53 protein-coding genes and 2 pseudogenes (1 of these 55 running past the window's edge) are annotated in these 57,671 nt (G+C 41.0%); 7 read left to right on the forward strand and 48 right to left on the reverse strand.

Translation table 11 applies throughout. The annotated features are described in order from the left end of the window. Positions 1-103 precede the first annotated feature (103 nt). The 20 genes from IEV91_RS06820 to IEV91_RS06915 form a co-directional block, all read right to left on the reverse strand. Positions 104-1,405, reverse strand: coding sequence for a pyrimidine-nucleoside phosphorylase (locus IEV91_RS06820; protein WP_188496683.1), 1,302 nt, complete (start codon positions 1,403-1,405; stop codon positions 104-106). Between the two features lie 37 nt (positions 1,406-1,442). Then, positions 1,443-2,264 (reverse strand): purine-nucleoside phosphorylase, encoded by an 822-nt coding sequence (locus IEV91_RS06825; RefSeq protein WP_188496684.1) that lies wholly within the window; start codon positions 2,262-2,264, stop codon positions 1,443-1,445. 7 nt (positions 2,265-2,271) lie between these two features. Further along, complete coding sequence (deoB, locus tag IEV91_RS06830; protein ID WP_188496685.1) at positions 2,272-3,462, reverse strand: phosphopentomutase; 1,191 nt, start codon at positions 3,460-3,462, stop codon at positions 2,272-2,274. Positions 3,463-3,530: 68 nt separating this feature from the next. After that, positions 3,531-4,421 (reverse strand): site-specific tyrosine recombinase XerD, encoded by an 891-nt coding sequence (gene xerD / locus IEV91_RS06835; RefSeq protein WP_188496686.1) that lies wholly within the window; start codon positions 4,419-4,421, stop codon positions 3,531-3,533. Position 4,422: 1 nt separating this feature from the next. Further along, a complete protein-coding gene (locus IEV91_RS21865; RefSeq protein WP_188496687.1) occupies positions 4,423-4,668 on the reverse strand; it encodes a YqzK family protein in 246 nt (81 codons plus the stop codon). A 282-nt stretch (positions 4,669-4,950) separates the two neighbouring features. Then, positions 4,951-5,403 (reverse strand): ferric iron uptake transcriptional regulator, encoded by a 453-nt coding sequence (gene fur, locus IEV91_RS06845; protein WP_188496688.1) that lies wholly within the window; start codon positions 5,401-5,403, stop codon positions 4,951-4,953. 109 nt (positions 5,404-5,512) lie between these two features. Then, positions 5,513-6,148 carry a stage II sporulation protein M gene (gene spoIIM / locus IEV91_RS06850; RefSeq protein WP_188496689.1) on the reverse strand — a complete coding sequence of 212 codons (636 nt, stop codon included), beginning with the start codon at positions 6,146-6,148 and terminating at the stop codon, positions 5,513-5,515. 99 nt (positions 6,149-6,247) lie between these two features. Then, complete coding sequence (locus IEV91_RS06855) at positions 6,248-7,435, reverse strand: endonuclease Q family protein (protein WP_188496690.1); 1,188 nt, start codon at positions 7,433-7,435, stop codon at positions 6,248-6,250. A 36-nt stretch (positions 7,436-7,471) separates the two neighbouring features. Next, positions 7,472-8,005 carry an NUDIX domain-containing protein gene (locus tag IEV91_RS06860; protein WP_188496691.1) on the reverse strand — a complete coding sequence of 178 codons (534 nt, stop codon included), beginning with the start codon at positions 8,003-8,005 and terminating at the stop codon, positions 7,472-7,474. 261 nt (positions 8,006-8,266) lie between these two features. Continuing rightward, positions 8,267-9,412, reverse strand: coding sequence for a glycoside hydrolase family 76 protein (locus tag IEV91_RS06865; RefSeq protein WP_188496692.1), 1,146 nt, complete (start codon positions 9,410-9,412; stop codon positions 8,267-8,269). Between the two features lie 87 nt (positions 9,413-9,499). Further along, the gene (locus IEV91_RS06870; protein WP_188496693.1) at positions 9,500-10,342 is read right to left on the reverse strand and encodes a sugar phosphate isomerase/epimerase family protein; all 843 of its coding nucleotides are present in this window, start codon (positions 10,340-10,342) and stop codon (positions 9,500-9,502) included. 45 nt (positions 10,343-10,387) lie between these two features. Then, a complete protein-coding gene (locus tag IEV91_RS06875; RefSeq protein ID WP_188496694.1) occupies positions 10,388-11,440 on the reverse strand; it encodes an oxidoreductase in 1,053 nt (350 codons plus the stop codon). A gap of 121 nt (positions 11,441-11,561) precedes the next feature. Then, positions 11,562-12,431 (reverse strand): sugar phosphate isomerase/epimerase family protein, encoded by an 870-nt coding sequence (locus IEV91_RS06880; RefSeq protein ID WP_188496695.1) that lies wholly within the window; start codon positions 12,429-12,431, stop codon positions 11,562-11,564. 24 nt (positions 12,432-12,455) lie between these two features. Then, positions 12,456-13,439 carry a Gfo/Idh/MocA family protein gene (locus tag IEV91_RS06885; RefSeq protein ID WP_188496696.1) on the reverse strand — a complete coding sequence of 328 codons (984 nt, stop codon included), beginning with the start codon at positions 13,437-13,439 and terminating at the stop codon, positions 12,456-12,458. A gap of 175 nt (positions 13,440-13,614) precedes the next feature. Beyond that, a complete protein-coding gene (locus IEV91_RS06890) occupies positions 13,615-15,204 on the reverse strand; it encodes a type 2 periplasmic-binding domain-containing protein (RefSeq protein WP_188496697.1) in 1,590 nt (529 codons plus the stop codon). A 115-nt stretch (positions 15,205-15,319) separates the two neighbouring features. After that, positions 15,320-16,228, reverse strand: a complete 909-nt coding sequence (locus IEV91_RS06895) for a carbohydrate ABC transporter permease (protein WP_229745450.1) — start codon at positions 16,226-16,228, stop codon at positions 15,320-15,322. Positions 16,229-16,246: 18 nt separating this feature from the next. Continuing rightward, the gene (locus tag IEV91_RS06900) at positions 16,247-17,233 is read right to left on the reverse strand and encodes an ABC transporter permease (RefSeq protein WP_188496699.1); all 987 of its coding nucleotides are present in this window, start codon (positions 17,231-17,233) and stop codon (positions 16,247-16,249) included. A gap of 37 nt (positions 17,234-17,270) precedes the next feature. Beyond that, positions 17,271-18,593, reverse strand: a complete 1,323-nt coding sequence (locus tag IEV91_RS06905) for a glycoside hydrolase family 125 protein (RefSeq protein ID WP_188496700.1) — start codon at positions 18,591-18,593, stop codon at positions 17,271-17,273. 250 nt (positions 18,594-18,843) lie between these two features. Beyond that, positions 18,844-19,986 carry a GntR family transcriptional regulator gene (locus IEV91_RS06910; protein ID WP_229745451.1) on the reverse strand — a complete coding sequence of 381 codons (1,143 nt, stop codon included), beginning with the start codon at positions 19,984-19,986 and terminating at the stop codon, positions 18,844-18,846. Between the two features lie 131 nt (positions 19,987-20,117). Then, positions 20,118-20,657, reverse strand: coding sequence for a cysteine hydrolase family protein (locus IEV91_RS06915; RefSeq protein ID WP_188496702.1), 540 nt, complete (start codon positions 20,655-20,657; stop codon positions 20,118-20,120). A 133-nt stretch (positions 20,658-20,790) separates the two neighbouring features. Between IEV91_RS06915 and IEV91_RS06920 the strand changes: the two genes are divergently transcribed. Further along, positions 20,791-21,705, forward strand: coding sequence for an aldo/keto reductase (locus IEV91_RS06920; RefSeq protein ID WP_188496703.1), 915 nt, complete (start codon positions 20,791-20,793; stop codon positions 21,703-21,705). A 433-nt stretch (positions 21,706-22,138) separates the two neighbouring features. On the opposite strand, the gene IEV91_RS06925 is transcribed toward IEV91_RS06920, so the two are convergent. From IEV91_RS06925 to IEV91_RS06955, 7 genes and pseudogenes are all read right to left on the reverse strand, one after another. Then, positions 22,139-22,519 carry an ACT domain-containing protein gene (locus IEV91_RS06925; protein ID WP_188496704.1) on the reverse strand — a complete coding sequence of 127 codons (381 nt, stop codon included), beginning with the start codon at positions 22,517-22,519 and terminating at the stop codon, positions 22,139-22,141. Between the two features lie 84 nt (positions 22,520-22,603). Continuing rightward, positions 22,604-23,953, reverse strand: a complete 1,350-nt coding sequence (gene aroA, locus IEV91_RS06930; RefSeq protein WP_188496705.1) for a 3-phosphoshikimate 1-carboxyvinyltransferase — start codon at positions 23,951-23,953, stop codon at positions 22,604-22,606. 151 nt (positions 23,954-24,104) lie between these two features. Then, a pseudogene (locus tag IEV91_RS06935) lies at positions 24,105-24,203 on the reverse strand (dihydrofolate reductase); the annotation flags it as partial. A gap of 37 nt (positions 24,204-24,240) precedes the next feature. After that, positions 24,241-25,365, reverse strand: a complete 1,125-nt coding sequence (dnaN, locus tag IEV91_RS06940; RefSeq protein WP_188496707.1) for a DNA polymerase III subunit beta — start codon at positions 25,363-25,365, stop codon at positions 24,241-24,243. A gap of 647 nt (positions 25,366-26,012) precedes the next feature. Continuing rightward, the gene (locus tag IEV91_RS06945; protein ID WP_188496708.1) at positions 26,013-26,780 is read right to left on the reverse strand and encodes a nucleotidyltransferase domain-containing protein; all 768 of its coding nucleotides are present in this window, start codon (positions 26,778-26,780) and stop codon (positions 26,013-26,015) included. Between the two features lie 83 nt (positions 26,781-26,863). Beyond that, a complete protein-coding gene (locus IEV91_RS06950; protein WP_188496803.1) occupies positions 26,864-28,039 on the reverse strand; it encodes a thiolase family protein in 1,176 nt (391 codons plus the stop codon). Between the two features lie 57 nt (positions 28,040-28,096). Further along, positions 28,097-29,362: an MFS transporter gene (locus tag IEV91_RS06955; protein ID WP_188496709.1), complete on the reverse strand. Its 1,266-nt coding sequence runs from the start codon at positions 29,360-29,362 to the stop codon at positions 28,097-28,099. 213 nt (positions 29,363-29,575) lie between these two features. Between IEV91_RS06955 and IEV91_RS06960 the strand changes: the two genes are divergently transcribed. Further along, complete coding sequence (locus IEV91_RS06960; RefSeq protein ID WP_188496710.1) at positions 29,576-29,893, forward strand: thioredoxin family protein; 318 nt, start codon at positions 29,576-29,578, stop codon at positions 29,891-29,893. 79 nt (positions 29,894-29,972) lie between these two features. Here the strand turns inward: IEV91_RS06960 and IEV91_RS21870 are convergent, their stop codons facing one another. Both IEV91_RS21870 and IEV91_RS06965 read right to left on the reverse strand, forming a co-directional pair. Then, positions 29,973-30,098, reverse strand: coding sequence for a hypothetical protein (locus tag IEV91_RS21870; protein WP_268236358.1), 126 nt, complete (start codon positions 30,096-30,098; stop codon positions 29,973-29,975). Between the two features lie 134 nt (positions 30,099-30,232). Next, complete coding sequence (locus IEV91_RS06965; RefSeq protein WP_188496711.1) at positions 30,233-30,790, reverse strand: small multi-drug export protein; 558 nt, start codon at positions 30,788-30,790, stop codon at positions 30,233-30,235. 1,015 nt (positions 30,791-31,805) lie between these two features. Between IEV91_RS06965 and IEV91_RS06970 the strand changes: the two are divergent. Continuing rightward, a pseudogene (locus tag IEV91_RS06970) lies at positions 31,806-33,544 on the forward strand (ABC transporter ATP-binding protein). Positions 33,545-33,682: 138 nt separating this feature from the next. Here the strand turns inward: IEV91_RS06970 and IEV91_RS06975 are convergent. Together IEV91_RS06975 and IEV91_RS06980 are read right to left on the reverse strand one after the other, a co-directional pair. Further along, the gene (locus IEV91_RS06975) at positions 33,683-34,816 is read right to left on the reverse strand and encodes a hypothetical protein (RefSeq protein WP_188496712.1); all 1,134 of its coding nucleotides are present in this window, start codon (positions 34,814-34,816) and stop codon (positions 33,683-33,685) included. Further along, positions 34,809-35,363, reverse strand: a complete 555-nt coding sequence (locus IEV91_RS06980) for a sigma-70 family RNA polymerase sigma factor (RefSeq protein WP_188496713.1) — start codon at positions 35,361-35,363, stop codon at positions 34,809-34,811. Before IEV91_RS06980 ends, IEV91_RS06975 begins: the two co-directional genes overlap by 8 nt. Before the next feature lie 230 nt (positions 35,364-35,593). Here IEV91_RS06980 and IEV91_RS06985 point away from each other — a divergent pair, with 230 nt between their 5' ends. Next, on the forward strand, positions 35,594-36,217 hold the full coding sequence (locus IEV91_RS06985; RefSeq protein ID WP_188496714.1) for a class I SAM-dependent methyltransferase: 624 nt from the start codon (positions 35,594-35,596) through the stop codon (positions 36,215-36,217). Positions 36,218-36,339: 122 nt separating this feature from the next. On the opposite strand, the gene IEV91_RS06990 is transcribed toward IEV91_RS06985, so the two are convergent. The 3 genes from IEV91_RS06990 to IEV91_RS07000 form a co-directional block, all read right to left on the reverse strand. After that, on the reverse strand, positions 36,340-36,867 hold the full coding sequence (locus tag IEV91_RS06990; RefSeq protein WP_188496715.1) for a histidine phosphatase family protein: 528 nt from the start codon (positions 36,865-36,867) through the stop codon (positions 36,340-36,342). 101 nt (positions 36,868-36,968) lie between these two features. Beyond that, complete coding sequence (locus IEV91_RS06995) at positions 36,969-37,772, reverse strand: SDR family NAD(P)-dependent oxidoreductase (protein WP_188496716.1); 804 nt, start codon at positions 37,770-37,772, stop codon at positions 36,969-36,971. 11 nt (positions 37,773-37,783) lie between these two features. After that, complete coding sequence (locus IEV91_RS07000; RefSeq protein WP_188496717.1) at positions 37,784-38,755, reverse strand: MBL fold metallo-hydrolase; 972 nt, start codon at positions 38,753-38,755, stop codon at positions 37,784-37,786. Positions 38,756-39,041: 286 nt separating this feature from the next. Here IEV91_RS07000 and IEV91_RS07005 point away from each other — a divergent pair, with 286 nt between their 5' ends. Then, a complete protein-coding gene (locus IEV91_RS07005) occupies positions 39,042-39,776 on the forward strand; it encodes a glycerophosphodiester phosphodiesterase (protein ID WP_188496718.1) in 735 nt (244 codons plus the stop codon). Between the two features lie 212 nt (positions 39,777-39,988). Next, a complete protein-coding gene (namA, locus tag IEV91_RS07010; RefSeq protein ID WP_188496719.1) occupies positions 39,989-41,011 on the forward strand; it encodes an NADPH dehydrogenase NamA in 1,023 nt (340 codons plus the stop codon). A gap of 127 nt (positions 41,012-41,138) precedes the next feature. Here the strand turns inward: namA and rnz are convergent, their stop codons facing one another. Further along, on the reverse strand, positions 41,139-42,053 hold the full coding sequence (gene rnz, locus IEV91_RS07015; protein WP_188496720.1) for a ribonuclease Z: 915 nt from the start codon (positions 42,051-42,053) through the stop codon (positions 41,139-41,141). Positions 42,054-42,260: 207 nt separating this feature from the next. Between rnz and pssA the strand changes: the two genes are divergently transcribed. Further along, a complete protein-coding gene (gene pssA / locus IEV91_RS07020; RefSeq protein WP_188496721.1) occupies positions 42,261-42,800 on the forward strand; it encodes a CDP-diacylglycerol--serine O-phosphatidyltransferase in 540 nt (179 codons plus the stop codon). Positions 42,801-42,847: 47 nt separating this feature from the next. Here the strand turns inward: pssA and IEV91_RS07025 are convergent, their stop codons facing one another. The 13 genes from IEV91_RS07025 to IEV91_RS07085 all read right to left on the reverse strand — a co-directional run. Next, positions 42,848-44,068 carry a hypothetical protein gene (locus IEV91_RS07025; RefSeq protein WP_188496722.1) on the reverse strand — a complete coding sequence of 407 codons (1,221 nt, stop codon included), beginning with the start codon at positions 44,066-44,068 and terminating at the stop codon, positions 42,848-42,850. Beyond that, on the reverse strand, positions 44,058-45,233 hold the full coding sequence (locus IEV91_RS07030; protein WP_188496723.1) for a DUF58 domain-containing protein: 1,176 nt from the start codon (positions 45,231-45,233) through the stop codon (positions 44,058-44,060). Before IEV91_RS07030 ends, IEV91_RS07025 begins: the two co-directional genes overlap by 11 nt. Beyond that, positions 45,230-46,174, reverse strand: a complete 945-nt coding sequence (locus IEV91_RS07035; protein WP_188496724.1) for an AAA family ATPase — start codon at positions 46,172-46,174, stop codon at positions 45,230-45,232. Before IEV91_RS07035 ends, IEV91_RS07030 begins: the two co-directional genes overlap by 4 nt. Positions 46,175-46,268: 94 nt before the next feature. Then, positions 46,269-47,459 (reverse strand): DNA polymerase IV, encoded by a 1,191-nt coding sequence (locus IEV91_RS07040; protein WP_229745452.1) that lies wholly within the window; start codon positions 47,457-47,459, stop codon positions 46,269-46,271. 369 nt (positions 47,460-47,828) lie between these two features. Then, entirely contained in the window at positions 47,829-49,526 is a 1,698-nt protein-coding gene (locus tag IEV91_RS07045; RefSeq protein WP_188496726.1) for a peptide ABC transporter substrate-binding protein, read from the reverse strand. A 648-nt stretch (positions 49,527-50,174) separates the two neighbouring features. Beyond that, on the reverse strand, positions 50,175-51,296 hold the full coding sequence (locus tag IEV91_RS07050) for a M20/M25/M40 family metallo-hydrolase (RefSeq protein ID WP_188496727.1): 1,122 nt from the start codon (positions 51,294-51,296) through the stop codon (positions 50,175-50,177). A gap of 442 nt (positions 51,297-51,738) precedes the next feature. Further along, entirely contained in the window at positions 51,739-52,257 is a 519-nt protein-coding gene (locus IEV91_RS07055) for a L,D-transpeptidase (protein WP_188496728.1), read from the reverse strand. A gap of 107 nt (positions 52,258-52,364) precedes the next feature. Then, positions 52,365-52,799: a BrxA/BrxB family bacilliredoxin gene (locus IEV91_RS07060; RefSeq protein WP_188496729.1), complete on the reverse strand. Its 435-nt coding sequence runs from the start codon at positions 52,797-52,799 to the stop codon at positions 52,365-52,367. 241 nt (positions 52,800-53,040) lie between these two features. After that, positions 53,041-54,132 carry a DUF1648 domain-containing protein gene (locus tag IEV91_RS07065; protein ID WP_188496730.1) on the reverse strand — a complete coding sequence of 364 codons (1,092 nt, stop codon included), beginning with the start codon at positions 54,130-54,132 and terminating at the stop codon, positions 53,041-53,043. A 4-nt stretch (positions 54,133-54,136) separates the two neighbouring features. Further along, on the reverse strand, positions 54,137-54,526 hold the full coding sequence (locus IEV91_RS07070) for a GntR family transcriptional regulator (protein WP_188496804.1): 390 nt from the start codon (positions 54,524-54,526) through the stop codon (positions 54,137-54,139). A 148-nt stretch (positions 54,527-54,674) separates the two neighbouring features. After that, entirely contained in the window at positions 54,675-55,955 is a 1,281-nt protein-coding gene (locus IEV91_RS07075) for a dihydrolipoamide acetyltransferase family protein (protein WP_188496731.1), read from the reverse strand. Positions 55,956-55,973: 18 nt separating this feature from the next. Next, positions 55,974-56,957 carry an alpha-ketoacid dehydrogenase subunit beta gene (locus IEV91_RS07080; RefSeq protein ID WP_188496732.1) on the reverse strand — a complete coding sequence of 328 codons (984 nt, stop codon included), beginning with the start codon at positions 56,955-56,957 and terminating at the stop codon, positions 55,974-55,976. A gap of 12 nt (positions 56,958-56,969) precedes the next feature. After that, positions 56,970-57,671 carry the 3' portion of a thiamine pyrophosphate-dependent dehydrogenase E1 component subunit alpha gene (locus IEV91_RS07085; protein ID WP_188496805.1) on the reverse strand. 291 nt of this gene lie beyond the right edge of the window, so the window shows 702 of its 993 coding nt (coding positions 292-993); the start codon falls outside the window, past its right edge; it ends in the stop codon at positions 56,970-56,972.

Raw genomic sequence — 57,671 nt, forward strand, 5'->3', positions numbered from 1 at the left:
CTGCATAGCAGGTGGTTTATTGTTTCGCACGCTATCGCGAGCTCAACTGACTAAAGTCGTAAATTATAAAAAAGCAAGACAACCCTTCGGCTGTCCTGCTTTTTTACTTGATGATATCGTAAATAATCGGTTGTTCTTCGGGTTTCTGAGAAGAGATTTGATAAGCCGCTTCTAATTTTTCTAGTGCCTCAGCCACTGAAGGATGCTGACAATGAAGAACAGCTAGCGTATCGCCAATGTTAATAGGATCGCCTACTTTTTTCAACAAGGTGATGCCCACGGCATAATCAATCGCATCTTCTTTTTGTTGCCGTCCAGCCCCAAGTAACATCGCCGCAAGTCCGACTTGCTCAGCATCAATAGAATGGACGTAACCCTCTTGATCCGTCTGAAATTTAATATGTTGGGATGCTTCAGGAAGTTGACTCGGATCATCGATGACGGCAGGATCTCCACCCTGAGCCTGGACAAAAGTCTTAAATTGCTCTAGCGCTTGACCTGACGAAATTAATTCTTGCAGACCCTCATGAGCTGATTCAACATCCTTGTAAATACCACCTGCGACCACCATCTGACTCGCAATGGTCAAGCAGACTTCAGTGAGACGTTCCTCTCCTTGCCCTTTGAGAACATCAATCGCCTCACGAACTTCATTGGCATTTCCAACTTCACGGCCCAAGGGTTGATTCATATCGGATAGCACTGCAATCGTTTGTCGGTTCAATGATTTTCCGATGGACACCATTTCAGCCGCTAAACGCCGAGCATCCTCCAAGGTTTTCATAAACGCACCAGAACCGACTTTAACATCAAGGACGATACTATCTGCTCCAGAAGCAATTTTTTTACTCATAATTGAACTTGCGATTAAAGGAATGGAAGCCACTGTGCCTGTCACATCGCGTAAGGCATACAGTTTTTTATCTGCAGGCGTGAGATTACCACTTTGTCCAACAATCGCAATTTTATGTGTGTTCACGTGCTCAATAAATTCATCGCGAGATAGTTCAATGTGAAAACCAGGGATGGCCTCTAGCTTATCAATAGTGCCTCCAGTATGACCAAGCCCGCGACCTGACATTTTGGCTACAGGAACTCCTGCCGCGGCAACTAGCGGTCCAACAATAAGGCTCGTTTTATCCCCTACGCCGCCGGTCGAATGTTTATCTACTTTAATCCCTTTAATAGGAGATAAGTCAACCGTATCCCCAGAATCCACCATAGCCATCGTTAGATCACTGATTTCTTGATCTGTCATGCCCTTAAAATAAATGGCCATAAGTAAGGCTGACACTTGATAATCCGGAATTTGGTCACGGGTATAGCCATCGATAAAAAAATGTATTTCTTCAGTCGAAAGCGCTTGTCCTTCCCGCTTCTTTTCTATAAGATCGAGCATTCTCATAACTTGTCACCTCCTCGTTTTCATTGCATTACCCTTATTATCTAATTGCTTTCACTATCGCCTTTACAAGTTGAATAAACGTTTCTTTCACACGTTCACTCGTTTCTATCACTTCGTCATGCGAAAGTGGTTGATCAAGGATCCCACTGGCTGCATTGGTAATACACGAAATCCCAAGGACTTTCATCCCACCATGACGAGCAATGATAGCTTCAGGAACGGTCGACATGCCAACGGCGTCGCCACCTAGAGTCCGAATCATGCGAACTTCTGCTGGGGTTTCATAAGATGGCCCTGTCACTGCGCAGTAAACCCCTTCATTGAGTTTAATGTCTAGCGAGGCCGCTGTTTCTCTTGCTATTTTGCGCAGCTTCGCATCATAGACTTCAGACATATCAGGGAATCGGGCGCCTAAAGTGGCATCATTCGGTCCAATCAATGGATTCTGACCCATCCAATTGATATGATCCTGAATCAACATCAACTCGCCCGGTTTATAACTTTCATTCACACCACCGGCAGCGTTTGTTACAATGAGTGTTTTAATTCCGATGGCCTTAAGCACTCGGACAGGAAATGTCACTTGTTCTAATGAATAACCCTCGTAATAGTGATAGCGCCCTTGCATCGCTAAAACAGGGATACCGTGTAATCGACCAGAAACAAATTGCCCAGCATGGCCTTCAACGGTAGGCTGCGGGAAATAAGGAAGATCGGTATACGTTATTTTCGTTGCCTCTTCAAGTTCGTCCGCTAATGGACCTAATCCAGAACCAAGAATAAGCGCCAATTTAGGTTGATCTTGCAGTTTATTTTTGAGTGCTTCTGCTGCTTCAGTTATTTTTGCCTTTAAAGACATACTCCCCTCACCCCTTCTTTATAATTTCAAGAAAACTATTCCCGTTTTCCGGTTGTTCCACATTAAAGTTTTCACTCACGGTGGCACCTAAATCGGAAAATGTTTGTCGTGTCGGAATGTGTTTCCCTTCTGTAATCCCCTTATGATAAGCCAAAAGCGGAACGAATTCTCGTGTATGATCCGTACCTTTGTAAGTCGGATCATTACCATGATCGGCTGTAATTAATAAAAGATCGTCGTCTTGTAATTGATTTACAATCTCTGGGAGGCGGCGGTCAAAGGCTTCAAGCGCCTCTCCATACCCGATAGGATCGCGTCTATGCCCATACTTAGAGTCAAAATCTACAAGATTTAAGAAAGCTAAACCCGTAAAATCACGCTTCTCTACCTTCAGAAGTTGATCGACACCGTCCATATTATCTTTTGTTCGAATGGCATCAGTAACCCCTTCCCCATCATAAATGTCATTGATTTTCCCTAAAGCAATAACATCCAAGCCATTCTCTTGAAGGGTGTTCATTACTGTTTTACCAAAAGGCTTTAACGCATAATCATGACGGTTGGACGTGCGCTCAAAGTGTCCTGGTTCACCCACAAAAGGACGGGCGATGACACGTCCCACCATATACTTCGGATCTTTTGTCAATTCACGAGCTGTTTCACAAATCCGATAAAGTTCTTCAAGAGGGACTTCCTCTTCATGAGCGGCAATTTGTAATACAGAATCGGCTGAGGTATACACGATCAAAGCACCCGTCTTAAGGTGTTCTTCCCCTAATTCATCCAATATTTCAGTTCCTGAGGCGGGTTTATTCCCAATGATTTTACGCCCGCTTCTTTTTTCAAGTTCCTGTATTAACTCATCTGGAAAGCCTTCTGGAAAAGTAATAAACGGCTTGTCTATGTATAACCCCATGATTTCCCAATGTCCTGTCATCGTGTCTTTTCCATTTGAAGCTTCTTGCATTAAACCATAATGCGCTTTCGGTTGCTTTGCAGGCTCGATCCCTTTAATAGTTGATCGGATGTTTCCTAAACCAAAGTCACTAAGATGAGGCAATTTCAGCCCATTCATCTTCTCAGCAATATGACCGAGTGTGTCTGAACCTTTATCTCCAAATGTTTCTGCGTCAGGGGCTTCACCAATCCCAACGGAGTCGAGGACAATAAGAAAAACCCGTTTAAAAGCGTGATTCATCTTGTTTTACTTCCTTTCTGTCTTCATCAATGTGAATCTTCGATGTTATCTTCAATAACTAGCTAAACTTAAGCACGAGGATGATAGGTTGAATAGACATCCTTTAAACGATGCTTGGTCACATGAGTATAAATTTGGGTTGTTGATATATCTGCATGACCCAGCATCTCTTGTACCGCCCGTAAATCAGCCCCATTTTCCAACAAATGGGTCGCAAACGAGTGGCGCAGAGTATGTGGGGTAATCGTTTTTTGAATCCCAGCCTCAAGTGCCAGTTTCTTTAATATTTTCCAAAAACCTTGCCGGGTCAAACGTTCCCCCCGATGATTAACAAACAAAGCATCATTATTTTTCTTTTTAAGCAAGAAGGGCTTAGCTTCTGATAAATAGTTTTCCACTGCTCGAACAGCATGTCCGCCTAAAGGGACAATACGCTCCTTGTTCCCTTTTCCTATACAGCGCAGGAATCCTAAAGTAAGATGGAGATCTTCTGCATTTAATTGAACAAGTTCAGACACTCTCAGTCCTGTCGCATATAGGACTTCGAGCATAGCTTTATCGCGCATCCCTATTGGTGTTGCCAAATCTGGGGCAGTGAGTAAACGCTCGACATCATTCATAGAGAGAACCTTGGGTAGCTTTCTTTCTGTCTTTGGCACGCCCACCTGATCACTCGGGTCATGTGACGTCACGCCTTCCCTAATCAAAAAGCGATGGAAAGAGCGAATACTTGCCGTTTGTCGTGCTAAGGTTGTGGCTTGTCGTCCCTTATCTTTTAACGCATATAAATATTGAGTAATCATTTGTCGGGTGACAAGCGTCCAGTCTTCAATATGTTCATGATTATGTATGTAATCGAGATACTGATATAAATCTCTTTTATAGGATTGAATCGTGTTATCGGCCAAACCACGTTCAACCAATAGATAATGCAAAAAATCTTGGACCGAATCTTTCATACTATTCCCCATCTCGTATGAATTGAAAAAACCTTGAAGATAGCGAATCCGATGTTGGCGCGTCGTTCACTGGAGTACCTGAAGGATTAAAGACCTTCACAGCTCCCCCGCTTGGGACATCATATTGGTGATACCCTTCATAGTTTTCATCAAGCCACTTTAGACCAAAATAAAAAAGAACTGTACATCCTACAAACAAAAGGAATACCTTCATTGTATCAAAAATAACCTTCCATGCAGATCTCAAATCTCTGCACCCCCAGTTCCTATTCTCTATTAAAGAGGTATGCCAAAAAGAACCGGGTTTATACCTGATATTTATAAGAAGTTGTACAAAATAGTCCAATGAAAGCTCTTGCATCTTAGAAAACCTTGGTTTAAGGGTGTCACCTAGTCCAATGACGATGGTCAAGGTTCTTATCCTATCCATTCTAACCCTTTGAACCCACGCCAGCTCTTTCTCTGGTAATGTAAAAACTTAAAAACCTCTCCCATTGTTGGAAAAGGTCCTCGCTGTTTCATCTACGATTTATTCCTTGTCATTCTTTTCTTGGCACCGGTAACAGATGCCATGGAAGGTGAGCCTGTGGTCTTTAATTAAAAAATTCCAGCCTTTTTCAACCACTTTCTCTACATCTCCAAGCAAGTCTTCTTGAATCTCATCCACCGCACCACACTCAATACATACGAGATGGTGGTGAAAGTGAGCGGCTCCTTCTTGACGTAAATCATATCGGGATACGCCATCACCAAAATTTATTTTGTCAACAACTTTTAATTCAGTCAATAATTCCAAAGTTCGGTAAACCGTCGCAAGACCAATCTCCGGTGCTTTATCTTTAACGAGGAGGTACACATCTTCAGCACTGAGATGATCTTTCTCATTTTCCAATAAAACTCGAACGGTAGCCTCTCTTTGTGGTGTCAACTTATATTTTTGTGAATGGAGTTGTGATTTGATCCGTTCAATTCGCGTTTCCACATGCAGGCCTCCCTCGCCATTCTCTAAAATTATTATAATCTTAGGCAAAAGAGGTGTCAAATTAAAATCATTATAAAGTAATATTTGTAATTGTTATAGATTAATATCTTTAGTTGAGAATGGCACGCATAAGGACAGGTGATACATAAGCTTCATATAAAGAAACAAGAGCAATGACCACGGCCATCCCGAACATCATCAACACGTACTGACCAAACTGTGGGAGTAAGGGCTGCTTACGCGTCCGCATCAAAAGTTGACGAATCATTTTCAAAGAGAAAGCGATAGATGTCGTGCTTACAATAATAAATAACGGGATAACCAGTAGATTTTGTGGAAAAATACTGGCGATCGCCAGCCAAAAACCATGCATCCCCATTTGATTCACCAAAAAGCCAACCGTAAAACCAATAACAATCCCTTTTAAAAATAGCAGGACAAAAATAATAGGCAATCCGATGATTGAAAGACCTAAAATCCATATAAAACCAATATATTGTATGTAATGGGTAAACCCCTCATTAAACATCACTGAAGGCACAGCAACATTATTCCCAGAAACCTCACCAAAAAAGCGTTCGAGATAATTAAACAAATTACTTTTTGCTTCATCAGGCAAACTATTAACAATAATCGCCCCAAAAATAATCCCCATTAAAAAGAGCACAATAGTAAAAGTATAGATTGAAATGTTTTCTTGAATATGATGATTGAGTTTTGCCTTTAAAGTCGCTTCCCTTGGCATTGATGATTCCTCCTCACAAACTCTATACTTCGAGTCTATGATTCAGAGAGAAATCTATGACACATTTTAATAGAGGACAAAGATTTCTTACATCTTCCCCTACTTTTCCATCTCAGAATTCATAGTCACACGACCATATCGGCCAGCCCCTCCTGTTTCAACCGCTAAAGTTCCTTCTCTTGCGGCGATAATCAGTTGCGAAAGCGACGGCCCCACCAATACTGTGAGATCAGCAGCCGTTGCCTGATGCAGGACATTCATTTCAGTTCCAAAATGCACTAATAATTTCTCTAATGTTTTAGGACCAAGTTTCGGAATGAATTCTAGTGGCACTTGATGAATATAGGGTGGACGATGAGGCCCACTTGTTTTAGCAGATTTCAACTCCTCTAAACGATCACGCACACCTTTAACCACCCGCTTATGACCGCAGTCTGGACAGCGATCTCCTTGATGATACGCTTCAATAACAGAAAGGCACGCTGCACAACGGGTACGATGATATTTTCCAAGCCGTGGGTTCAATCCATAATTCGCAACAATGTCTCGACCCTCCTTATGCTTTAAGGCCAAACTGAGCTCAGTAAAAGTCGCTTGCTCTAATCGAAAGGTTTGATATTCACGGGCAATTTTCTTTAACGAATGGGCATCTGAATTCGTTACAAACGGGTAACGGTGGAGCTCTTCGAGTTGATCGGCCATCTCCGTATCTGAACTGAGACCTAATTCAATCGCATCAATTAAATCTGGATCGAGGATTTCAGAAATCGATTGCTTCACCCCAACACCATAGACACTTTTAAAAGGAGTGAAAACATGAGCAGGAATAAAAAGACCTCCTAGATCTTTTACTTTTTCTTGAATCTCTTTCCCATAACCAAAAAAACGTTGTGTACTTAATGTATTATTCGTCACATGCTTGCCTAACCATTCGCTAAACGCTCGCATCGTCTTTAAGGTCGGTAGATAAGCTAAGACATGTATCGGCCCTTGGCAAAAGGCATCTTTCACTTCAATTTCGCAGCCTAATATGAGCGTCACTTTCTCAAAACGCAGCCCGCCCTCTTGAAGCTCGCAAACCCGTCCGCTCTCCTTCATCGCCTCGATTTCATCTAAAACTTCAGGCACATGACAATCAATCACACCTACGATATCAAGCCCTTTACGCAGACTAGCTTCTTCCAGAATGCGATCAATGGTCAGCGTTCGGCTACCGGTAATTTTAACTGGCCTTCCTGTCCGTGTTCTCCCAATATGAATATGTAAATCCGCATAAAAATCCTGCATGCTTTTCCGTCCTTTTAAATATCATTATTACTTAGACTATTGTTGCATTTGTAGATATTGTACCGCATAGACTGTTTTAGCATCGTCAATTTTCTTCTCCTTAAGGAGCTGTAGCGCTTCTTGTAAATCGACCTCATAGTTTTCTAAAAATTCATCTTCATCAAGATGGCGCTCGCCACGAATCAAAGTATCCGTAAAATAAATATGAATCAATTCGTCGGAAAAGCCGGGGGATGTATAGAAAGAAACAACATGTTCAATGGAACGACAACGATAACCGGTCTCTTCTTCTAATTCTCTTAAGGCACAGGTTTCGAGAGCTTCGCCTGGGTCAAGCTTACCCGCAGGAATTTCAAATAAAAGCTTTTCTAAAGGCTTTCGATATTGTTGTACAAGCACTAATTTCCCTTCATCCGTCAAGGCGATTACTGCTACTGCACCAGGATGCTTAACAATTTCACGTGTGCTTGTTTCACCGTTTGGCAATTCAACTGTATCCACCCGCAAATCAATCACTTTACCTTCAAAAATGGTTTTCGAATGTAATGTTTTCTCTACTAAATCAGTCATATCCAATTCCCCTCTTTTCATTCATGTCGCCTTTAGTGTATCACATAGAGGAATGAATAAGAAAAGCTTGCGACTCTTGGGTTAAAAAGAATATATCCTATAAATATCAATGTGTTTGGATACATATTTTGTGATTCAATGAAATAGGAGTCCCTCCTTGGTATAGAAGGGACTCCCAGTAGGGTTACGTCTTTTAGCTTAAGTATACACGTTCATTCCTTTAAGACTTTGCGGTTTACCTTGCCACTTCATGTTCAGTGACTAAGGCAGAAGAGGGTAGTCTTGTTTTTTTAAACTTAGCAGAGCATAAATTTCCACCATTCCTGCTTGTTGCAAGAGTTCTGATTGATCACTATTAAAAGTAAACAGGTTGGTCTCTTGATTTCTGTTGGCATCCCAGGTAGATTGAGCATACTCATTAATCATCTTTATATACTTTTGATTGTGGTTAAAGGTACTCAGTTTTAACAAATTCCGAAAATAGATGGCATTAAAAACAGCCGATTGGCTATTTAACCGATCCTCTTGTTTATAATACGCCATAGACTTATCCGCCAAATCTTCAGCGCGCTTTAAGTATATTTTCTCATGTGTTGTTTGATAGAATAATATATTGGCACCGATCATGACGCCTTGATTATAACTCCACTGGGTTTTATCGATGTTACCGTTGAGGTCAATGTGATCCCAATATAGCCCGTTTGGTGCCAGCATATTTTTATTAACCCAGTGATACATTTTTTTGGACCACTTTAAGTAATAGGGGTTCTTTGTTATCTGGTACAAATGCAATCCAATTTTAACAGCAGGAGCATTTGAAATCGTATTTCTGTCCCGGCTCCAGCTCGCTTGTGTCCAAAAGACACCACCAGGAGCGGGGTGATCAGGATGATCATCCCAACCGCTAACTACTAATTCAAAAATTTGTTTTGCTTTTTTCAGGGATTGCGGATCTCCAGTCATATCGTAATGCTGTATAAAATCTATCCCTATCCACTCATTATCATCATAAAAAATATCGCCACCATTACCCAAGGGAGGATCGACATAAGAATCATAGCCTGCGGGGGACTTCTCTTCATTCCAATAATTTTGAAGCCCAGCTAGCCTACTTTCAATATCCCCTGAATATTTTGCACCTGTTTTCGGGAGTAACCTCATATCCAAGGTTGCATTTAATACCTGGGAATAGGGCCAAACATATGAAAACGGGTTACCCTCTCCAATAGGGAAAGTCTCAGAATAAAGGTTAGAAGTCGGTTGATAAAAATAGTGGGTCATCGCTTGATAAGTCTGTATCGCACGGCTCATATTTGAGTGATGATGGGGTGAGGCATAAGCCAAACGAGAAGTGTAGACCCCAAAACAGAAGGCAACAGCTAACAACGCTACGCAAACCTTTTTCACCTTTTCCACTCCCTTCTTTTAATGAAAAACTCCCTTATCGATTAAATGGGTGAAATATAAATGTGCTTGTATCTCTTCAAAATGGGGTCAAGAGTGTTTTTGATCTTCAAGATAAAAGGTCGTTTTTATTTTTCGTATCCCTTCAGTTGCCACCGCTAAAGGCGTTTGACTTCCGATATTATCATTAAATAGTTCTAATGATAGAAACCCTTCATACCCTATAGCATCCAAATAAGATGCAACCTGTCTTATCGGGGCTATCCCGTCTCCCGGAAAGACACGATCTTGATCAGCAATATGAGTCTGAGTAGGAAAAGCCGGATAATCATTCACATGAATAATACCAATGTTTTCTTTTTGAATATAAGCTAATTGATCAACAGAACTTCCACCGGTATACATATGAAAAAGATCCAATAAGAGTTTGATATCCGATTTACCGCTCTCCATGGCAATGTACATGGCTTCACTTAAATTATGTAGCTTTATCGATCTCCCCCAAAATTCTAGATAAGGCTCTATCCCTATTCTGCGGGCTTTTTCGACTAATTCCGTAAAATGAATCGCCATCGTTTCCAATGACAGATTTTTGACATCACCACTTGGAGGGGCAGCTACTGCTCTGCAACCTAATTCATATAAGAGCGCCATTTCCCGCTCCGCCTGAAGCAAACCGGCTTGTCTTACCGTTTCATCACCATCGGTCCATTTAAAAAAAGTGATGGCATTCACAACAGAAAGACCATGCGTCTCCAGTAATTGTTTCAGTTCCTTAAGAGAGCCACCTTTTTCTAAATAAGACTCTATATCTTTGACCCATAGTTCAATACCCTCGTAACCCGCCTGCGCGGTAACTTTTATCTGCTCTATAATATCCAATTGAAAGGCAAGTAACGTCGACGTATTTAAAGCTAATTTAAAATGAGACATTAAAAGATTCCTTTCGCATCTTAATTTTCACAGCCATCCTATTTTCTAGTTCACTTCTAAAGTCCTCTGTTCCTCATGACTTTTCTTTGCTAATTCAATTAACTTAATGGCCTGACGCGCTTCTTCTGCTTTAACCGCAAGTTCTGTCTGCCGAGTCAAATGATCATAAATGTTTTGATAGTAAGCCGCATAAGAACCAGGAAGAGTTTCAATGTGTCCTTCAATATGTAACTGATTTAACATGATATTGATTTTCCCCCACCATTCCTTAGCTTCTCTTCCCCAATTTGGCGAGGCCGGCGTGTGCCCATTGATTAACGCCCGTTCTTGTGGGTCGGTTCCATATTTAATAAAAGAGCCTTTCGTACCATGAAATTGGTATCTTGGTCTCGGTTCCCTTGCCACCATTGAGGACTTTAACGTCAGACTCAAGCCCTCCTTATAGCCTAAGGTGACTCGAAAAAAGTCATCGGTTATAGCTCTAGGACGAAGTTGGCGAATCTCAGCCTGAAGTGTATGAGGCGTACCAAAAAGACAAAGGGCTTGATCAATAAAATGGACCCCGAGATCATAGAGAACCCCAGAGCCTAGTGCCTGACTATCTCTCCAATTGCCGGGTTGAGCAGTAGGATGATAGTGATCCCAACAAAATTCCGCTTCAGTTAATTGCCCCAGAATACCTTCATTCAAAAGACTACGCAAGGTCAGAAAGTCTCCGTCCCAACGACGATTATGAAAAACACTTAACATCCTATTCTGCTGCTTTGCCAAAGCGATCAATGCATCAGCTTCCTCTGTGGATGTTGTAAAGGGCTTTTCAACTACAACATGTTTGCCAGCCAACAGCGCGTCTTTAACAAATTTAAAATGATTCGTACTTGGAGTGGTTACTATAATTAGATCAATAGTGTCATCCTGATACAATGCGTCCACATGATCAACAACATTAACCCAAGGGTAACGATCTTGAGAACTCCTTCCCTTTCGTTGAACGATAGTGTTCAATTTAAGTCCAGGAATAGTTGTTAAGACCGGCGCATGAAAGGTTCTCCCAGAAAATCCATAGCCGATAAGCCCCACTTGAACTTCCTTATACATACGATTCCCCCTCTCTTGCTTCATCTGAACATTTTGGTAGCAATCACACAGGATGTTGCTACAAGTATCCTTATAACAACCTCCCGTGTGATGAAGTGCAAACACAAAAATGATGAAGCGCTTATTTAAAATAATGCTTAAGATGCTGCGCTGCTTTAATAATGCCTTGCTGTTCTTTTTCGAGCGAACCTGAAAAACGATGATCTTCAAGCTCTATACTAATGGCACCTTGATACCCTAACTGTTCTAAACGGAGTGCAATTTTCCCCCAATCAATTTGACCCTCGCCAGGGATTGTATAGCGCCAAGACCCTTCAGAAAACCGGTATTTTTCCCCAAAGGTCGCCTGAATTGTACCGAATTCATATAACTCTTCACTTAAGATCTCGGTATCTTTTCCATGGCAATGATTAATTCTTTCACCAAACTCGTTTAACACTCGCAAATGATCAATCCCTAATCTGACTAAATGAGAAGGGTCATAGGTCATACCAAAATGTTCCGACGGAATCGCTTCAAACATGGCGCGCCACATTTCAGGTGTACAGCCAAGTGTTGGGTAATACGGAGCGGGTCCTGGCCAACCTTCGATGGCTATATAAAGGCCCAGGGCTTCTGCATGCGCGACGACTTCTGGAAAACTTTCTTTCCAAATCGCAAAACTCTCTTTACGTGGCAACGTATGGTCTTCAGGAATTAAGCACATAAACAACACCCGTCCACCTAATTCCGAGATGTCTGTCATCTGTTGTTTAACCGCTTTCAAAGCATCGGCACGACGCCCCTCATCTACGCTAAACAATTGCCCCACATGTCCCACATCAACAGTTCCTATGCCCATGCCAGCTTCTTGGCAAGCCTTTTTTACTTCTTCTGATAAACGCGGCACATCAAGTGTATCCAAGCCAATCTCATTTGCCCACTTCGCCACCTTTTCAATACCTTCAGCACCGATTTTCCCCGGTATACGCATCCCGATACTAAACCCCATCTTCATTCCTCCTTTAAAATGACATTATTTGTATGTTTTAGGTGAGTAATTCGCTGCTTCATACACCATCTCTGAAAACTTGACGACCTTTAACGCAAATTCCCCAGGAACCATCACCTCATGCCGTCCTAAAATGGCATCTATAAAACTTTTATCCTGATTCGTTGTTGGCTTAGGAAGCTCTGGAGTTATAGGTTCTTGACCCGCACGGTATACCGTGATCTTATCATTCTCAAAAAAGATACCGCCATCCTCTCCACAAAAGGCATAGGTTTCATGCCAAATCGGTGCATACCCCACGAGATTAAGGCCGGCGACAGCCCCTTCCGCAAATCGTATCGAGGTAAACGTATCAATCTCTACAGGTGCCCCTTGTTGCGACAGCTGCGGTTTCACCTCTACAGGCGTTAGACCCGAAGTCCACAGAAGCACGTCAATAATATGACTTCCCGAATCCATTAGGAAGCCCCCTCCTGAGAGTTCTGGCTGCTGGCGCCACGAAAAGGTTTTCGTTCTCTTCTCCCCACGCCACCACTGTTGATAGAGAGAAGCGGTAATCGAGGTTACTTTCCCAATCAGCCCGCTCGCAATCGCTTCTCGAATGTAAATAAATTCAGGTTGAAAATGACGTTGATAGGAGACTTGCATAACTTTTCCAGAAGCTTTTGCTGTCGCAATCAACTGCTCGGCCTCCTCGGAAGAACAGGTCATCGGTTTTTCGATAAGCACATGCAAGCCTTTGTTTAATACGTCTGTCGCTTGTTGAAAATGCAGGGTATGCGGCGAGCAAATAACAACTGCATCTAGTGCAACCTTCTCAAGCATTTCCTCATACTCCGAAAATTCTTCTGCCTTCAGCAATCCGAATTTCGAAATAAATCTTTCTCTCGCTTCCTCGCTAACGTCCGCAATGGCTACAATTTCAGCTTCTTCCAATGCCATTAACTGCCCGGCATGGACTTGAGCCATACCGCCTGTGCCAATAAAGCCAACCTTAATAGTATTCATATCGCTCTCTCCCTCACTTTTTAAAAGCGTTTACTTTATCATCTTATCTTATTATCTTTTTACAAAAAGAGAACCCCGTTGATAGATTTTTACACGAGTACCTCGGGGGTCTCCTTATCTAACTGTGTAACCTCACAAAGGAAACTAGTATTGGGTATGACTATTATTCTTTGAATTACTTTTGATAGCGATCATATGCCTTTTGATACGTATCTAAGAGTTCATCTAAGTTCATTTTCTTAATAGTTTTAACATAATCATCCCATTTAGAAAGCGGTTCTTGACCCGTGATAAATTTCGCTTCCATTTGTGAGACGTATTTATTGAGGTCTTGCTCAATACGGGTAACGGTTTTATTTTCTTCATTTGTAAAATACACTTGCGGATAGGCCATCACGCCATAAGGAAGCAATTTTTGCTTTTCTTCATTCTTTAACCAATTAGTGAATTTATTATCATCCCATTGCCAATCCAAATCGGCCTGTGCGGGGCGACGAATGGGTACAGGGATGCCCCAGTCTGGAGAGATTGAGGATCGAAAGGTTTCTGCATCATCAAATCCTTTAGGTGGATCCTTGATCACTCGCACTTTTTTACTGTCATCTTTCCATTCCCAATACGTGCCTTCCTTTACGTTATGGAGAAAGTCTGCGCCTTCATCGGAATAGGAATAATCCGCCCATCTTATCGATTCAGCAGGATGTTTATTATCCTTCGTAATAACAAATTGTCCGCTACTCACTTTATTCGGCAATTCAAACACTTGTTTATCGACTCCAGGCGCCTTAACAAGATTCATTACAGGATTATCCGTACTATCATAATCAACATTCATTGTGAATGAGGGACGAGCATCTGGAAACAAGCCAAGTCGATCGTTGTGTCCTTTCGCTTTCCGCTGATCATCTGTTTGTGAAAAGGTTTCATGATCGAGTAAATTATTTTTCCACAGTTTATTCATATAGGCGAGATACTCTTTATAGCCAGGCTGGATTGCACCATAAGCCACTTTATTATTTAAAAGTTCGATATGTTGATTTGATACGCCGAAGGCACCGAGGAACATCGCACGAATGGTATCCATTCCTGCTGTACTTAAAGGAATTTCATCCGCTTTTCCATTTTTATTTGGATCATCATTTTTAAATTTCATTAAGAGATCAAAAAGCCCATCAGTCGTTGTTGGCAATTCCTTAATGCCAAGATTTTTCAACCATTCACCGTTATACCATAAGTGCCAAATTCCCGGATCCTCATCAACCTGTGGCAATGAATAAATATGACCGTCCGGTGTTGTTATCGCTTTCTTAATATCGGGCTCTTGGTCTAGCATCTTCTGAATGTTTGGCGCGTATTTTTTAATCAAATCCTCAAGAGGAATAATGACACCTTGCTCGCCATATTTTATCTCATCTTGATGAGAGAAGCTTGAGCCATAGAAAATGTCTGGGAGATCTCCACTCGAAAGCAACAGATTTTTCTTCGTATCAGCATCGGCACGATCAGGGGTTTCAAAGTCAAAATGAATGTTTGTTTTTTTCTCCATCTCTATAAAATACTCTCGCTCATCCCAATCATTGGCCACAGCCAAAGGACCAAACATTGATAATGTAATTTTTTTATTGACAATCGGATAACCTGTTTTGTTAAAATTTTTACCTGGGTCCTTAACGGTTGAAGATGTCGTTGCATTTTTTGACGAACACCCGATTAATATTCCGGAAAACAGCACAAAGGTCATTAAAAGCATCGTTAGTTTTCTCATTAAGAAATATACCCTCCTTTTTGAGTTAAATCTTCAACTATTCAGAAATTCAAACGACCTCTTGAGTTAAAAGGACTGTTAGGCCATAACCCCACCTCCTTAAAGACCCTAAGTATTAGCCTTTAATAGAACCAATCATGACCCCTTTAACAAAGAACCGTTGCAAGAAAGGATAGACGATAATCATGGGCAGAGTCGAAACGATAATAATCGCATATTTCATGATGTCCGCAAGACTTTGACTATGCTGCATAGCCTCTGCTGCACTGTTTGAGATAGAGGTAGCCATATTGTCATTCCCAAGCTCCTGTAATACGAGAATCTGTCTAAGGATCATTTGCAAGGGATACTTTTCTTTATCTGACAAATAAATCAAAGCATTAAAGTAATCATTCCACTGTCCAACCCCATAAAAGAGTGCCATAACTGCAATGATTGGCATTGATAAAGGAATCACCACTTTAAAAAAGAGCTTTGTCGTGGAACAACCATCAATAATCGCTGCCTCTTCCAATTCTTTAGGAATGGTGACCTGAAAGAACGTCCGGCAGACAATAATATTCCAAACCGCCGCTGCATTTGGGAGAACCATTGCGCCTACAGTATTGACAAGCCCCAAATTTTTAACAAGTAAGTAAGTAGGTACAAGCCCGCCACTAAAAAACATCGTAAAGGCAAACATCATCATAAAGAAATTACCACCCACAAGTTTTCTTCTGGACAAAGCATAAGCAGCCGGTAACGTAATTGCTAGACTGATCAGCACACCGAGTACCGTATAATAAATGGTGTTAAGATACCCGATCCAAATTTGATCATCTTGGAAAATCAACTTATAGCCATCGAAATTAATCCCTTTTGGCCAAAGCCACATCTTTCCTGAGCTCACAAGTGTAGGATCACTGATAGAAGCACTGATAATATAAATGAGTGGATAGAGCACAATGATCAAAATGACAATAAGAAAACTATAAATAAAAGCTTTAAAAATACGGTCGTTTCGACTTTCTCTAATCGTGGTCACTCGTTTATCCCCTTTCATTTACCATAAACTTGTCTGACTCCGCTTTCTGGCAATTTGGTTAACAATAACGAGGAGGGCTGCATTAATCACTGCATCAAATAATCCAACAGCCGTTGAGTAGCTATATTGTGTATCTAAAATCCCTGTTCGGTAGACAAAGGTTGAAATGACATCTGAGGTATCCATATTGAGATCATTTTGCATGAGCAAAATCTTCTGAAAGCCAACAGACAATAATCCACCCATATCCAAAATAAATAAGATAACCATTGTCGGCACAAGTGTAGGAATGTTAATATGCCATATCCTTTGCCAGCGTGAGGCGCCATCAACAGTTGCCGCTTCATGAAGTTGAGGATCAATACCCGAGAGTGCGGCCATATAGATGATGGATCCCCACCCCATCCCTTGCCAAACATCCGAGAACACAAAAATGGTTTTAAACCATCCAGGCTCTGACATAAAGGCAATAGGACCAATACCAAAGAGGCCAAGGAAATCGTTAATGATCCCTGTTTGTGGGGATAGAAAAGCAATAATCATCCCAACCATGACCACTAGTGAAATGAAATGAGGAGCATAAGTTACGGTTTGGACACCTCGTTTAAAAAAACCATCCTTGATCTCGTTAAACGCTAAAGCTAGGATAATCGGTAATGGAAACCCAACGACAAGTGAGTACAGACTAATTTCAATCGTATTTCTAATTAAATCCCAAAAATAGTAAGAGTGAAAAAACTGAGTAAACCACTCAAACCCCACCCAAGGACTTCCCCAAACCCCTAATGTTGGAACATAATCCTTAAAAGCAATGAGGAGACCATATAAAGGGATATAATGGAAAATTACAAAATAGAGGAAAGCCGGCAGAAGAAATATGTACAATTCCCAACTTTGAGCAATATCTTTCAGTTTTTTACGACGTCTTTCTTTTTTAAGCGCTTTCTTGTTTTGGGTTAAAAAAGATGCCGTCTCGGTAGATGATAGCTTCGATGGTGATTCCATAACAATTCCTCTCCTCTCTTTAATCATTCTCCGTGCGTTACTTTTTAAATGGCACCTGCTGAGACACTTTCGCTTGATGAAGTAACTCTTTAGTTTCTAATTCAAAAAGTGACATCACAAATTCACAGAACATCGCATTAGCCCATGAAAACCACGGACGGGTATAAGACTCTGGATGGTTAGGATCAAAACTTTCATGCATAAGTTGTGTTCCGCCATCGGTTTGAAGCAAGACATCTAAAAGCTTATATTTTTCTGTAGTATCTTGTGCCGTCAATCCTTGCATGCTTAAAGCAAGAGGCCAAATAAAGTGATGTGGTGTATGCGGACTGCCAATGCCTTCAGCAAACTTTCCTTTAAAAAAATAAGGATTTTCCTCACTCAGAATAAATCTTCGTGTATTTTGATAAATGGTATCTTCTGGCGAACAAAATCCTAAATAAGGAAGTGACAATAAACTAGGGATATTGGCATCATCCATCAAATTAAAATGTCCATAGCCATCTGTTTCGTACGCGTATATTGGCCCATATATCTCATGTTCGTATATTCCGTAATGACGAATGCCTGTTTCGATGTCTAACTTTAACTCTTCTATTTTCCTGAGGAGTTCCGGCTCTGTCTTGATGATATCGATTGTGAGTAAATAACCGAGCACCACAGTCGCAAAGGCGTTAGATGGGACCAAGTAGCCGAAGGTACAAGCATCATCACTTGGTCGAAATCCTGACCAGGTCATCCCAGTTCTTTTCACCGCACTCCCTTTCCCATGGTGGCTAAGCGTATCCGATAAAACATCCGTCTTCCTTTCGAAACGATAAGTCGAGGCCGTTTCATGATCTTGTTCCACTCTCCACAATTCAACGATGGCTGTTACAGCTTGCAAAAATTCCGGGGTGAAATGATCAGTCCGCCCTGTCGCTCTCCAAAATAAATAAGCTAATTGAATAGGGTAACACAACGAATCAATTTCATATTTTCGTTCCCACACTCCAGGGGTCATTGCTGTCAAATCCTCTTGATGTCCATGACCATTGGCTTCCTTATTAAACGCATTCGCATAGGGATCCTTTAATATAAAAGCCACCTGCTTTTTTATCACCCCGGCAATCAGATTCGCCATCTCGGGATTAGCTTTAGCTAAAGGTAAATAGGGTCGGACCTGGGCTGCAGAATCTCTTAACCACATCGCCGGTATATCTCCTGTAATGACAAAGGTTGTACCATCTTCTTGGTGTTCTAAAGTTGATAAATAAGTATTGGAATAACAATGTCTAAAATACTCTGAAACTCTAGGATTCCAATGTGCTATATTTTCTATCATCTCTTCCATAGCATCTGGAATGACTTGCTTTTTCATAAACTTCACCTCACCGCTGCTCAAATTTTAAATTTCTGATTAAACTACTATACCCCCTCTTTTGTTAACGTTTTCATTTATATCAATATACTAATACGCATATATTAATATGTCAACATAATTTTCTTAAAACATTTTATATTATGATATATTTTTCGTAGGGATATCGGATATATAAATGAAACTCTGCCTTCCCAATAAAAAAAACTGACTTGTGATTATCACAAGTCAGTCGTTTAGTCTCAATCGGTTATGTTGAAGGACCTTCAATTAAATGTGCGTCTAAGAAAAACTTATTTTTAGACAGCTTTTCTTTTTTTATTAATTTAAGGAGTACCGATTTTGCCGTTCGTCCCATGTCAACTTGAGGTTGCTGTATATAAGTAAATTTGAGGTTATGAACATGATCTCTAGGATGATCAAAACATATAATCGCAATATCTTCAGGGATTCTTAAGCCAAGAGCTTTTATAGCGCTTTCAGCTTCGAGTGCAATATTATATTCAATTGCCAATAAAGCGGTCATCTGTGGGTTCTTCATTATTTTCCGTTTAATCTTTTGAATGTCATTCTTGATATTCTCTTCTGAGAACTGGTCCGGTAGTGTGCTGATAATATCATTCATCCAGAGTTTTTTATCAATAGCAATCCCTTTCTCGGCATGAGCTTGCACAAACCCCTCAATCCTTTCCTCTACCGTCGTGGAATCAAGTGGTGGAGGGGAAAGAAGTCCAATATTTTTATGGCCTTTCTTAAACAAATATTCTACGGCCTCTCGGGCAGCAACAACATTATTGGATGCGACAGAGTAAGTCGCAATGCCTTTCAAACGCCGATCAACAAGCACAAACGGAAATTGTTCAACCGCCAATTTTAAAATAGCCGGACTAAAATTTTCTGCTCGCGAAGGAACTATGATTAACCCTTGGACACCTGTTTTAATCAGTTGTTGAATGGCTATTTCTTCGTTCTCTGGATGCCCGTGGGTGCGATGTAAAAGCAGAAAAGTGTTATCATCAGAAGCTTCTTCAACCCCTGTCAACACATCTAATCCAAAGCTGGAATCAAAATCAGTAATGATCATGCCTATAAGAATGTTCTCTTCTTTTTTCTTCACCATGGGCTCCTGTGCATCATCTTCTTCATGGACTGGGGGTGTTTTTTGTAGATCTTGTCGACTAACAAAGGAGCCTCTTCCTGGTTTTCTAATAATGAACTCGTCCCGAGCTAGCATTTCGAGCGCCCGTTTCGTCGTAATACGACTCACACCAAAAAGCTCCGCCAATTCCTTCTCAGAAGGTATACGGTCGCCAATTTTGTAACGGTTGTTCATGATCTCTTCTTTTAATGATTGATAAATCTTCTCATATAATGGAGTAGCCGTACGAATCACCTCATGTATTCCCCTATTATGTCCCTCTGTATTTATATACCATTCTAAATGATATATCATTTGATGTAAACTTAAAGTTCTGTTTTCCACAAGAAATTGGGGTTTAAAGGCTTACATGAAGCACCAACCTCTTAAACAATTTTTGTTTTAAAAATCTGTTCCATTTGTGTCAAGAAAAGCTCATGATGATCGGTAAATGTTGCAGTTCCTTTTTTATGGGCAACGGTTTTAAAACCTCTCGCGTAAGCGCCGTAGGCAGTCAAAAAATCACATATATCCGTACAAACACCGGTCAAATGCACCTCGTCTACGCCTTCTGCTTTTAAACGTGATTCAAGATCTGTATTAAAAAACGCATCGTATTCTGGCTTAGGAAGGAAAGTCACCCGCTGATGATTCTTATTTTTGCGATACCATTCTCCAAGATCACCATAAATCTCTTGTCCCCAGGTGCCTTTAATATTATGGGGTGGCCATAATTCAAAATGGCGATCATTTTCTTCATGCGCATCCATACAAAAGATGACGAGATCTCCCTGTTCTAAAAAACTATCCGCTGTTTCAATAATATAAGGAACAATATCCCTAGCCACCTTTCCTGCTGTTAAACGCCCATTTTCAGCAACAAAATCATTACTCATGTCAATGATTAACAAAGCTTTCCTAGACACCCGATCATCTCCATTTCTCGCTTTTTATCCACTATACAATCTGTAGTTACAACTCACAAGACAAATAGATTATTTGAAGCTACCCTGCCATCCCTTATATAATAGATACATCAATCTTAATGGAGTGAAGTGTATGAAATTCAATAAGCTTGGCAGCTCAGATTTAACCGTAAGCGAAATCGGCTTAGGGACCATGTCCCTTCCAGCCAATGATACTGAAGCAATTCATATGATCCAAAAAGCGATCGATGATGGGATGAACTTTCTCGATACAGCCGATCTCTATGAACAAGGAAGGATCGAATCACTCTTAGGTCAAGCAGTGAAAGGCCGCCGTGATGATGTCATTATTGCAACAAAAGGCGGTAACCATTGGGAAGCGGGTAAACAAGGCTGGTATTGGGATCCTTCAAAAAAATACATAAAAAACGCCTTAAAGGCCAGCTTAAAACGATTGAATCTTGACTACGTGGATCTCTATCAATTACACGGAGGGACCATTGAGGATCCGATAGATGAAACTATCGAAGCGTTTGAGGAACTTAAGCAAGAAGGTCTCATTCGCTGGTATGGCATCAGCTCAATCCGTCACAATGTCATCCGTGAGTATGTCAAGCGCTCCTCGATTGTCAGCGTTATGATGCAATATAGTATTTTAGATCGCCGCCCTGAGGAAGAAATGCTTGATTTTCTCGCTGAGAAAAATGTGAGTGTTATCGCTCGCGGTCCTGTAGCTAAAGGTCTTTTATCTGATAAAGGGATAAGCAAAATCTCTGAAAAAGGGTATCTTGACTATACTGAAAAGGCATTGAAACATCTCATTAAAGAGCTCAAAGAAAATACGAATCGTACACGCAAACTTTCGCATACAGCGATTCGCTATGTTTTAAACCACCCAGCCGTCGCTACCGCTATTCCCGGTGCGAGTAGAATGGAGCAATTGGAAGATAATCTCCAAGCAACAAGTGCTCCCCCATTGTCAGAAACAGAACTAAAAACCATCCGCTCCTTATCAAAAGCCAATAAATATACTGATCACAGGGAGTGAAAATAGGATAGCTAAAAGCAACCGAGCATGGGCTGCCATATGCAGCCCTTATTTAAAGAACTCTTGAAAGTATAAAGCTCTGGACATCAAGACGTTGTGGATTTCCGCTTCAAAGCGCTCGCTTTCCTCATGCCCACTGGTCTAAGGAAAGCTACTAGCAGAATTAGCCTCGCAGAAAAATCGTGTTTATACGATTTTTGACGTGGGTGGGGTCGGTGTTCAACGCACAATTGGTTGCCTCGACTAAACTAGACTTCTTCTGGAACAGCCCACATCCGAAGATCCATTTTGGCACACAAATAGTCCGTACCAAAATTAATTGCGGCCATGAAGGCCGATCGGCTAAAACCATCACATCCGTGTGATAACACCAAAACTAGTACATCAACACCCCAATAAGCACTTCTGGTGAGTAGTCGAGTTTTTCATACAGTCACTTAAATTCATGTCCACACGCTTGCAAGGTGTTAATTGCTTTTTCTAGCTGTTCACTTTTTAATAGTAAGTAGTCTGTATTGTATGTAGAAACTGCAAAAATTCCCACATTAGCGTCAGCAAGAGGATTAGCCAGTGACGCTAAAATGCCGGTTAAAGAAAAATCCAAAGGTCCTTCTACTTTTAAAGCGCTCCAGCCTTTTTCAACGTCTCCATCAAGATCTTTTGGGACGATTTTTTCAAAGCAAACAATTGAAAGTTCCTCATCTGTGTAAGTGACGGAAATAAACTGCCTATCCTTAAATATCCATGAAGGAGGATTGAGCTTAGGGCTTAATTTAATTACAGCAAGGTCCTCAGGTAATACCGTTAATTTCATTCAATCATCCCTTTTTTATCATTGTTAGGCGTCCAAGAAGTATGGATACCCCCTCTTTTTTATTCAGAGGGGGTCATTGATGTTCTATTTATAAGTAATATTCAATCCTATGTCTTCTAATCTTTCATAAAAATCTGGGAAAGTTTTTGACACGCAGCCCGGATCTTTTACTGAGATATCCTCGACAATGGCACCCAAAATAGAGAAGGCCATTGCCACCCGGTGATCATCATAAGAATCAAGCAAAGTTCCAACAGGCTTGCCAGGATAGATCTTCAAACCATCCTTATATTCTTCAACTTTAATTTGTAGACGGGTTAGTATTTCCACCGCTGCCTGTATGCGATCCGATTCATGATGGCGAATGTGTTCAACCTCACGAATGGTAATGGGTCCATCAGCAAAAGGCGCGATGGCAGCGAGAGTCAACGCTTGATCAGACATCGGTCTCATGCTAAATGTTTGATTACCCTTTAAAGTTTCCGGACCGGTCACTTGGACATAATCTTCTCCGATCTCCACTGCGCAGCCCATTTCCTTTAAAACATCCACAAATCGAATATCCGGTTGATTGGAAGATTCGTAGCTGATATTATTCACTCGAATCGTACTTTTTGTAAGCGCAGCTAATGCAAAAAAGTAGCAAGCACCTGAGGCATCAGGCTCCATGATGACCTGCGACCCTTTATAATGCTTAGGTGCAATCTCAAACTTTGAAAGATTCTCGTTATACGTGATGTCAACACCAAAGCTCTTCATAAGATGCGTCGTAATGAGAACATAGGATTCTTGAACAATCGGTTCGGTAATATTCACAGTGACTGGCTGCTCCGCGTAAGGGCTCGCCATTAACAGCCCGCTAATAAATTGGCTGGACGTGTTTCCGGATATATCCACAGAACCTCCTGTTAATCCCTTTCCATCAATATTAAGAGGGTAAAAGCCTTCTTTTTCCCCATAAGTGATCGATGCCCCCAAATGTTTCAAAGCATCAACAAGCGGTTTAATCGGCCGTTCTGACATCCGTTTGCTGGCATTAATGGTCCAGGCTTCATTGGTCTTTGGGGCTGTTACAAGACCCGGTAAAAAACGGGCAACAGTCCCACCAGCGCCAATATAGAGTGGTTCATCACTTGGCTGCCATTTTCCACTTACGCCTTTTATGTAAGCCGTATCTCCATCTACAGTGATCTTAGCACCTAATTTTTTTAAAGCCTCAATGCACCAATACGAATCGTCACTTCTTAATATCCCCTTTACTGTTGATTCACCATCTGCAACAGCCGCAAGAATTAGCGCTCTATTCGTTAGGCTTTTACTGCCCGGTAAATTAATTTCCTTTTTTAGTTCTTCACTCTTATTCACACTGACTTGGTGAACATTCTGTAAGGCCGCCCATGGCGATCTTGCTTCCAAATCTGGGGCTTGAGTCAATGAAACTCCTCCTCTATTTACTTTATCTTTGTTTATTAACTATCATACTACAAAAACGACTCATTTGAATTCGTAGTACGCCTATTTTTTCAGAGTTTATTATTTCAACTTCCGCTCATAAACATGAAAAAGAATCAGTATGAGGGTTCCATTCAACGTATTGCCAGTCTCTTGGCAATTTCCATTGAAGGTCATTTTCCTTACCTATGACTCTATTTTTACCCATTGCAGCGATTAAAGACACTCTCACTAATAACACCTCCATGATAAAATCTGTCTTCCTTTCTTTATGATCTCACTGGAGAAATGAGTTGCTTGTGGGCTGGATTATCTACGGGCTCAATGAGCACAGGACTCATTGAACCACCGAAGCTTACCTTTACTGCTTTCTCTTCGATCACTTTTAAAGCCTCTTTCACATAGGCTCCATCCAATGAGATGCAAAGACTACGCTCACCGATCATCTGGTCTATGTCCTGAACCTCTTCTATCGTTCCTATCTCTGAAGAATGAGAAGAAATAAGGAGCTGCGAATCCTCTATTATTTCTAAGTTCACATTATGATTTTTCCACTCGCTGGCAAATAATGTCGCTCTATCAATCCCTTTTAATAGGTTTTCTGTATTCAGGATGAGAACCGTTTTAAATTCTCTTAAGAGTAAACTAGAAACATTGGGATAAGTACCTTCCAGAAGTCGCGAATACACCGAAAGCCCCTTCGCCTGAAAAACGATAGTATGGTCAGTCAAGCCTATCAAGATCTCATCCACTTCGTCATGCATTAATTTATGGACTTCCAATAGACTTGCACTTGGAATGGTAAAGGAGCCCTTTATTTCTGAAGGAATTGTAAGTGTCCTTAATGACAGTCGATGGGAATTAGTCGCCACACAGGTCAAGGTATTGTCTTGAAACGAAAAATTAACACCAGTAAGAATGGGATTTGACTCACGTTTGGAAGCCGCGAAAACAGTTTGTTTGATCAGCGTACTCAAATCACGACTTTTTATATGTATGATTTTTTTATGCTCAATTTCGGGAAGATTAGGATATTCTTCAACATTTAATACGTTGAGAGCGGTCTTTATCGTGTCAGATTGAAGGGTCACACGATGAGCGTCTGATTTTAAATGAACCTCACCAGGCAACTTTTTCACAAGGTCACTCAAATATTTTGCAGGTAATACGAGACTCCCTGGTTCCATTACCTTCAAAACCTCTTGTCCGCCAACCATTAAAGGAATCATGCTTTCAATGGCTATATTCGTATTACTGCCAATTAGGGTTAGGCGATCTTTCTCAGCTATAATTTTAACACCCAAAAGGATGGGTAAGATCGCCTTTGATGCTACCGCCTGACTGACCTCATAAATGGCTTGATTCAAACATTGATTATTGATAATAAATTCCATAGTTAGCACCCTTTTCAATCTTAATTCTGTACGCCCATTAATCAAACGCCTTATAAGAATATACATTCGACAATATCTGCGATAATCCCTGCTTATATTATTATTTTTAAAAACAAAAAGCCAGGAAGCCAAGCAACTTGAGCGTGCTTCTCTTCCTGTTATCATTAGGCTTTTTTAAGAATTGAGTTCTTTTCCTAAATCATGAATTTTAGGAGTTGAAGTGAATTGCGGCGTAACTATAAAGCTAAGAGCTCATAAGTGATTATTGCTTTACTGCTGGATTAAGGTGTGGATTTCCGCTCCAGGCTGCTCGCTTTCCACGGGCACGGCCTCAGCTAACTTGGGATTGAATATTTGTTTCCCAAATATTTATCATTAAAAGTCCCCTGTTCCTGCGTCTACGAGTATTGCTTCGAAGTCAGCTTTCTCGGAACAACTCGACGTTTATTCGAGAAGTAACGCTGGGTGCTGTTCCAGTAGGACTCTAGTTCGGCATCCGTGAGTCAGCGGCGCTGAGGAACACACAATGTTTAAGTGTTCCGAACCTCGCGCCTTACGCTCCAATTCACTTGATTGCTGCGATGCTTTTTGTTAGAAGCAGCTGTCAGCACCTTTTTATGTGCGCGCAACACCTGATGGGAACGGAGCTATTTTTTAAAACTGGAAAGAAGTTTCTCGGCAAAGGGTTTTAGTTTTTCAGGCTCTTCTAACTGTGAAAACATCCATTCCAACTCATTTTTGAGCACGGTGACAATAAGTGAAGCTGCCACTGTGTGATCCTTTAGTGTTATTTGGTTAAAAATCTCTTGTACCTGCTTAAGGATAGGAAGTGGCAGAAACCGCTCTAATGTTTTCAAGCCGAGTTGAGCCCGATCTGAACTATAGTGATGTAGCAAAACTTTAGAAAAACAAAGCATCACCTGATGTAACATATCAACCGCCCACAAATGATTTCCCCTTCTTTGTGCCTTACGATATTGGAACAGAAACCAAACCGTATCCATTGCATTGTCTAAAAACTCCGTCGGGGAAAGTTGCAAATGTTGACTGGCTTGATAGGGGCTCAAAAGGCCTTTGGGATCGTAATACACCTTGAAAAAGTCTTTTTCAATAAAGCTTTCTTCGGTGACCGTGAACAAGTCAACATGTAAGAGATTGTCATACACAGCAATAACCTGCGGTGCAATAATGAAAATGTCATCATAAAATAAGAGCTCTCGATACGTCCGCAGATGATCGAGGCGTTTCTGTAAGAAAACTTCTTGGTCTTTTTCCTCCACCATACAATATAGATCAATATCAGAATACTCATCATGCTCTCCTCGTCCTATAGACCCTTTAACAAAAAGAGCTTGAACACGATGATCCGTTTTTAAACTGGCAATGAGTTGCTCAATCGCTTCCTCCTGTACCAACAGCGTTACCCCCTATAAAGGTAAATATTACGATATTATACAATGTATTCCATTTCTTTGCAAGATTATAAGTCTTATAGAAATTAAACATGCTTATTTTCAATAATCATAGCTATTCCTTGCCCACCACCAATACATAACGTTGCCAGTCCATATCGAAGCCCTTGCTTCCGTAGTTCATAGGCTAACGTCAACAAGATTCGTGTCCCACTTGCTCCGACAGGATGACCTAAGGCAATAGCGCCTCCGTTGACATTCGTTTTCTTTCGGTCAAGACCAAGTACCTTCTCAACAGCAAGATATTGAGCGGCGAAAGCTTCATTGACTTCGAACAGGTCGATATCTTTTATCTCTAGGTGAGCACGATCTAGCGCTCTCTTAGAAGCAGGTACTGGTCCAATCCCCATATAATGGGGATCAACGCCAGCAATGCCCCAAGAAATAATTTCTGCCATTGGGAGAATGTCATGTTCAAGGACATAGTCTTCTGTCGCGAGAACAAGTGAAGCTGCACCATCATTAATACCACTGGAGTTGCCCGCTGTGACCGTCCCCCTCTCAACGAAGGACGGACGCAAATTAGATAATTTTTCCTGAGAAGTATCTTCGCGGATATGTTCATCGTGCTCTAATTTAAGCTTTTTTGTGGTCACAGATATCATTTCTTCAGCTAATCTTCCAGATTGCCGAGCATCTGCTGCCCGTTGATGACTGAGAACACTGAAGTCATCCTGAGCCTCGCGAGAAATCGCGTATTTTTTTGCAAGATTTTCAGCCGTTATTCCCATACCCTCTCCTATATATTCATCGGTAAGAGTCGCCAGTAGCATATCTTCTAACTTAAGAGACCCAAGCTTTCCAGCATTAGACCTTGAGGTAAAATCAGCGCGTGGACTCATCGACATGTTTTCAACGCCTCCGACCAACGCTACCTCAGATTCCCCAAGTAGCATCGATTGCACGGCTGAAACAACCGCTTGCAATCCAGAACCACACAGTCGATTCACGATGAGCGCGGGCACCTTTTCGTATACCCCTACATTTAACCCAATATGACGGGCGACGTATGCCGCATTGGTATGGGTCTGAATGACATTGCCGAATACAACATTGTCGATTACTTCTGGAGAGATCTGTGCGCGCCTAATGGCTTCCCTGGCCGCTAGCGTTCCTAACTGTGTCGTATTCAAGGCCCTTAAATGACCACCAAAGCTACCAAAGGGCGTACGTGCGCCCTCAACAATAACCACTTTTTTCATCACCGATTTTCCTCCCCTTTTTAAAACGCTTACATCCAATTCAAGAAATAAGCCTTTCTATTCAAAACGACGAACGGCCGGAATAGAAAGAGCAGCCATAATAATGACGGTCATCACACTTGCCAGTAAAATTGAGGTTTTGACACCACCAATAACCTCGGCAAGCCAGCCCGTAAAAAGGTACCCTAGTGGCATTAATCCAATTGAACCCAAAATATCTAAGCTCACGACACGCCCAAAGGCCTCCTCAGGAACAAGCTCCTGAAGACTTGTCTCCCATATAATTCCGAAAAACATCGATCCCATTCCACCAAGAGCAATCACCATTAAAAGTCCTGGTACCCAGCTGATTTCAACCATAAGGAATAAGGATAGCGCTTCAAGACTCATGCCTAAGTAAGCCAGAATCCCTCTGTGTCGCCACGTTTTCTTTAGCCCAAAAAGCAGACCACCAATTAAAGACCCGACTCCTGAAGCCGAAACAACGAGACCATATATTGATGAGCTATACTCATAATGGACATTAATAAGCCATGGTAAAATAACAACGACAACGCCAGAGGTACAGACATTAATAATAGCAAAGGCACTAATCGTCACCCATAACCAAGCGTGCTTTTTCAATTCTACAAACCCACCCAATAAGTCTTTCCCAAACGTTTTAAGCCGTGGCTGGTTTTCCAGTTTGCCAGTGGGCTTCACTCGCTTTGTCGCGCAAGCTACTTTTATAAAGAGAAGAAAAATAAAGGATATAATAAAAGTGAGTCCATCAATACCAAAAACAATGGCCGCTGTGAACAGCGAAATCAACACTCCACCAATAGAAGGTCCAATGAGTCGCATGCCTTGCATTCCCAGCTGAGTCAGTGAATTAGCAGCCCCTCGAATATCCGGTGTGAACACTTGCTGTCTTAGGGCGCTATAAGCCGGCTGAAAAACAGCACTCATGGTCCCCGTGACGATGGCGTAACCCCATAACCAAACCATCGAGAGATGATCACTTAAGACTAATATTGTGATTAGGATTGCAAGAAAGCCTTGAATTAAATCTGAAGTCATCATGAGTTTGACACGATGTAATTTGTCCACTAATACCCCTGTAAAAGGTAAAAGGATGACCGTAGGTAACAAATTCAGCATCATAATGAATCCCATTGAAAGGGTGGACTGCGTTAGATGAAAGACAATAATCGGAAGTGCCACCGAAGAAAGCGAATTGCCGAAAAGTGAAAGTAACTGTCCTAGCCAAAGCATCCGAAAGTTACGAGAAACGATGAGCGGCTGAATAAGTGGAAGAGAAAGGACTTTCTTTTTCTTATTCAATATGACGGGCTGTTCTTCTGCTATTTTGATCCCCTCACTTATATATTTAATTATTTAATAAGTGAATCAATTATACCCTTTAAAATGGTGAAGTGACAATAACCTTAAAAAATGTGGATTGCTCCGCTCACTCCTGAGATTCCCCCCGAGCATTCACCTTCTGCCTGTGCCCTTTTTTTGGTACAATAGAAAAAAAGTGAAGGGAAGATTTTTATGAAATCAATCGAAACTTTAGAAGCTTTTGAACAAGCTATTCATGGTGATAAACGTGCATTAATTAAATTTGAAGCTGATTGGTGCCCTGATTGCAAACGTCTTAATATGTTTATTGATGAGATTATTGAAGATCACAACGAGTTTAACTGGTACGAAATCAACCGTGATCACTTTCCTGAGCTTGGAGAAAAATATGAAGTTATGGGGATTCCGAGTTTACTCGTGTTTGATAAAGGTGAGAAAAAGGCCCATCTTCATAGCGCGAATGCGAAAAGCCCAGAGGAAGTACGTGCGTTCTTGGATTCAGTAGAATAACAGAAGTCCATACCCTTCTACAGGAGTAAAACAAAAAGAGAGGCTTGTGCAAAAGCCCCTCTTTTTGTATGCTTATTCTTTAAGTTGACGGACGGTCTGGTCCTTCAATTTTTTTATCGCCATAACCAGGTGCAGTTTCCTTTTGTCCGTTTTTTGCCATAACATCATTACGTTTTTTATCTTCGCTTCTTTTATTTTGTGGCAAATCACTCACCTCCACTGTTAGGTTTTACAATTGGCCACATTTCATACCTGTAATTCTTTTCACTTGAACATTTAAATTCCCCTGAAAACTAACGAAAACTTGGGCATACCCAAGTTTTCAAGGAACAGAAAAGCCTACCATATTTCGAATAATTTGACGATACCAGCGCCTCCCATTGTAGCCAAGAATGCAGCGACAAGCGTTCCCAAGCTAACGCTTGACATCACAAGGATTGGACGAAAGCGTAATGCTACCCCAACCGCAATGCTGACAAACACACCAACAATAGGCGCTAAAATTGCAAGAATCCAGACTCCATATTTTCCGTATTTATCGCTCAATTTCTCTGCTTTTTCAAGCTTTGATCGAAGCCAGCTCCATTTTCGAACAATGGTATCAAAGCCAGTAATCAACGTTGGGGCTAATGCTAAATGAGCAATCGACGCTATAAGAGCACCTGAAATCGGATCAAAACCAGCAGTAACAGAAGCCGTAGCCCCAAGGACTACCTCTAAAGGAATGGAGACTAAGACAACATAAAGTGTTGAGCCTATGCCGTGCATGGCAAACCCTATACATAAAACAATAAATAACAGAAGGACTGTTGTCGTGATTCCCCAACCTACGCCATAGAATCTTCGTCTAGGCTTTTCTCTTTTCATATGTTGTTGTGTATCAGAGCTATTTTCCACGCGCAGGCCACCCTTCCTTAATTCTATTTTACATCATTTTTTCGTTTGATGTTAGTGTTTGGTTTACCAAATTTACCAGACATATCGGCATATTTCTTTCGTAGTCATTATTCGAATGTATTGACAAAATTACCCAAGCGCGCAAACTTCGTTAGAAAACCCGACTTTGTGCCCGGATTTAATGGCAAAAGTCATAGTTACACTTATAGGATCTTCCACAAAGATATACATTCTAACACGATAAAAATGCTGAAGCCTTGGCAAAGCACTTCCAGCAAAAGGAGAACGATCCACTTATATTCTATGATGACTGCCATAGATGAGCACCTTATCTACAAATCCCTTTTCAGAAAATCCTCCAAGCGCTTTTCATTTTTTATTTAAATCGTTTAGGTTCGAAATATAAAACGTTTCAACCAATGCTATCTAACAAGTATCCATACTCGTTTGAAGATACCAATACACTCGTTCAATGCTTCCTGAAAAAAGGTCAAGAAAAGGGCATCTTTTCCTTCAAAGTGAGCATAGAAAAACGGTTTCTTAAGAGCCAATCCTTAGCAATTTCCGATAAAGCTGCTCCTTCATAGCCTTTTTAGCAAAGCACAATTTCACGATCGTTCGTTAATTTTAGTCTATGACAATTTCACACCAAAAGAAAGCAGGTGCTCATTTCTTTTTGTTTCCCGTACTAACCTCTAGAAAGAGGCAATCTACGAAGAAGATACATGGATGAGCCACATAGGACGTGGCAAACGTTTGTTTCGAATGCTATGGAAATATTATTTTTTGTTTATATAAAAATTCTGATAAGGGCATTTATTTAAAAAGTAAATGTTGTATAATATTATCTATCCATAACAAAGGAGGCATTATCAATGAAAAATCAAAAAAATGCTTTAGAGGTATATAAGGGTGTAACGCTTAATTAGTCACATAACAGGCGTCCCCTTATGTGCAAGTGAGCCACTTATTCTTTTCTGCGTAAGTGATAAATCGAACATAAAGGGGTAAATCTGTGAAATATCGAATAAAGAAGTTTCTATCTTATTATAAACCGTATCTTAAATTATTCTTTGCGATCATGACCTGTACCCTTGCCGTGTCGGGCATTTCCTTGCTCTATCCCTTATTAACACGATACATTACCAAACACGTTTTAGAGCATAATCTTTCGCAGGCATTGAGTCAGATATATGTCGTGGGGGCTTTAATGGTCATGCTCGTGTTAATACAAACACTGGCTAATTATTTTGTGGACTATCATGGTCACAGAATGGGAGCTATGATGGAAAGTGATATGCGAAGTGAACTCTTTTCGCATTATCAAAAGCTCTCTTTCAATTTTTATGATAAGCAAAAAACAGGTCAACTTATGTCAAGAGTAACTAATGATTTACTTTTGCTGTCAGAACTGTATCATCATGGACCAGAAGATTATCTTCGGTATTGCGTTAAATTTATAGGGGCCTTTGTCATCCTGTTTCTGATCAATGCAAAACTAACCTTGGTCGTTTTTGCATTTTTACCCTTGATGGGCATTTACGCCCTTTATTTCAATAAAAAGATGAACATTGCCTTAAAAAGAAACAAAGCAAGAATTGCTGATATTAATGCCCAGGTCGAAGATACTCTTTCGGGGATTAGAGTTGTTAAATCATTTGCCAATGAAGCCTTAGAACAGAAAAAATTTGCTAACGCAAACGATCGTTTTCTTGAAAGTAGAAAAAACAGTTATAGAAATGAAGCCTACCTCTCCAATGGGATCGAGACGTTCATTCAGCTGATTACGATTGCCGTTATTGTTTTTGGCGGTGTTAGCATTGTCCACGCTTCATTAGATTTAGCTGATTTAATTACCTTTTTATTATACATTGGGTATCTGATCGAACCTGTACAAAAATTGACCCACTTGACCATGCAGTACCAAGAAGGCATTACTGGCTTTGAACGTTTTATGGAGATTATAGAAACTGAGCCTGATATCAAAGACACTGCCAGTGCTATTGACTTAAAACCTGTATACGGCAACATAGAGTTTCGAAATGTTGGATTCAAGTATAACGAAAACCCTGATCTCGTTTTAAACAACCTTTCCCTAAAGGTTAAATCCGGTGATTATCTTGCGTTGGTAGGACCATCAGGTGTTGGTAAAACAACTTTATGCTCCCTTCTGCCTCGCTTTTATGATGTTAATGAAGGCGAGATATTCCTTGATGGTATCAATATCAAGGACATCCAGCTTCAGTCTTTAAGAAGAAATATATAGGCATTGTTCAACAGGACGTTTACCTATTCGCTGGGACGGTAAGAGACAATATTCGTTACGGAAATCCTCACTCGAGTGATGAGGACATAATTGAAGCCGCTAAACGTGCCAATGCCCATGAATTTATAATGAAGTTACCAAATGGCTACCACACAGATATTGGTCAACGCGGGGTCAAATTATCTGGTGGGCAAAAGCAAAGATTAAGCATTGCCCGTGTTTTCTTAAAAGATCCACCCATACTTATCTTTGACGAAGCCACGAGTGCTTTGGATAACGAAAGCGAAAAAGTAGTCAAAGAGGCGCTAGAGACCTTGACGGAAAACCGCACGACTTTTGTCATTGCCCATCGCCTATCCACCGTGAGGAATGCCAAAAGAATTATTGTACTTATGAATGGCAACATCAGTGAACAAGGGACTCATGAGGCATTACTAGCGCTTAATGGCACTTATGCCCGGCTGTATAACATGCAATTTAGTTTTTAAACTAAAGTTTAAAGTCTTACGAAGCCCACTTCATTTTTTGAAGTGGGCTAAAAAGATAGACGACAAATAAGGCAACTCATGAGAATTGAGCTGCCTTACCGCTAAACATCTTTCCCTTTGCTGTCACATAGCCATTATCTATTTCTCGTAAGGTTTAAAGCTTTCCACTAATGAACGAGCCTCTTCCTTAGTGAGAGAATGTTTCAAAACGATTTCAAAAGCATAGTCGGCTTTTTCCCCTAACATGGCTGTCTTCCCCTGATAGTCTTTATAAAAACTCCACTTCACACCATTCGACTCAAACGAATCTGTCGGCACGGCCGGCTGGTACATGGCATTTGAATCTTTAGCAGTTGTCGTACCCTTTCGATCGCTTGGAAGTGTCGTTTTAAAGGTAAACAAAGTCCGAGCAGCTTCTGCCTTACTTTCGCGATATTCTTTTAGCGAGAGCGACACATCCTGCTGCCCGCTAACGTCCCGAATAGTGTAATTGATGAACACCCCCGGCCCCCACTCTTCTTTATACTCAGCTAATTTTAAAGAAGCCTGTGAACTTGAAAAAACATAAAGGCTAATGGATTGGCTCGCTTTTTGCAAGACCTGCTGCATTGCATCAGATTGGTCCTTTGCCCCCTCCTGACCCTCTGGATTTTGATCCCGTTCAAACACAAGATAATGAGGTGTATCTTTATCACCAATGCTTATTGCGATGGCTGAAATGAGTTCTTTTCCTTTAACAGTATAAACAAGGGTGGTCTTCATGGCTTTCTTCTCTTGACTTTCATCACTTAAATTAACCTTACCCACGCTTTCACCGATACCGGAAGGACCTATATGATTCCCCGTGTTTTTATACGTATAGTGATTGAAAGATAAAGTCTTAGGCACACTTTGTTTGGGGTTCGCTAAGTCCTCAGAGTATTTATAAGGCATCACGTCCTTTTTCTCAGCATTGACGGTACCTGCCTTATTCGCTTTCACTTCAGGCTGTTGTTCGGAACTTGCTTTCTTTAGACTAGTCTCCGTAAGTGAGGGCGATGACTGCTGACTCGCCTGTTGTTCAGTCCCTTGAAAAAAGATGGAGTAGGAAAGAACCATAAGCAGTCCAAGACATAAAACGGTTGAAAATGTAGCGATCCATGTTTTTCTCACACTGCTTTTTCTATTGTGAATACGATTCAACACGCGAAGTCTATCTTTTTCCTGAAAGGCACCTTCTTTTAGAATCGTTTGATCCATAATCTCCTTTAACCTTTCCAACTGTTCATCCAATGTCCTTCCCTCCTTTTTCCTCATACATTTTTCGAAGCAATCCCCTCGCCCGCCTTAAACGTGTTTTAATCGTTGATAATTTCAGTTGGGTATAGAGCTCAATTTCCTCAAGTTTAAGCCCTTCATAATAATATAAAATAATGACTTCTCGATATTTTAAAGGTAATGCCATCACACGCTCGCCTAGGGCTTTATCCTCATCCTTAATCATAGCCACTTCTTCTGCAGATTGTTCATGGCGCTGTTCATGTGTTTTTAGCTTTTTTAAGAGCTTATCTGGGCGTAAATATCGAGTCTTCAAGGCGTCTTTACTTTTATTAATCGCAATTTTATAGAGCCATGTTTTATAAGAAGCCTCACCGCGAAAGCGATGAAGGTTTTTATAGACCGAAAGAAAGACTTCTTGAGTTATATCCTCTGCTATAGACCAATTACGAACGTATGTATAGGCAAGCTTTTTGATGGCACCACCATATTGAACCATCAGGTTTTCAAGCAATTGTTCATTATCCATGGATTCCGGAGTCTCATCTAATCCCCTACTCATGCCTGCCTCCCTCCCCCATCCTTTGTAAGGACGACGCATTCACCAAAAGAGTTTCATTTATAGAGTACATAATTTTATATCAAATTGAAATAGTTGCAGGAAAAAGAATACAAATTGTCGAAAGAAGTCTATAGAGAGTTTGTAAAGGAGTGGTAAAACATGAAAAACTTTTATAGGACATTTTCTCCGTCAACGGTGAGTGGAAAATAGAAAGAATCTGGAGGTATTCGGTGAACAGCTTAGAAAAGAAAAAAAATTTATTTAATGAGTGGGCCAAAACATACGACCAAAATGTTGCCACACTTTCTGGTCCCTTAGATGGTTATAAGGAAAGCTTAACACGGGCAGCCCAAACGGTGCCTATCAAAGAAAATGAGTCGTTGCTTGATATTGGTATCGGGACAGGTAGCTTTGCTGAGCATTTTATCTCAAAAAAAGTTCACATTCATGGGATCGATTTGTCAACAAAAATGCTGGAGGCTTGTGAGAAAAAGTTTCCTAGCTTTACGCTTAAGGAAGGTGTTTTTACTTCCATAGATTATGAGAATGAAAGCTTTCAAGCTGTGATTTCAAGCTTTTGTTTTCACGAGGTGGCCCGCGAGGAAAGACAAAAAGCCTGCAATGAAGTCTATCGAGTGTTAAAGCCTGGTGGTCAGCTCACCTTATTAGACTTGATCTTCGCCTCATCTCCAGCAATGAAAAGGGCAAGTGAGGACCTTCGTGGTCATTGGGATCCTACCGAAGATTACGCACTAGTCGAAGAGCTTGATACATTGCTGTACAATTCCGGATTTAGAGACATTAAATGGATACAAAGTGCCCGTTGTCACTGGATTGTGACCGCTATAAAATAAATGCTTCTTAAATACCATTGAACAGGGATAGATAAGCTTAAAACGCTTGGATGTTTATAAAACTTCATCCAAGCGTTATTCGTCTTCTTATATGTAAGTGTAATCAACCTTATATTCTAAGACTATTTGAAATCATAGACTTTATATTCACCATTATTCGATGAATAGCTTAAAATATTTCCATCCTCAGGTATCCCTTTGAAATAAGCACCGATACATCCTGTCGTATCCCTGTGACCCGCTAATAAAATGTTTATCTCTCTATGAGCATATCGATTCTCTAGTTCACGCATAAAGTTAAAGATTCTATGAATATAGCTATACATGTCTTCAATGCCTTTATACACATTAGGGTCAGGGAGTATTCCCATCCTTTTTACCTCTTCAACCTTTAATCCATCAGCTTCTCCTAAATCAAAAACATCGAGCCTTGTATCTGTGATAACTTGTGCACCTGTGACTATCTCGGCAGTTTGAACAGCTCTTTCTTGTGGTGAAGAGAAGACGAATTCAAATGTTATACCCTTCAGTTTGTCTTTTAACACTTTGGCCTGCTTAATCCCCGTCTCATTTAATGGGAGCCCAATTCTTCCTTGCCATCTTCTTTCTTTATTCAAATCCGTTTGCCCGTGCCTAATAACATATATCACCAGTAGGCCCTCCTTTATTGTCGTCAGTCCCCTTGGATCTTAATATTAAAAATAGCCTCCCTAGTTACACCTTCAGCACTTCTTCTTTAACAGCTATCTAGTTACTTCTTATTTAATAGTCCCCCAGCAATCTTTTCAACTGTACGCGGAAACATCTGATAGAGCTTAGCTCCCGCATGCATGGCAAAGGGAAGATTGATCTCACGCTTATTCGTGCCAATGGCCGCCACAACTTTTTCGGCCACACTTTCAGGAGAAACCATCCAACGTTCCACATTTTTAACGTAGTTTCCCTCAGGATCAGCGATTTTAAAAAAGTTTGTTTTTATGGGTCCTGGATTAACCGCAGTCACTTTAATGCCTTGACGGCGAACTTCAGAACGCAGGCCGTTAGTAAAACCTAGCACCGCTGCCTTGGTGGCCGAATAAACAGAAGACTTGGGTGTTGCCATTTTTCCAGCAATCGAAGCTACATTAATAATATGCCCTTCGCCTTGCTGACGCATTTTCGGCAATAACATCCGTGTTGCCGCCATCATGCCAAGGACATTAACATCTAACATCGTCTTCATATCTAGAAAACTTGCTTCTTCGAATAACGAGAAGATTCCAAACCCTGCATTATTAATCAGGACATCAATGGTGGAATATTGCCATTTGATCGCCTCAAAGGTGTTTTGTAGGGCTTCTAAATTTCCGATATCAAGTGGGTATACATCCACCGTTACCTCGTCGTATTGCATCCCTAATTCCGCCTTCAGTCTTTCCAGCTTATCTTCAGAACGGGCAATAATAATGAGCGTACTGGCGCCTTGCTTCGCACATTCGCGAACCATATGACGCCCTATACCTGCTGAGGCACCTGTTACAATAATGGTTTTTCCATGCAACTTTCCCTTTGCCATATGATCACTCCTTAAGGGCTTTTATAATAATAAGTTCCCTCTTTCATTTCAATCGTAACTTCATTATTTTTAGCCAACCACTCAAGATAACCTTGGACTTCAAAAAGCACAAGATCCATTTGCTTGAAAAAGACAAATCGAAACATCCTTTTCCCGATCTCAAAGACAGTCTGCGGTTTTTCTTTAATATAGCGTTTTAGTGTGTCAAAGCGCTTGTCCTGATTGTGTAACCGTTCTTCAATAAAAGATCTGGGATAGAGAAAAGGCTTCCCATGACCTGGAAGGACTTTCCGAATATCAAGGGTTAAGCACCGTATTAATGACTCCCGATATCGTAAAAATGTTTTTGGAGCTTCCTCCTTATCGTTATAAGGGGGTTCTAGAAGAGCATTAGTAGAAATATGTTCTAAAAGAAAGTCGCCACTCATAAACACCCCATCTGTTGCTCTATATAAACTGATGTGACTTTGAGCGTGACCGGGCGTGTAAAGGATTTGCCATTCTTCAAAACCGGGGATCTCATCTCCCTCATTTATAGTCCTTTTCAACTCACTTGTGCCTCCCATTGATAGGTACCCTTTGAATGTAGGGAGTTTATCATAATAACGCTCAGGAACCCCCATCTTCACAGCTTGTTCCTGGAAAAACGTTTGGAAACGTCTCATAAAATGAGTATCATGGCTTATCCAAGGTGTATTACGCCAATGTCCATAAAGATCAATGGATGTTGGTAAATAGCGGAGGAATCCCGTGTGATCCGGATGGTGATGGGTCAGAACCAAACAATCAATAGAAGCCGTCGTTAAGTTCAATTGGTGTAAAGCGGTTTGAAAATCCCTCCAAGCAGGGTAGGTTGAGACACCTGCATCAACCATCATCACCCGATTATTTTTGATGATAATATATATATTTACAGGACCCACGGCATAAGGGGTTTCTAACTCGATTTGCCATATGTCCTGTTCGATCTGATTCAATTGCATGAATTAAAGACTCCTTACGCTTACGCAAAAAAATGAAATGAAGTGCATATTATTGTTATACTCAAGATAATGCATTCGCATAAATTCTTGGGACCCTTAGTCTATAGGATTCATATACTATATGGATTCGGGATTTTATTTCAATATTCCTCTGTTTTTATTAAATCCCTCCGACACATGACCATAACAAGATACAATAGAAATGCTTCAATGTAAACCCGAGGTAAGACGATGACTTTATCGGCTTCTCATAATTTATGAATCTGTAAGAAATGGAGTGGTATTGGTGAGAACCAAAATTTTTGCTCATAGAGGAGCAAGTGGAAAATATCCAGAGAACACAATGACGGCCTTTAAACAAGCAGAAAAAGAAGGTGCTGACGGTATAGAACTTGATGTTCATCTCACCCGTGACCGTATTCCCATTGTGATTCATGATGAAACCGTAGACCGTACGACCGATGGCTATGGCTTTGTCAAAGACTATTCCATCGAAGGATTAAAAAAACTTAGCGCAGGCCACTGGAAAGGTTGGAAATTCAGAAACGCTCAAATTCCTACACTTGAAGAGGTCTTACAGTGGATGTCTCAAACCTCTCTTACCTTACTTGTAGAATTTAAAAATAATATCCTTCCTTATAAAGGGTTGGAACACAAAACCATTGATCTGTTAAGAAAATATAATATGTTAGAACGAACGATCTTTTCATCTTTTAATCATGAAAGTCTTTTAAAAGTGAAACAAATATACAACGGTGCTGAAACCGCTGCACTTTATGGTAAACCGATGGCTTCTGCTGCCCATTACGCAACCTCTATGGGATTGGATGGTCTCCACCCTTCCTACAGAATTGTAAATGAAAAATTGGTACATGAACTCCATGCCAACAACATAAAAATCCGGCCCTATACCGTCAATTCCCCCCAAGTAATGGAAGTCCTCTTCGATTGGCAGATTGATGGAATAATTACTGATTATCCGCAAAGAGCAAATGAAGTTCTCAACCGAATGTGGATATAGGGAATATGATGTCCTTTTCTATACCCCCGCACGCATCTTTATGCTTGGGATCCCTCGTGAAAGGATGTTCATCACTAAAAATCTGATCCCGAGCAAGTTACTCCTCTCATGAGCAATGAGCAACCTTAACTTGCCCCGAGTGTGCTATAATAGCGTCCATTAGGGCATAGTACACTATGTTAATAAGTAAGTAAAAGGATGTGCACTTTATAATGACAACTAAAGCATTATTTTCTCCCTTTACCCTGAAAAACGTGACCTTTAAAAACCGTATTGTCATGTCACCCATGTGTATGTATTCTTGTTCTGACCAAGACGGTAAGGTAAACCATTGGCATCTTACCCATTATACGAGTCGAGCGGTAGGACAAGTCGGTCTCATTATTGTGGAATCAACAGCAGTTACCCCTCAAGGACGCATCTCACCTCAAGACCTTGGGATTTGGGATGACGTACATATCGAAGGACTGAAAAAACTCGTGGATCTCAACCATGAACACGGAAGTAAAATCGGCATCCAATTAGGACATGCTGGAAGGAAAGCGAATTTAGAAGAAACCATTATTGCCCCATCTGCCATTGCTTTTGATCAGATGAAAACCCCTGAAGAGATGACAACAAAACAAATAAAAGATACCATTACAGCGTTTAAAGATGCTGCACGACGCGCCAAAGAGGCGGGATTCGATGTCATTGAACTCCATGGTGCCCATGGTTATTTGCTTCACCAATTCTTATCACCGATCGCAAATCATCGCACGGATGAATATGGGGGAGAACGCGATAACCGTTACAGAATGTTATCAGAAGTAATCGATGCTGTAAAATCAGTATGGGATGGTCCCCTCTTTGTTCGCGTCTCTGCAAATGACTATTTAGAAAATGGTCTGACACCTGATGACCATGTCTATTTTGCGAAAAAGATGAAGGCCCAAGGCGTTGATTTAATCGATACAAGCTCTGGCGCCATTGCCCCGGCAAAGATTGATGCTTTTCCTGGGTACCAAGTTCCCTACGCTGAGAAAATTCGTAAGGAAGCAGGTATACCTACAGGCGCCGTCGGCCTGATTCTCAATGCCACTCAGGCGGAAGAAATCTTAAAAAATGACCGCGCCGATCTTGTCTTCCTTGCTCGCGAGTTATTACGTGACCCTTACTGGCCTTATCATGCAGCCAAAGAACTGCGTACAGAAATTGAAGGCCCGAGACAATATGCGCGTGGCTGGAACGCTTAATCAAATCATGTTTTCAAACTCCAAAGGGCTGTCGCGATCGACAGCCCTTTATAATCGCATAACTCAATGATATATCTTTTTGCCCCTTGGATTATATAATCCTCTCACCGACTCGCCCCAATTTAATTTATAAGGTATAGGACCAAAAATCTTCTGCTAAAAAACACGGATTAAAAATCAAACGGGCTTCATCTAATAATTCTGTCACATCCTCTTGGTAGCGAGAGCTGATGTGGGTCAGTATTAATGTTCGAGCGGCTGCGTTTTTCGCTAAGGTTGCCGCTTGTCTTGCTGTAGAATGACCAAAGGTGTTAGCCCCTTCTTCTTTATCACTCCGAAAAGTACTCTCATGGACCACTACATCAGCCTCTCTGGCCAATTCTAAAGCTTCGGGACACGGTTTAGTATCACCCAAAATGGTAAGGATTCTGCCTTGTTTTTCCGGACCTAAATAGTGTGCACTTTCAACCTGGCTTCCATCGGCTAGTTTAACAATCGGCTCTTCTTTAAATTTTTTTAATTCAGGACCAGGGATAACACCTAAATCATGTTTAATTTTGTCGACCAAAAGTTTTCCTGGTTTATTTTTTTCTTGAATTCGAAACCCATAACTATCGATGACATGAGCTAATTTGTCTGTTGAAATCCGAAAAGTCTCATCCTCGTATATCACCCCTTTAACCAGTTCAATAATTTTTAGCGGATAAGTTAAATGAGTTCCTGATAGTGCTAAACTTGTTTCAATATATGTTCGTAATCCAGGTGGTCCATAGATTTCTAAGGGGTGATCTTCACCCTGGAATGAGCGACTGCCCAATAATCCCGGAAGTCCAAAGATGTGGTCGCCATGAAGATGAGAAATAAAAATTTTCTTTATCCTTGGCAGTTTGACCTTGGTATGTAAAATTTGATGTTGGGTCGCCTCACCACAATCAAAAAGCCAGGTTTCTCCTTTATATTCGGGCATTATTAACGCTAATGCTGAGACATTGCGGTGCTTAGCTGGCACCCCTGCGCCCGTCCCTAAAAAAAGTAATTCCATTGGTTCACTCCTTTCTTAAACGTAAGACATCTCTCAAAGGCAGACAACCTTTACCTTCTCTGATCAACACTTTAAAAAACGCTTGTAAGCCAATCCCAATTTTAGACAAAAAGTCAAAAAACTTCTTAAATCTACCTCTCTGTACTCACAATTATGCTATAATACTAGAGATGTCAAGATATCACAAGAATTATAGGGGGTGACATCATGATTATACCCGATCGCATTGATCATACGTTAAAACGCGCAAAGGCACAATCTGCAAATGCCATAACGATTATAAATCTTAGTCTGGGGATAACAGCTTTAGTTTTAATTATGGAACATCGCTTACACATGAGTTTGGTCCTGATCTTTCTTGCCGCACTTTGCGACAGATTCGATGGAATGGTTGCCCGCAAATTTGATGTTGAATCAAGTTTCGGCAAAGAATTAGACTCATTATGTGATTTGGTTTCTTTTGGTATAGCGCCTGTTATGTTAATTTTTAAAGGTATTATGGATCAATCCCATTTTATGGGGTTACTCGCAACCATTTTATTTATTCTCTGTGGAGCAATTCGACTCGCTCGATTTAATGTCACAGAATTTGACGGTAAGTTTCAAGGACTTCCTATTACAGTCGCCGGTTGTCTGTTGACCTTAAGCTTTGTCGTGATCCATTTCTTACCTCTTTCCTTTTTTGTCCTTTTAACCATCATTTTATCCCTCTTAATGATCAGCACTTTTAAAATAAATAAAATTTAAGGACGCACACTCAAAGAAAAACCCAATGAAATCTCATTGGGCTTTTTCTATTTCTGCTCTTCATTTGTTTGCGATAGTGCTCTTACACGTTCAATCGCTTCCCTATATTTAAGAAGTTCTTGTCCAGTAATAACCGCTGAACCATATCGCGCCTTTTCATAAACACTTCTAATCAGATGTTTATCCTTATCGCTCGCAGGTAATCGGCTTAGCCATTCCGATAGTGTTTCATTAGCCACACGTCCAAGGTCTCCTTTTAGCAGTTTCTTTTGTAATTGAAAGACTTGTGCTCTTACAGGATCCTTTGGAGCTTTGAAACGTTTTTTGGTATTATGATTGACTGAAGCGCTTGGCTTTTGACCTATAGGAGATATCGCAACATCCGTAGAACTCAGCACAAATGCATTAAGATTCAAACGTTTTTTTCTCATATAAAGAAAAACAACAAAGATAACAAGCACAACGACACCAACTCCGATAACGAGACCGGCATAAGAATGATTGCCCGTCATCTGTGCCCATGTTTCCGCTTGTTCTTTCCCATGCTTAAGATCACTGTCATCAACGAGTTGGCCTTCATTATGCCCCTTTAATGACATGAGGAACGTAATAAAGCCTTCAACAGCAACAAAAACAACAAAACCAATCCCTTTGAGTACCCAACTGATCGCCCAGCCAACATAAGGTCCAATCCATGCGATGATTAAACCCGTAATGAGCGTACCCCCTAAAACAAGACCGTATGAAGACGATAAAAGGATATTTCCCTTTTTCTCAGATCTTGCAAAGAGATTTAATGCAATAACGAGGAGCAACTGAAGAATAAAAAGAAGAATAAACAAAAAACGATACGGAAAACTAGGGATATAGAATTTCAATATAAAGTCATAGACCAATCCCAAACCCATTGTCGCAATGAAGAACTTCCACATATGCTCCTGTGTATTACCTTCTAATACTTCAAGCATCCTCCAAAACAAAAGGATGGACATAACGAAAGCAGCAAAAAACGTTAAGCCTAAAATATATCCGAGACCTAAAATAATCAAGGCAATGAAGAGAAAAAGCACCGCCTTGAGCTGCTTTATCTTTAAATGGACAAGATAATACAAGGCAAAAGTAGTCAACATTAGCAAGGCCAATGGTCCAGCAAGCCCCCATGGATTATGATGATCACTATAATTAAAAGGGACAGCAGCAACATAAATAAACACATATTCAATGGCAAGTGTAAAAAAGAGAGGGATCAGATGCCTTTTATTCAACATAGCGTTCCCTCCGTATTCCTATCGGACTGAGAATACCTTCAGCCTCTAATGTAAACACACGATGACCTTTTTTCCTCCATTTTTGTCGCATTTCCGAAGTTAAAGCTTGGTTCGTATGATCCATCATAATGATCAATCGCTTCTGTCTCATTTCTTGATTAATATCTCTTATAATATAAGGAGGTGGGGTCTTGAGTTGATTAGTATTGATAAAAGCCAAAAATTCCATCGCTTTTACGAGTTGAATACTTCCGTGCCCAGGAGGAAGCTTCATAAACATCCCTTGTCCCACTGTTCTTGTATTGACATAAAGTTCAAAATCAACACCTTGTTTTTGTGCTATTTGACAGATGGCCGTCACCCGACTCAATTCTTCCTCCAGGCGCTCTTTCTGCCCCTTTTTCCCATACATATCAAGAAAAATAACAAAGGTCCAGATCATCCCCATCGTTTTATCAAATATTTTTGTTTGTAATTGCCCGGTTCTGGCACTTGCTTTCCAATGCACATTTTTAATTGGATCTGTTGGCACATAAGAACGCGTTCCCACTGGAGAAGTTCTGTCTTCATATAATGAGTGCTGGTGCGTTTGATCTCCTTCAATAGGAAGAATAAGTTGATCTAATCCTGTAACAGCTTGACTTTTTGGGTAGACAACAATTTCTTTTTTAACAAAGCCCGTAGACAAGGTAATTGAAGCTAAATGCAATGGATCATGGACCACTACTTTTAATTCTTTCATTTTCACAACACCCCGGGCAACAGCCTCAATCTCCAATGTGACTTCGGTCGTTTGTTTTGGGGGCATAAACAAATGAAGGGCATAAGGACGTCTTGGTATATTCAAAACAGTAACGTTTTTATCCAGTGAAAAGAACAGCTCGGCATTGACAATGGGTAATCGACTGCTATTTTCAAAAACGAGATGAAGCCTGCCTTTCTCGCCCTGTGAGAGTCGTAGCTTTTCCTTATCATTTAAGAGTCCAAAGTGCTGGACTATATAATTAAGGTAAAGACGGGGATATACCCCTAATACAAGCAAGAAAGCAGCAGCAAAAAAGAGTAAGGATTGACCAATCAATAAGCTAAAAATGAGCAGAGCGCCCCCGAACCAAACAAAACCATCAATAATAGTTGAAGCGATACCGCTCCCTCTTCCCATCATTGCTTTGCGGCTCCTGCCTCTACCGGTGTTTCAACACTCTTCAAGATCTCTTTTAACACTTTCTGCTTTGTTGTTCTCATTTCACCCTCCATAGTAAGGACAAGTCGATGGGAGAGAATGTAAGGCGCCAAGCTTTTAACATCATCTGGAATCACATAATCACGATCATGGAGAAAAGCACGTGCTTGTACACCACGCATGAATGCCAAGGTCCCTCTCGGACTCACACCTGTTTCTACCCACTCATGATGCCTAGTCGCCTGTACGACATTTAATAAGTACTCTTCTACATCTTCTGTTAAAGTCACTTGTTTGATCTTGTCCTGAATACCTAAGATCTCTTCTTTTGAAAAGATCGCTTGAATACTTTCAATAGGTTCATCTTGGCGATACATATGAAGCATCTGTTTTTCTTCCTGTAACGAAGGATACCCTACATTAATTTGCATAAAAAAACGGTCCATTTGCGCTTCGGGTAGTGGGAAAGTCCCTTGTTGTTCGATAGGGTTTTGCGTTGCAATAACAATAAAAGGCGGTTCAACTTTTATTGTTTCACCTTCAATGGTGACTTGGCGTTCTTCCATAACCTCTAAGAGACTTGCCTGGGTTCTTGGCGTTGCCCGGTTGATCTCATCCGTAAGTAAAATATTTGTTAGCACTGGACCTGGTTTTAACTCAAAGTTCTGACTCTTCGGATTGAAATATTGTATGCCTGTAATATCACTTGGTAAAACATCTGGAGTCAATTGAATTCTCTTAAAGGAACCATCAATCGATTTGGCAAGAGCCTTAGCGAGCATGGTTTTGCCTGTTCCCGGAACATCTTCTAATAACACATGCCCCTTTCCAATCAAGGCCACCATTAATAGCTCAACAATATTGTCCTTTCCAACGAGAACCCGTCCAATGTTATCTTGTAATTTTTGCAATTCCTGTTTCATTCAAAGACCCCCGAATTGATTTATATTTCTATCAATATCATACCATAATGAATGCAAGAATTAATGAAAAAATTGTAAAATACAAAAAAGCTGATTATTTCTGATCCCGAGGGTCTTCCTTCCACCCCAGATGAATCGCGGAAGGGCCAAACTTTTTCTCAAGAGAATATAACGTATCATAGAGAGGTTCCTTCTGAGCATCCTTTTCATAGGTAAAAAGATCTAATTGTTTTGTCGCTTTATTCATTGGCTCTAAACTTTGCACTGTTATTCCCAATAAGCGAATGGGCTGTCCATTCCAATGTTGATAAAAAATGGCGATCGCCCGCTGATAAATCTCTTCCTCTGTCTGCAGAGGTTGCTGAACACTCTGAACGCGTGTGACATTGCGCCAATTATTATAACGAATGGAAAGAGACAACTGATAGCTCATCGATTTCTTTTCTTTTAATTTTCTCTCTAAGCGCGCGGCTAATCTTCGAAGAACAGGCTGAACTTCCTCTTCCTCAGTTAAATCCTTGGGCAAGGTTATCGACTGACTGATGCTTTTAAACTCATGTTCTGATTGGGGATCTACTTCTCTCTCATCGATCCCATTCGCTCGATCATGAAGCTTCTCCCCATACTTTCCAAACTGTTCAATAAAAGCAGGTTTAGGGTAATGGGCGATGTCTCCAATGGTTTGAAGTCCTATCTTTTTGAGCTTTTCGGCTGTCTTTTGCCCTACACCATGCATCTCATCTACCGGAAGTGGCCATAAGGTTTGATTCATTTCGCGTTTTCTTAATATCGTAATTCCCATCGGTTTTTTCATATCAGAGGCCATCTTAGCCATAAATTTATTCGGCGCAATGCCAATGCTAGAAGGGAGCTGCAAATGATGGAACACTTGTTGCTGAATCTCTTGGGCAAGTTTTACCGGATGGTGCCGGGAAGCCAGTGCTGTTACATCCATATATCCCTCATCGACAGACACCTTTTCAACTTTCTCAGTATAGGTCCTAAGTAAATCAAAAAGCTGGCGCGAAACTTTTCGATAGAGATCAAAATCGGGGGTTTTAACTATAAGTTGAGGACATTTTCTACGTGCTTCCCACACTTGCATCGTCGTTTTCACACCATGTGCTCTCGCCTCGTAACTACTCGTGACCACAATCCCACGACGGTCTTCAACTTTTCCAGCAATGGCAAGAGGTTTTCCTCGAAGTTCCGGATGCCTAGCCATCTCAACAGAGGCATAGAAGCTATTCATATCTATATGAAAGATGACCCTAGACTGATTCATCATTGCCCCTCCGTTCCCAACAATTCTCCTCTTATTATAAAACACCTGTTCGGTAATGGGAACTCTTTCAGCCCATCATAAGTTTATTACTCGCTAAAGAAACCACGGTGCGAAGGCTATTGGCATGATTGAAAAAGTTTTTATATAAAAGGCACTATCAGCAACAAGTGGATTGAAGCGAGAACGCTTTGGCTCCTTCGGGAGTGGGGCGACCGTTCCTATGGTCATGGGAAAGCGAGCGTTCTGAAGCAAGAATCTACACCTTTCCTCGTTGACAAAATTTTATGCATTCTGATGCATAAAAAAAGAGCGTAAATCTGTCTAACAGACTTACACTCTCTTCATTCGCTCACACTTCAAGTGCTAGCATTAATGTTTCAATATTTTAGCGTGACGGATATCTGTCCCCATGCCTAATGATTGATGCACAAGACCTTTGACATAAGGTTTAATTAATTGCGCACCGCCTGCTTGGTATTCTGGGACAATCGGCATATCCTCCATGAAGACTTTTTCTGCTTCTTTTAACTTTTCCCAACGTTCTTGAGGCTTATCACCAAGATTATCTGCTTCTTTGATCAATTGATCATACTTAGGATTCTTCCAACCTGAGGTATTACTCTCATTTGAAGAGGTCCACATATCAAGGAAGGTCATTGGGTCTTGATAGTCAGGACCCCATCCAGAACCCCCTGCTATATCATAATCTCCCTTTTGAGTTAGATCGAGATAATTATTCCATGGCTGTTGATTAATTTTGATTTTAACCCCATCTAGCTGCTCAATCTGGTTCGCAAAGAACTCTGCCACGGTTTTTTGTTGTGGTGTATCCGTCGTTTTAAATTCCCAAGTGACGGATTTTGTCCCCGTGTCTTTTTTATACTCATCCCAAAGCTTCTTAGCCGCCTTCGGATCATACTTGAAATAGCTTTCAGGCGCATCACCACGGAAATCCTTATTTCCATCTGGGCTAAACACAAAGTTCTTCGGTATCAAGGCCTGAGCTGGAACCGAGCCATCCTTTTTGATGTTGTCAACATAGCTCTGCTCATCAATGACCATGGCAATGGCTTTACGCACTCTCTTATCCTTAAATTCCGGAACTTTATTTTCATTTAATGTGAGATAAAAAACACTATTATCCAAAAATTGATGGTATTCATCAGAATCCTTATACTGATCAATAAAATCCTCCGATAGATCAACCATATCAATTTTATCAGTGGTATATAAATTCACTCTCGTTGATAAATCTTTAACAATGGATATATTCACTTTATCCATCGTGATATCTTTAGCGTCCCAGTAATCAGGATTCTTCTCAAAACTCCAACCTTCTCCTTGGTTCCATGAAGTCATTTTATATGGACCATTATAGAGGAATGAGTCTGGACTTAATCCATAGTTTTTACCTTGCTCCTCAACAAATTTTTGATTTTGTGGGAAAAAGGAAGCAAAAGCCATCATGGCTGTGAAATAAGGCGTTGCTTTGTCTAGTGTCACCTGAAGCGTCTTATCATCAATAGCCTTCACACCTAAATTTTCTGTTTTCCCATACATATCACTGTTTTCATCTTGGATGGCTGCTGCATTTTTAATATGGGCGGTCGGAACGATATAGGCATATTGACTCTTTGTTTTTGGATCATCGAGCTTTCGCCAAGCATACACGAAGTCGTCTGCGGTAACAGGATCTCCGTTAGACCAATTGGCATCCTCTCGAATTTTAAAAGTGTATACCTTGCCATCATCAGATATTTTTGGCTCACCATCAGATAAATCTGGTACGGCCTTATTATTATAATAAGTATACAAGCCCGAGACCATTCTTAAAATCTGGTCAAAAGAAACAGTATCAGTTGCGAGTGTTGAATCTAGCGTTGGAATATCTTGTGTCGTTGCCAAATTCAGAACTTGTTCATCTGCTAGTGCTTCTTTCCCACTTCCTGATTTCTTGGCATTTGTTGAAGATTCCTTACTGTCACCACCAGAACACGCTGTTAGAAACAGACTGACAACAAGCAGAATAGCGACAAGTGGCGCTGACCATTTTGCCTTTCTTCTCATGAAGATGACCTCCCTAAGTCTTAACATCCTTCTATCTCTTATTTTAGTGATTTTCTGATTATACAGTAAAATCACTATTTACCGTATTATACAAGTTTTCAGTTAGGTATTTCATCTCTTTTTTTTGAAAACTTTTGAAAAGGCTTATTGAAGCTTTCTTTACGAGCGAAAAATAAGAAAATAGGACTAGGTAAGGTTATCGAGCCTTAAAACAGTATCAAAGACCTAGATATATAGAACCGCCATTCATAGCCATACATCCTGTTGTTGGCATGAGGAAAGCAAGCATTCTCGATCAGAAATCAATACCGTTCCTTATGACCAAAAATTCTACTTCCTAACCTTAATATAGAGACTAGGATAAAAGTATATAAGACAAAGAAAAAATCGAACAATAGTTCGATTTTTTCTTTGTGCGTAAGGTCGCTCCGTCAAAACACTTCGCTTTCCGCAGGCATAGCCAAAAGCTCACTCGGGATTGAAATATGTTTTCCCGAGTGGATCTTCAGCTCGTGCTATTCCCGCAAAAATACGTATTTTGACTCCGCTTTATATTTGCGTTATGACACTTACTTATATTTAAAAATATGATTGTTCGTCCTTTGACTTGGAGTATTTCTTTATGTCCCAGCCTCCATCTTGACTTTCTTAACTCTTTTTGGCCACTTCATTAATAATAGCGATGACCATCTCAGCTGTTTTCCCTAACTCTTCAACAGACATTTTTTCGTTAGTCGTATGAATATCTTCATAACCCACAGCAAGATTGACTGTAGGAATGCCTAATCCCGCAATCACATTCCCATCAGAGCCACCCCCACTCTGAAGAATACGTGGGTTTCGACCAATGGCTTGAGCCGCCACTTGAGCAACTTGCACAAGATGATCAGAGGCATCAAACTTAAAATTAGGATACATAATTTCGACCTTAACTTCTGCTTTCCCGCCCATTGCTTCAGCAGTTTCTTCAAAGGCTTTCTTCATTTTTTCCACTTGGGCTTCCATTTTTTCTTGCACAAGTGAACGGGCTTCAGCTAAAATATCCACCCGATCACAAACAATATTTGTTTTTTGCCCACCAGCAAAGCGGCCGATATTCGCCGTTGTTTCTTCATCTATACGGCCTAATGGCATTTTAGCAATTGATTTTGCGGCAACAGTGATAGCTGAAACGCCTTTTTCCGGTGCCACACCCGCATGCGCGGTCTTACCAAATATTGTGGCTGTTATTCTCGCTTGAGTAGGTGCCGCTGTAATGATATCTCCAACGGGACCGTCACTATCTAATGCATAGCCAAATTTCGCCTTAATTTTTTCCTTTTGTAAAGCTTTAGCCCCAACAAGTCCAGATTCTTCACCTACTGTGATAATGAATTGAATGGTCCCATGAGGAATATCCTTTTCCTTTAGAACACGAATGGCCTCAAACATGGCAGAGAGTCCAGCTTTATCATCCGCACCTAAAATGGTTGTGCCATCTGAAACAATTTTCCCCTCTTGTATTGACGGCTTAATCCCCTTTCCCGGTACCACCGTATCCATATGAGAAGTAAAATAAATCGGATCACAGTCCACTGTGCCCTCTAATGTGCAGATTAAATTATTAGCACCGTGACCGGTCACCTCTTTGGCATTGTCTTCTTCAACCGTAAGACCTAAAGCTGTAAACTTTTCTTTTAAAACTTTAGAGATCTTCTCTTCTTCCCCTGTCTCAGAGTCAATTTGTACAAGTTCCATAAATTCATTTACTAATCGTTCTTGATTAATCATTTTGGTCACCATCCTATGTATAAAGCTGATTTCATTATACTCCTCTATAAATCTTCGAGCAAAAAGAAGTGGATTCATTTCCCGGTGCCACTGAAAACATGAATTTGATATTTAAAATCAGAAATATACTCGCGATCCGCAAGCCTCCACGGAGCCAGATATTATGTGCTATGTGGGATCTCGCCTATTTCTGCAATTCTATTTTTGAATGCGACGTTTTCAGTGACTTCCATTTTCCTCCCTGATTTTTTATAATTTCGTGGCAATTTTCCCAAAGTCCTTGTCCATCATCTCATTTCCTTATACACTAAAAGGACCATGTTCAAAATTGGAGGGTGTTCTATGCGTGCAAAAACTTTAAAAACAGTCGTGATCATTATGATGCTCTGTCTTATTCTCACGACCCTCTTCTCAGGTATCGGTATTTTATTTAGTCACTAACTCATGGCTTTAAAGCACCGTACTCTATCGCAAGTTTTTGAGCAGACTGATTACTTTTAATGATCAGAATCCGAGTTCCAAGAGGTGCTTGATTGTACAGGGTCTCTAAATCTTTCTTCTGCATTCTTATACAGCCAGCAGTCAGCCTTTCTCCTATAGACTTCGGTTGATTTGTCCCATGGATACCGTATATACGGCCATCAGTACCTTTCGCATCAAAGCCCATCCACCGTGAACCTAATGGGTTTTTAGGATCTCCTCCAGGAATATTCTTTTTGCGATAATAGGGATTGATCGCCTTTACAGTCATTGTGAAAAGTCCTTCTGGCGTCAGTCCCTCTGATTTCCCCGTTGCCACAGGCACTTCCATCACCATTTGGTTGTCTTTCACAAAAGCGAGCCGATTGGTCTCCTTATTAACAATAATGAAGGGATCCCCATATGTCGGATTTTGCCCAAGTGGCCAAATAGGCGAAAAACTGACTACAAGACTCATCAATAGAGTTATAAGCGTATTCATCCAAAAACTCCTAGAACATCAATTTCTATTAGTGTTTGATGACTTTCCTCTTTCCATACAAAAATAAGGAGAAAACCCAAGGGCTTTCTCCTTATTTTTTCAATAGATTATTTTGCGCAATGCTCATCTAAAAGCTGTTCAAGCTTTGTTGCGACGACATGAGGTTCATATCCCTCAATGTCATGGCGTTCTACCATTGTCACAAGCTCACCGTCTTTTAATAAGGCAAATGAAGGTGAAGAAGGTGGAAATCCAGTGAAATATTCACGGGCGCGTGCTGTGGCTTCCTTATCCTGTCCTGCAAAGACAGTGACTAATTGATCAGGTTTACTGACACAATTTGCGGCATAAGCTGCTGCAGGTCGAGCAATGCCACCAGCGCAACCACAAGTGGAGTTTACCATGACCAGCGTCGTCCCTTTTTGGGTCAAAGCCTCATCCACTTCCTCTGGTGTATGAAGCTCTTTATAACCTGCACCTGTAATTTCACGACGTGCGGTATTAATGATATCATTCATAAAAATATTATAGTCCATGCTCATCACATGTCACCTCTCATCTATAGCATTTAGAGGACTGCCTACCTCTGTTAAAGCTATTTTACCGCGTTTGACCTCGAAATTCAAAAAGGAGCGCTTAAGAAATAGATTTCGTTATCTGGCTTAGTCATTGAACAGCCTATAGTCAGTCGACGCTTGCCCTATCAACCACTAGCCAAGCTTAGCTCAGCAGGAATGCCCCTCAACTTTTTTTCACTCTCTTTTAAATTTATTGTCTAAGCCTCTATCTTGTAAGTAACGGAATCAACAAAGCGATGACAATAATCACAAGTAAACTTCCCCAACCAATGGGATTTGCGAAATTTATCGTCCAACCCACACCAAAACGTTTTTCCACCCAGATGGATGGGTCCTTACGATTAAAATAGAACAATCCTAATTTCCAATAGCGATCATCCTCACGATGGATGACTTCTCCCTGTTTTCCCTCGCCCACTTTTATGCGACTGCCACCTTGACCTGTCATAAAAGAAAGAACGACGGCGCCTATCACAATCAGCCCAACAACGGACAATGTAACAACCAAAGTTAAGGTTAAGCTTATCTCTATGAAATAAGAGAGCTGCATAAATGAAAACATTAAGACAAGCAAAACACCTGTTAGAAAATTAAATCTTGCCCATTTCAACCGAAAAAGTTGATTCCTTTTAACGGACATCTCTGGGTTTTCTCGGTCAATCTGTTGCTTACTCTTGCCAATAATACTGTTAATAAATAAAAATAAAGCGGTCATATAGAGCTGTAAAATCGGAAAAGACATCACTGTACGATAGGACTTGTCAGCCCAGCGATCCACATGGCCCTTCATGTCGTAATGCATCGGGATCCTTGTCGGAAGGTGCTGATAAAAGATAAAAGAACAGATTAAAGTAACAAGCGCAATCCCAAGGGGAATAGTGAACCAACCAAGCGAGACCATGATTTTCCCATGACGAAAAGCTGTATCAATGGCCACGACCTCTGATCGGGGTTCTCCCCAAGCTTTTCTCGCTTTCAACGTTTTCATACGGTGATGATAAATAAGATAAAGGACAAAGGAACCGAATAGAAATGTAAACAATGCACATACAAAAACGACGGTTTCAACTTCTAGCGAAACAGGAATGGAAACAAGCCACCATAAAAGAACTAAAACAAGACCCAATAGTGCTGTCTGCCAGGCAAATCTCTTCCTCATGCTGCGTAGTTCTTCGCTATAATAGACAGCTTCTGGAATGCTAACCCCGAAGCTGTCTGTCCTTCTTGTGACATAAGGTATAAAAATGGAAATCAAGATAATTGGTATAAATGAAATGATCATAATCATATATTCCATAATTTTACTCTCCCTTCTCTTCAAATTGGCCAAGGATATCGTGACAAATACGCATAAACTGTTCTGAAGTCATGCCTCGACACACCGATTCAGAAATTAGGGGCTGCAATCGATTTTTTAATTTTTCAAGATAGTCATTATCTACACTTGGCATGCCCTCAGGTTGTATAACAACCCCTTTTTGCCGATGAATCAAGAGATACCCGTCCTGCTTCAATAATTGATACGCCTTATTCACCGTATGCATATTCACACCTAAGTCGGAGGCTAGTGCCCGTACAGAAGGCAATCCCTCTCCAGGGACTAATTGCTTCAAGGCAATCCCTTCAATTATTTTTTCTTTAATTTGTAAGTAAATGGGCGTATCTGAGTTCAGATCAAGCTCTAATATCACCATTCATCATCTCTTTTCTATCTGTTATATATATTGTATAACAGATAGAAAAGAAAAACAATGATGATCTCATTTTTGTTTTTTTATCTCAAAAGGGTTTTGGGGATTATTCAAAAAGCCACCGAATTCATATCGGTGGCTTTCTTCATTAATAAATTGAAGTTGTTTCTGCTGACATCTTCTCGAGTTTTTCTTTCACACGCGCAAGGAAGCGCCCTGCAATTAAACCGTCTAAAATCCGATGGTCCAAGGATAAACAGAGGTTAACCATATCACGGGCGGCAATCATGCCGCCCTCCATGATCACAGGGCGTTTAACAATCGATTCAACAGAGAGGATCGCCGCTTGTGGGTAGTTGATAATCGGCTGCGATAGGATCGATCCAAAAGACCCCGTATTATTAACCGTAAATGTTCCCCCTTGCATGTCCTCTGCTGATAATTTATTGCTGCGGACCTTTTGCGCTAAGTCATTCACACTTCTGCCAATGCCTTTAATACTTAACTCATCGGCCTGTTTAATCACTGGCACATATAAAGCCTCTTCCGTCGCAACGGCAATTGAAATATTGATATCTTTTTTCTCAATAATTTTATCGCCAGCCCACATGCTATTCATCCGTGGGAATTCACGAAGAGCTTCAACCGTTGCTTTAATAAAGAAAGGTAAGAAAGTGAGGCTAAAGCCCTCTTTCGCCTTAAATTCATTTTTAAGGGCATTGCGATAGTTCACCAAGTTTGTCACATCAACTTCCATCATCGTCCATGCATGTGGTGCCTCATGCTTACTCTTTAACATATTATTGGCAATCGCCCGTCTGACGCCTGTAATGGGAATCTCCGTATCCCCTTGAGCCGCTGTTATTGAACCGGATGACGTTATTTTTTGAGTTTCCGAATTGGCTACTGTCGGCGCTGTTTGGCTTGCCTGAGGAGCAGTAGTGGCTTCTGATGGTGTGACGCCGCCTTCAGCGATGAGCTTTTGCACATCTTTACGAGTAATCCGCCCACTCTTTCCCGTTCCTTCGACATGCTCTAAATCAATATTGTGTTCTTGAGCGAGACGAAGGACAGCTGGTGAATAACGCTTTTTCATGGATTGGTCTTCATTTAATGATGCCGTTTGACTCGTCGCTACCTCTTGTTGTGCAGGGGGGTGTTGCTCTTTAGTGGGAGCCTCTGATGCTCCTTCAACTTCTATTAAGCAAATAACCTCGCCAACCTGGAGGGTCTCCCCCTCTTCAGCAATGAGCTCCTTTATTGTTCCTTGAAAAGAGGTCGGCACCTCAGAGTTGACTTTATCTGTCGTGACTTCAGCGATAGGGTCATATTTATCAACTTTATCTCCTACTGAAACAAGCCAACGCCCAATCGTCCCCTCAGTGACACTTTCACCGAGCTGAGGCATGAGAATTTTCTCTGTTGCCATTCTTATCCCTCCTGCAAATTAAAATTCGGCTAAGTCGCGCATTGCATTTTCGACTTTTTCTGGATTAATCATAAAGAATTTTTCCATTGGTGGCGCATAAGGCATCGCTGGAATATCAGGTCCCGCCAGTCTCCTTATCGGCGCGTCCAAATCAAAGAGACAGTGCTCAGCGATGATTGCCGAAACTTCACCAATAATGCTTCCTTCTTTATTATCTTCTGTAATGAGAAGGACTTTGCCTGTTTTAGAGGCCGCTTCAATGATCGCTTCTTGGTCTAAAGGATAAACGGTACGAAGATCAAGAATATGAGCAGAGATCCCTTCCTCAGCTAATTTTTCAGCGGCTTGCAAGGCAAAATGAACAGCTAAGCCGTATGTAATGACTGTGATATCCTCGCCTTCACGTTTAACGTCTGCCTTACCGATCGGAAGGGTGTAGTCCTCATCTGGCACTTCCCCTTTTATTAAACGATAGGCCCGCTTATGTTCAAGGAAAAGCACAGGATCGTTTGAACGAACAGCCGCCTTTAAAAGACCTTTTACATCGTAAGGCGTTGATGGCATAACAATCTTTAGACCCGGCTGATTGGCAAAAATGGACTCGATCGATTGTGAATGATAAAGGGCTCCATGAACACCGCCCCCGTATGGTGCACGAATCGTTAACGGGACAGTCCAATCATTGTTAGAGCGATAACGTGTCTTTGCCGCTTCAGAGATAATTTGATTGACTGCCGGAAGAATGAAATCGGCAAATTGCATCTCGGCAACTGGGCGCGTCCCATACATTGCCGCTCCAATCCCCACCCCAGCAATCGCTGATTCTGTTAAAGGCGTATCCATCACACGGGCTTCGCCAAATTGCTCAAAGAGCCCAGCAGTCGCCCGAAAGACTCCGCCCCGGACACCCACGTCTTCTCCTAGAATAAAGACATTTTCATCTCTTTGCATTTCTTCTCGTAACGCAAGGGTTACAGCTTCGATATATGAACGTACTGGCATACCTATCCCCTCCTATTCCTCATAGACATAAAGAAGCGCACTTTCTGGCTCAGCATAAGGAGCAGCTTCAGCATAATCCGTCGCGTCTTCTACCCATTGATCGACACGATCATGAATCGCCTTTTCTTTTTCTTCTGTCAGAACGTTTACCGATTGTAGGTAAGTTGAAAACTGAAAAAGGCCATCCTTTTTCTTGGCTTCTTCCACTTCATCAACAGTCCTATAGGTTTTGTCATCATCATCGCTGGAGTGAGGGGTTAATCGATAAGATACTGTTTCTATTAAAGAAGGTCCCTCACCTCTTAGCGCTCGCTCTCGTGCTTCTTTTACAGCTTCGTACACCGCAAGAGGATCATTGCCATCAATCGTCTTCCCTTGCATCCCATAGCCTACCGCTCGATCTGACACTCGTTCACAAGCTAATTGCTTTTTTACCGGCACGGAAATGGCATATTGATTATTTTCGCACATAAAAATAACAGGAAGCTTGTGCACACCCGCAAAGTTTGCTGATTCATGGAAATCACCTTGGTTAGAGGACCCTTCTCCAAACGTAGTAAAAGTGACGATCTCTTCTCCCTTCATGCGGCTGGCAAGAGCCGCCCCCACAGCATGGGCAACTTGTGTGGTTACAGGTGAAGACTGTGTAAGAATCCGTAGCTTTTTAGAGCCAAAATGCCCCGGCATTTGTCTTCCTCCAGAATTCGGATCCTC

Source organism: Pullulanibacillus pueri, from assembly GCF_014639255.1.
In the GTDB taxonomy this organism is placed as follows: domain Bacteria; phylum Bacillota; class Bacilli; order Bacillales; family Sporolactobacillaceae; genus Pullulanibacillus; species Pullulanibacillus pueri.

Coding starts and splice junctions, on each gene's coding strand:
- IEV91_RS06820 (WP_188496683.1), bottom strand. CDS start 1,405: ATGAGAATGCTCGATCTTATAGAAAAGAAGCGGGAAGGACAAGCGCTT.
- IEV91_RS06825 (WP_188496684.1), bottom strand. CDS start 2,264: ATGTCTTTAAAGGCAAAAATAACTGAAGCAGCAGAAGCACTCAAAAAT.
- deoB (WP_188496685.1), bottom strand. CDS start 3,462: ATGAATCACGCTTTTAAACGGGTTTTTCTTATTGTCCTCGACTCCGTT.
- xerD (WP_188496686.1), bottom strand. CDS start 4,421: ATGAAAGATTCGGTCCAAGATTTTTTGCATTATCTATTGGTTGAACGT.
- spoIIM (WP_188496689.1), bottom strand. CDS start 6,148: ATGCCAAGGGAAGCGACTTTAAAGGCAAAACTCAATCATCATATTCAA.
- IEV91_RS06855 (WP_188496690.1), bottom strand. CDS start 7,435: ATGCAGGATTTTTATGCGGATTTACATATTCATATTGGGAGAACACGG.
- IEV91_RS06860 (WP_188496691.1), bottom strand. CDS start 8,005: ATGACTGATTTAGTAGAGAAAACATTACATTCGAAAACCATTTTTGAA.
- IEV91_RS06870 (WP_188496693.1), bottom strand. CDS start 10,342: ATGTCTCATTTTAAATTAGCTTTAAATACGTCGACGTTACTTGCCTTT.
- IEV91_RS06875 (WP_188496694.1), bottom strand. CDS start 11,440: ATGTATAAGGAAGTTCAAGTGGGGCTTATCGGCTATGGATTTTCTGGG.
- IEV91_RS06880 (WP_188496695.1), bottom strand. CDS start 12,431: ATGGGGTTTAGTATCGGGATGCGTATACCGGGGAAAATCGGTGCTGAA.
- IEV91_RS06885 (WP_188496696.1), bottom strand. CDS start 13,439: ATGAATACTATTAAGGTTGGCTTTATTGGCACAGGCGGTATGGCTCAA.
- IEV91_RS06890 (WP_188496697.1), bottom strand. CDS start 15,204: ATGAGAAAACTAACGATGCTTTTAATGACCTTTGTGCTGTTTTCCGGA.
- IEV91_RS06900 (WP_188496699.1), bottom strand. CDS start 17,233: ATGGAATCACCATCGAAGCTATCATCTACCGAGACGGCATCTTTTTTA.
- IEV91_RS06905 (WP_188496700.1), bottom strand. CDS start 18,593: ATGAAAAAGCAAGTCATTCCAGATGCTATGGAAGAGATGATAGAAAAT.
- IEV91_RS06920 (WP_188496703.1), top strand. CDS start 20,791: ATGAAATTCAATAAGCTTGGCAGCTCAGATTTAACCGTAAGCGAAATC.
- IEV91_RS06925 (WP_188496704.1), bottom strand. CDS start 22,519: ATGAAATTAACGGTATTACCTGAGGACCTTGCTGTAATTAAATTAAGC.
- dnaN (WP_188496707.1), bottom strand. CDS start 25,365: ATGGAATTTATTATCAATAATCAATGTTTGAATCAAGCCATTTATGAG.
- IEV91_RS06950 (WP_188496803.1), bottom strand. CDS start 28,039: ATGAAAAAAGTGGTTATTGTTGAGGGCGCACGTACGCCCTTTGGTAGC.
- IEV91_RS06960 (WP_188496710.1), top strand. CDS start 29,576: ATGAAATCAATCGAAACTTTAGAAGCTTTTGAACAAGCTATTCATGGT.
- IEV91_RS06980 (WP_188496713.1), bottom strand. CDS start 35,363: ATGAGTAGGGGATTAGATGAGACTCCGGAATCCATGGATAATGAACAA.
- IEV91_RS06995 (WP_188496716.1), bottom strand. CDS start 37,772: ATGGCAAAGGGAAAGTTGCATGGAAAAACCATTATTGTAACAGGTGCC.
- IEV91_RS07000 (WP_188496717.1), bottom strand. CDS start 38,755: ATGCAATTGAATCAGATCGAACAGGACATATGGCAAATCGAGTTAGAA.
- namA (WP_188496719.1), top strand. CDS start 39,989: ATGACAACTAAAGCATTATTTTCTCCCTTTACCCTGAAAAACGTGACC.
- rnz (WP_188496720.1), bottom strand. CDS start 42,053: ATGGAATTACTTTTTTTAGGGACGGGCGCAGGGGTGCCAGCTAAGCAC.
- pssA (WP_188496721.1), top strand. CDS start 42,261: ATGATTATACCCGATCGCATTGATCATACGTTAAAACGCGCAAAGGCA.
- IEV91_RS07025 (WP_188496722.1), bottom strand. CDS start 44,068: ATGTTGAATAAAAGGCATCTGATCCCTCTCTTTTTTACACTTGCCATT.
- IEV91_RS07030 (WP_188496723.1), bottom strand. CDS start 45,233: ATGATGGGAAGAGGGAGCGGTATCGCTTCAACTATTATTGATGGTTTT.
- IEV91_RS07035 (WP_188496724.1), bottom strand. CDS start 46,174: ATGAAACAGGAATTGCAAAAATTACAAGATAACATTGGACGGGTTCTC.
- IEV91_RS07040 (WP_229745452.1), bottom strand. CDS start 47,459: ATGAATCAGTCTAGGGTCATCTTTCATATAGATATGAATAGCTTCTAT.
- IEV91_RS07045 (WP_188496726.1), bottom strand. CDS start 49,526: ATGAGAAGAAAGGCAAAATGGTCAGCGCCACTTGTCGCTATTCTGCTT.
- IEV91_RS07050 (WP_188496727.1), bottom strand. CDS start 51,296: ATGATTAATCAAGAACGATTAGTAAATGAATTTATGGAACTTGTACAA.
- IEV91_RS07055 (WP_188496728.1), bottom strand. CDS start 52,257: ATGAATACGCTTATAACTCTATTGATGAGTCTTGTAGTCAGTTTTTCG.
- IEV91_RS07060 (WP_188496729.1), bottom strand. CDS start 52,799: ATGAGCATGGACTATAATATTTTTATGAATGATATCATTAATACCGCA.
- IEV91_RS07065 (WP_188496730.1), bottom strand. CDS start 54,132: ATGGAATATATGATTATGATCATTTCATTTATACCAATTATCTTGATT.
- IEV91_RS07075 (WP_188496731.1), bottom strand. CDS start 55,955: ATGGCAACAGAGAAAATTCTCATGCCTCAGCTCGGTGAAAGTGTCACT.
- IEV91_RS07080 (WP_188496732.1), bottom strand. CDS start 56,957: ATGCCAGTACGTTCATATATCGAAGCTGTAACCCTTGCGTTACGAGAA.